The 41,295-nt window shown below is 49.2% G+C and carries 31 protein-coding genes; 9 read left to right on the forward strand and 22 right to left on the reverse strand.

Annotated elements, in window-relative coordinates; translation table 11 throughout:
- From ACTHMC_RS06840 to chrA, 7 genes are all read right to left on the reverse strand, one after another.
- The coding region (locus ACTHMC_RS06840) for a DUF3857 domain-containing protein (RefSeq protein ID WP_440412017.1) at positions 1-1,483 on the reverse strand (1,483 nt) is incomplete at its 3' end.
- A gap of 38 nt (positions 1,484-1,521) precedes the next feature.
- Positions 1,522-3,429 (reverse strand): DUF3857 domain-containing protein, encoded by a 1,908-nt coding sequence (locus tag ACTHMC_RS06845; protein WP_440412019.1) that lies wholly within the window; start codon positions 3,427-3,429, stop codon positions 1,522-1,524.
- Positions 3,430-3,439: 10 nt separating this feature from the next.
- The gene (locus ACTHMC_RS06850; protein WP_440412021.1) at positions 3,440-5,362 is read right to left on the reverse strand and encodes a DUF3857 domain-containing protein; all 1,923 of its coding nucleotides are present in this window, start codon (positions 5,360-5,362) and stop codon (positions 3,440-3,442) included.
- Between the two features lie 223 nt (positions 5,363-5,585).
- Entirely contained in the window at positions 5,586-6,053 is a 468-nt protein-coding gene (locus tag ACTHMC_RS06855) for a hypothetical protein (RefSeq protein WP_440412023.1), read from the reverse strand.
- A gap of 57 nt (positions 6,054-6,110) precedes the next feature.
- Positions 6,111-7,139, reverse strand: coding sequence for a hypothetical protein (locus ACTHMC_RS06860; protein ID WP_440412025.1), 1,029 nt, complete (start codon positions 7,137-7,139; stop codon positions 6,111-6,113).
- A gap of 29 nt (positions 7,140-7,168) precedes the next feature.
- Positions 7,169-8,482 (reverse strand): oligosaccharide flippase family protein, encoded by a 1,314-nt coding sequence (locus ACTHMC_RS06865; RefSeq protein ID WP_440412027.1) that lies wholly within the window; start codon positions 8,480-8,482, stop codon positions 7,169-7,171.
- 306 nt (positions 8,483-8,788) lie between these two features.
- Entirely contained in the window at positions 8,789-9,916 is a 1,128-nt protein-coding gene (gene chrA / locus ACTHMC_RS06870) for a chromate efflux transporter (RefSeq protein ID WP_440412028.1), read from the reverse strand.
- A gap of 145 nt (positions 9,917-10,061) precedes the next feature.
- On the opposite strand from chrA, the gene ACTHMC_RS06875 reads away from it, so the two are divergent.
- The gene (locus ACTHMC_RS06875) at positions 10,062-10,886 is read left to right on the forward strand and encodes an SAM hydrolase/SAM-dependent halogenase family protein (RefSeq protein ID WP_440412030.1); all 825 of its coding nucleotides are present in this window, start codon (positions 10,062-10,064) and stop codon (positions 10,884-10,886) included.
- 480 nt (positions 10,887-11,366) lie between these two features.
- Here ACTHMC_RS06875 and ACTHMC_RS06880 read toward each other — a convergent pair whose 3' ends face one another.
- Positions 11,367-12,056, reverse strand: a complete 690-nt coding sequence (locus tag ACTHMC_RS06880; protein WP_440412032.1) for a uracil-DNA glycosylase family protein — start codon at positions 12,054-12,056, stop codon at positions 11,367-11,369.
- A gap of 60 nt (positions 12,057-12,116) precedes the next feature.
- Between ACTHMC_RS06880 and ACTHMC_RS06885 the strand changes: the two genes are divergently transcribed.
- Both ACTHMC_RS06885 and ACTHMC_RS06890 read left to right on the forward strand, forming a co-directional pair.
- The gene (locus ACTHMC_RS06885; protein ID WP_440412034.1) at positions 12,117-13,463 is read left to right on the forward strand and encodes a Gfo/Idh/MocA family protein; all 1,347 of its coding nucleotides are present in this window, start codon (positions 12,117-12,119) and stop codon (positions 13,461-13,463) included.
- Between the two features lie 4 nt (positions 13,464-13,467).
- Positions 13,468-14,553 (forward strand): phosphotransferase enzyme family protein, encoded by a 1,086-nt coding sequence (locus ACTHMC_RS06890; RefSeq protein ID WP_440412036.1) that lies wholly within the window; start codon positions 13,468-13,470, stop codon positions 14,551-14,553.
- Here ACTHMC_RS06890 and ACTHMC_RS06895 read toward each other — a convergent pair.
- Entirely contained in the window at positions 14,518-15,129 is a 612-nt protein-coding gene (locus ACTHMC_RS06895) for a tRNA-(ms[2]io[6]A)-hydroxylase (RefSeq protein ID WP_440412038.1), read from the reverse strand. The two genes, ACTHMC_RS06890 and ACTHMC_RS06895, sit on opposite strands and share 36 nt — an antisense overlap.
- A gap of 55 nt (positions 15,130-15,184) precedes the next feature.
- On the opposite strand from ACTHMC_RS06895, the gene ACTHMC_RS06900 reads away from it, so the two are divergent.
- Complete coding sequence (locus ACTHMC_RS06900) at positions 15,185-16,276, forward strand: aminotransferase class I/II-fold pyridoxal phosphate-dependent enzyme (RefSeq protein WP_440412040.1); 1,092 nt, start codon at positions 15,185-15,187, stop codon at positions 16,274-16,276.
- Here ACTHMC_RS06900 and ACTHMC_RS06905 read toward each other — a convergent pair.
- Positions 16,230-17,054, reverse strand: a complete 825-nt coding sequence (locus ACTHMC_RS06905; RefSeq protein WP_440412042.1) for an OBAP family protein — start codon at positions 17,052-17,054, stop codon at positions 16,230-16,232. The genes ACTHMC_RS06900 and ACTHMC_RS06905 overlap by 47 nt on opposite strands.
- A 172-nt stretch (positions 17,055-17,226) precedes the next feature.
- On the opposite strand from ACTHMC_RS06905, the gene ACTHMC_RS06910 reads away from it, so the two are divergent.
- The 3 genes from ACTHMC_RS06910 to trhO all read left to right on the forward strand — a co-directional run bounded on the left by ACTHMC_RS06910 (position 17,227) and on the right by trhO (position 21,176).
- The gene (locus ACTHMC_RS06910) at positions 17,227-19,674 is read left to right on the forward strand and encodes a penicillin acylase family protein (protein ID WP_440412043.1); all 2,448 of its coding nucleotides are present in this window, start codon (positions 17,227-17,229) and stop codon (positions 19,672-19,674) included.
- A gap of 12 nt (positions 19,675-19,686) precedes the next feature.
- Positions 19,687-20,043: a hypothetical protein gene (locus ACTHMC_RS06915; RefSeq protein ID WP_440412044.1), complete on the forward strand. Its 357-nt coding sequence runs from the start codon at positions 19,687-19,689 to the stop codon at positions 20,041-20,043.
- A 71-nt stretch (positions 20,044-20,114) separates the two neighbouring features.
- A complete protein-coding gene (trhO, locus tag ACTHMC_RS06920) occupies positions 20,115-21,176 on the forward strand; it encodes an oxygen-dependent tRNA uridine(34) hydroxylase TrhO (protein WP_440412046.1) in 1,062 nt (353 codons plus the stop codon).
- A gap of 68 nt (positions 21,177-21,244) precedes the next feature.
- Here the strand turns inward: trhO and ACTHMC_RS06925 are convergent, their stop codons facing one another.
- Both ACTHMC_RS06925 and ACTHMC_RS06930 read right to left on the reverse strand, forming a co-directional pair.
- Entirely contained in the window at positions 21,245-22,348 is a 1,104-nt protein-coding gene (locus ACTHMC_RS06925) for a lactonase family protein (protein WP_440412048.1), read from the reverse strand.
- 469 nt (positions 22,349-22,817) lie between these two features.
- On the reverse strand, positions 22,818-23,744 hold the full coding sequence (locus ACTHMC_RS06930; protein WP_440412050.1) for a phosphoribosylaminoimidazolesuccinocarboxamide synthase: 927 nt from the start codon (positions 23,742-23,744) through the stop codon (positions 22,818-22,820).
- Between the two features lie 116 nt (positions 23,745-23,860).
- Here ACTHMC_RS06930 and ACTHMC_RS06935 point away from each other — a divergent pair, with 116 nt between their 5' ends.
- Positions 23,861-26,734 (forward strand): TonB-dependent receptor, encoded by a 2,874-nt coding sequence (locus ACTHMC_RS06935; RefSeq protein WP_440412052.1) that lies wholly within the window; start codon positions 23,861-23,863, stop codon positions 26,732-26,734.
- Between the two features lie 399 nt (positions 26,735-27,133).
- On the opposite strand, the gene ychF is transcribed toward ACTHMC_RS06935, so the two are convergent.
- Complete coding sequence (ychF, locus tag ACTHMC_RS06940) at positions 27,134-28,231, reverse strand: redox-regulated ATPase YchF (RefSeq protein WP_440412054.1); 1,098 nt, start codon at positions 28,229-28,231, stop codon at positions 27,134-27,136.
- Positions 28,232-28,426: 195 nt separating this feature from the next.
- Here ychF and ACTHMC_RS06945 point away from each other — a divergent pair, with 195 nt between their 5' ends.
- The gene (locus ACTHMC_RS06945; protein ID WP_440412056.1) at positions 28,427-29,668 is read left to right on the forward strand and encodes a nucleoside recognition domain-containing protein; all 1,242 of its coding nucleotides are present in this window, start codon (positions 28,427-28,429) and stop codon (positions 29,666-29,668) included.
- Between the two features lie 107 nt (positions 29,669-29,775).
- Here ACTHMC_RS06945 and ACTHMC_RS06950 read toward each other — a convergent pair whose 3' ends face one another.
- The 9 genes from ACTHMC_RS06950 to ACTHMC_RS06990 all read right to left on the reverse strand — a co-directional run.
- On the reverse strand, positions 29,776-30,534 hold the full coding sequence (locus ACTHMC_RS06950; RefSeq protein ID WP_440412057.1) for a DUF4397 domain-containing protein: 759 nt from the start codon (positions 30,532-30,534) through the stop codon (positions 29,776-29,778).
- 26 nt (positions 30,535-30,560) lie between these two features.
- On the reverse strand, positions 30,561-32,210 hold the full coding sequence (locus tag ACTHMC_RS06955) for a SusD/RagB family nutrient-binding outer membrane lipoprotein (protein WP_440412058.1): 1,650 nt from the start codon (positions 32,208-32,210) through the stop codon (positions 30,561-30,563).
- 20 nt (positions 32,211-32,230) lie between these two features.
- On the reverse strand, positions 32,231-35,347 hold the full coding sequence (locus ACTHMC_RS06960) for a SusC/RagA family TonB-linked outer membrane protein (protein WP_440412060.1): 3,117 nt from the start codon (positions 35,345-35,347) through the stop codon (positions 32,231-32,233).
- A 42-nt stretch (positions 35,348-35,389) separates the two neighbouring features.
- On the reverse strand, positions 35,390-36,139 hold the full coding sequence (locus ACTHMC_RS06965; RefSeq protein WP_440412062.1) for a DeoR/GlpR family DNA-binding transcription regulator: 750 nt from the start codon (positions 36,137-36,139) through the stop codon (positions 35,390-35,392).
- Between the two features lie 178 nt (positions 36,140-36,317).
- Positions 36,318-36,776 (reverse strand): hypothetical protein, encoded by a 459-nt coding sequence (locus ACTHMC_RS06970; protein ID WP_440412064.1) that lies wholly within the window; start codon positions 36,774-36,776, stop codon positions 36,318-36,320.
- A 99-nt stretch (positions 36,777-36,875) separates the two neighbouring features.
- Positions 36,876-38,864, reverse strand: a complete 1,989-nt coding sequence (locus ACTHMC_RS06975; RefSeq protein WP_440412066.1) for an OstA-like protein — start codon at positions 38,862-38,864, stop codon at positions 36,876-36,878.
- Between the two features lie 4 nt (positions 38,865-38,868).
- Entirely contained in the window at positions 38,869-39,861 is a 993-nt protein-coding gene (locus tag ACTHMC_RS06980; protein ID WP_440412068.1) for an MlaD family protein, read from the reverse strand.
- Between the two features lie 99 nt (positions 39,862-39,960).
- Complete coding sequence (locus ACTHMC_RS06985) at positions 39,961-40,851, reverse strand: N-acetylmuramoyl-L-alanine amidase family protein (protein WP_440412070.1); 891 nt, start codon at positions 40,849-40,851, stop codon at positions 39,961-39,963.
- Positions 40,852-40,882: 31 nt separating this feature from the next.
- Positions 40,883-41,295, reverse strand: a 413-nt coding sequence (locus ACTHMC_RS06990; RefSeq protein ID WP_440412071.1) for an N-acetylmuramoyl-L-alanine amidase family protein, incomplete at its 5' end; no start/stop codon positions are given.

A 41,295-nucleotide genomic window follows, 5' to 3' on the forward strand; every position in this document is an offset into this window, starting at 1 on the left:
ATTTATCTTTTCCTTCCTTGAAGGTCTTCAGTCTGTTGCAACGGCCATAATCGTAAGAGCTGACCTGGCATTCGCCTTTCAGAATGCCTTCTTCATCGATCTTCCCGTTGAGGGTTATGAAGTGGCGGAAGGTGTTCTTGTTGTTCCAGAGTGTTACAAATTGTCCGCTTTCCCCGTTGAGCAGGTATGCTTCGGTACCAAGTACATCTTCAGGGATGAGGCCAGGTGTGCTTGATTTATCGGAGGCATCCATCACGTACACATTGTCTCCGATGCTTACCAGTACCAGCACATTGTTGAACTGTTCCATGAAAGGGTAGGCGGGTGTAACCTGTCCATGATCGCGGGTGCTTACCAGGAGCGGCTTCGCTTCAACATCCGCATCGCGGAGCAGGTTCAGCAGAATGAGGTTGATATCTCCTGAAGAACCGGTGCGTTTGTTGTAAGCTTCTTTTACACTGGTGCAGTAGAAATCATGATGTCCATCCCAGGCCATATTCTTCTGTACGTGGTGGAAGATGGCATTCATCTTCTCAAGGGGCGTGGTGGCTTTGGCCGTGATGCTGTTCATGGCATCATTCTTCAACAGGTTCTTTTTGATCTGGAGACCGAAGTACTGGCTTTCCATCAGGGTTTTGGTGAGCTGGGCCCAGCTGTTGGTAAGGTTTACCGGCAATTGGTTCGGGAACTGCACGGAAGAGAGCTGGAAAGTAACACGCTGAAGATAATCCTTCACTGCACCCATATACGGCTCATCTTTCAGCGCCGGGATATTCTTCATTTTATAGAAGTACTCATTTGCCGTGTACTGGATATTTTCTCTTTCCAGGGTAATGCTCTGGCGGAACTCCTCGCGTTTCTGTTCTACTGGAAAGCTGAGGTTGGCATTGGTGGTGAATTTGAAATACTCGGGAATTGTGAGCCGGAAGGCGCTCACACGTGTAGGGATGCGGTCCTGGAAGATCCAGGGATCAACGCTCTGTACGCTCTCGCGGATGATGGTGTAGCGGTATTCGAGCACGCTCTGACCAACTTTCACATCAGGGAAAGTGAATTTCATGGCAGATACGTTCTGGTTTACTTTTTCGCGGAAGAATGATTTTTTGTCCACTTTTGTTTCCACTACTTTACCGCCTGCATCCAGGTTGTAGGTAACGGCATCCACATCCAGCAGTTTCTCATAGTTGTCGTCCGTTACATAAGGGATCTTAACTGTTGCATGGTCCATACCTTTTTCTTTGAAGATCTTAAGCCTTACGCGTTTTTCGATCTTCATGGCAAAGATCCAGTGGCTGCCGCGCTGGAATTCAACTGTGCCTGATTCCAGCAGGATCATGGCTTCTGCATCTTTTTCAATGTCACAGTTTTTCAGTTCGAGATCGGCTTTGTCAACCTTGCCGAAACCTGGCAGGTCTTTGTCTTTCTGGGCATACAAAGCCATTACCGGCAGGCAGGTGATGGCCAGGAGAAGAAGTTTTTTCATGTTGTTCTTTTTGTTTTAAGTGTACAGGGCAGGTACAGCTACTCTCCGAGAATTACCAGTTTTACGCCGTCGGATTTATGGATGGTCTGGAAGAAATCCGACAGGGCAGGATATTCCTTTGCAGGAATAATATGTTTTTTCAGGATTAAAGATGTGATAACGGTAATGCCTTTCCCATCTGCATTTTTTGATACTTCTTTTCGGTAATATCCGTACTGTGTATCCAGCTCTTTCACGGGCGGAAGGGCATCGGGTGTCCACCCGTCTGGCAGATGGTACACGGTTGTATCCGTTTTCTGATAAGGGAATTGAAACAGATAATCTTTGGTCCGGTTGCTGTCTGGTTTCACTTCCTCATCACAGATATTATACATCCTTGGCCGGAAGAAGTATTTGCTGCCGGCTTTGAAATCATACACCTGGTCGTACATGAAATCAATTCTGAATTCATTTTCTTTCCCGTTTTCCGCTTCCGAAAATTTAAAATCGTCGGGCGATTTATACTCCAGGTATTGAACGAAGAAGCGTTTGAGCTCTTCTCTTTCCAGTTGTTTGGCATGGTGGAAATATCTGTAGAAATCCCCGGTGCAACTGATCTGTGAGCTCATATGCGCTTCGCCATCCTTCGTTACTGTAATATCCGTGCGGGTATGGAGTGTATTCTGGCTGCTATTGCTTTTGGGAGTGCTTACCAGTTTACCACCTTCCGGTGTAACCAGCAAGGCGTATTTGTTTTCAGTGAAGGTGCTGAGCTGATTGAAGGCATTGGTATTGCTGGTGCATTCCAGCCATACGGTATCACGCTGCAGGGGAACGCAGAGGATCACGTGGTTGAATCCGTTGGCCGGAAAAGCAGGGTCCACAGGGGGAGAATCATGTCCTGCGTTGATGAGCGCAGGATAGGAGGGGATATCCACTGTTTTCAGCAGGTAACGCATATAGTTGGTGAGTGCCTTGCAGTCGCCGTATTTCTTGTCTTCCACATAAGAAACGGCAAACGGCTTGAAGCCGCCGATACCCAGCTGGATGCTGACATACCGGTTGTTCTTCTGCAGGTGCTCATATAGGATCCTGATCTTTTCACGGGGATCATTAACCGAAGCCACCATTTTCTTTATGGCATCGATGCGTGTGGCGGTAAAGGGGGCCGGGTCTTCGTACAATGGCCATGCCCACAAACCGAACTCTTTCCATGAATCGGAGCTTCCTTTTGTGCCATCAAATTCAAATCTGGCGGGGGCTACTTTGATATTAGGGTAATTATTGGAGCCCCAGCTGTCTTTTTCCTTCCGCAGTGCTTTCAGGTTTTTTGCCGTCCAGCTATAGGTGATGGCGTCCCCTGTTCTGGTGACCACGGGTTTGAGGTCTGTATTGCCGGTTTTATAGTGAATATCCAGGCTGGCGGGCACTTTGATCATATAGCTGAAATTCTCAACGGCATGATTGGGACTCTGTATCACGGAGCCGGGCAGCCCGATATAACTGGTGGCTTTGCGGGAATAGATGATCTCGATGGTGCAAGGGTAATCGGCAGCAGGCACGTAGAGGCGCATCAGTTTGTCATCTGTGTGCAGGCTCATCTGGTCGTTATAGGCAACCGTTTCGAAGTCTTTCTTTTTGAATTTACGTACTTCCAGGCCCAGGGCATTGTACTGCCTGATCTCTATGTCATCGATCTTGTTGAATTTGTCGAACCAATGCGTCTGGTACAGGTGTTCAGAGGCATCTTTGTTGAGCAGCGTAATGATCTGGTGAACCGTATTGTTATAGCGTGATGGCGACAATACTTCAATGTATTCGGCATCCAGGCGGAATACTGCATCGGCTCCTTTCTTCAGACTGTCAGGAATGGTCAGGGCTGAATAGCGGGCGATGTCAGCAGGGGCCTGCGCATGGGTTCCGGAGATGGCAGCTAAAAACAATGCTGCTGCAATGAGTTTTTTCATGGTGGTTACACTAATTTTTTTTACGTATGATGACCTGTTCATTCATCAGGTTGGTCATCTTTTTAAAGAATTCTTTCAGTGTTGCATATTCGCCGGAATCGAAAATGCTCTTGTTGAATTCTATCCTGAACATCACGTTCAGGCTGTTGTTCAGGTATTTTATATACCGGGCACAGGTGATACCCTGATCGGGAGTGATCATCCTGAAATCCTTCGGCAGTTCTTCGGGTTCCCATCCTTCAGGGAGCGCAATCAGTTCCAGTATCTCGTGGTTCTGAAGATAACCGTAGTTCACATCGGTGAAACGGATATCTGAAATGAAGGGATTGGATCTGAAACCACTGAACATGTTCAGGTTGAGCATACGGTATTCACCACTTGCGTTCAGAGGAATGCTGAAGTCGAATTTCTGTTCAAGCGCCAGTGAGTCCACGTCTTCATTGTTCACCCTGAAATTCTCTGTTTTCAGCTCTGTATAACCGTCTGTAAAGAAATCGGACAGCAGTTTTTCCTTACTCTTTTGTAAAGATGCTTTCCTGCGCAATTTTGCATAATCATAACTCCTGGTCAGTACTTCTCCCCGCACCATCCCTTCAGAATCCACTTTGGCATTGATGATAGTCCTGTTCCTTTCCTGTTTTTTCTTTTCTTCCAGCATAATGATACCGCCTTCTTTTTTATCGAGCAGAAAGGCTTTGGTATTCACTACTGCCGGAGGCACCATTTCCGGTGGCGTATAATCGGAGGAGGCATCCAGGATATAGGTCTGATTATCGATCTGTACCCAGGCCATTACATTATTGAACTGGTCAAGGAAGGGATATCCTTCTTTCACTTTACCATGGCTTCTCTCGCTGACCAGCAGGGGAGATACATCCAGTCCGGCGCTTCTGAGCAGGTTGATGAGCAGGAGGTTCACTTCTGCGCTATTTCCGATCTTATTCTTCCAGGCATCCTTAACTCCTTCCTGCACATAGATGGTTTTGGATCCTTTAGTGAAAACAGTGCGCTGGATATCCTTGTAAATGATCTTCATTTTTTCAAAAGGGGTGCTGGCGGCTTTGGCTTTTTTGAGCAGTTCGTCTGCCTGCACATTCCGGTGGATCTGTCCTCCGAAATTCTCATTCCTCATCAGTTCCCTGTTGAGCTCAGCCCAGGTGGTCATGTATCTGGTTCTGCCACCCATGCGGCCTGAATATCCGGAGAGCTGGAATTCCACTTTCTGTAAATAGTCCTTGCGGGCATCCATGAAAGGCTCCTGGCGAAGTGCGGCAATGTCTTTCATTTCAAAGAGCATGGCGCCTTCTGTGCGATCACTTTTAACGGTGATGGGTAGTTGCTCTGATTTGCTGACATTATAGGCAAACTCATGATTGGGGATCACCACCAGTCTGTAGCTGCTGAGCATAACCGGCAGATCGCTCTGGAAGTACCAGTCCTGCAGGCCATTATAATTTTTAGAGTTTACCGTGTATTCATATTCTATGATGCTGCCCACCCTTACACCGGGCAGGGCAAATTTCTTTTCAGACCAGAACTCGCTGATCTTTGCATCGAAGATGGTGTTCTGGTCAAGCTCCTTCGTTTCTTCATTACCGTTAGCATCCCTGTTGAATACAACGGCATTGATCTCTGAAATGAATTCAAAGTCATCTTTTGAGTAATAATAAAGGCTTACATCTGCCAGTTGTATACCTTTCTGTTTGAGGATCTTGATCCTTAGCCTTCGTTTGGTGATCAGGTTGTATTCGTCGTTATGGTTGGATTCTGCTTTATCTAAAATGATCACGGCTTCAGCTTCGGGATCGAATTCACATACTTTCAGTTCCTTTTCCGCAGTGAGGAACTGGCCGAATGCAGGCACTTTGGTTTGGGAGAAACCGGTTTGCAGGAGGAGGGTCAGTAATAGTAATACAGGCACAAACTTCTTCATGGTCAATTAGGTGTTGTGGTCAGGGCTGTTGACCATAGAATTTCAGCTACTGCAGAAACGCTGCATTTATCGCATTTGGCTGGGAAGTGTATGCGGCCACAGGCCGCCGGGCGGTTAGGTTAAGGGAGTGGTGCATAGGGGTTATCTTTCCACAATGATAATAAAAAAATCGGGTGGGGTCAAGACAAGCTCCTGCGGGAACGGTTGCAACCCCTGTTTCTTCCTAAATTTTTAAGGTTTTCAGCAGTTTCCTGGCACGTGAACGGAAGGCAGGCGACTCCTGGTCCCAGTTCTCTTCGATGATCAGTTTCAGTTCAGGTTTTATTTCGGGGTAATGCAGGGCGAGACCCTGTAAGATAGTGAGGGCGCAGGCTTTGATGGCCGGGGCTGAACTTACACTGGTGATATGATCAAAGCAGATGGTCATGGCTTTTCCGTGGTAGCGTTTGGGTATTTCCACAAATTGAAGCAGCCTGAGTATATTCCTGGCTACGGCATCATGGGCACCGGGCTCTTCCAGTTTCCGGAAAAGTTGAGCATACCAGGGCCTGACCAGTTCCGGGTAATTTTGTACGCAGTAACTGATAGGCCAGGCGGCCCGCTGCGTTACGCGGTATTCTCCTTTCAGGAAGAGTGTCATCAGTTCGGCAAAACGCTTTGCGTTGTTGCCAACATAAGCAACAATACGCATGCGTTGAGCCCTGGTATGCTCAGCTAATATGGTTTGTTTCAGGTTCAGCAGAATGCATTAACTATTGGCGAAATCCAACAGCTTCTTCTTCAGTTTAGCGCGTTGTTTGGCGGGGATCACGCCCTTGAGCCAGAGTTTCATGCGCCCGCTGAAACTGCTTTTCATCTTATCGTTCACATGCTTGTTATGCAGTTCAACGTAATAGCATTTGTACGGGTTGGTTTGCAGGTAACCTTCGTCCAGCACCAGTTGACGGTAGCTGGTGAAAAGTTCTTTGTTCAATGGCAGGTCTGCATCCGTATACCTGTTCTGTTGTTTATGGAAGAGCAGTCCCTGCTTGATGCCTACACTGCTGAAGTGATAGATGCTGAGCGGGTATTGCTGATTGATCATCCAGGTGCCGTTGCTATTACTGAGTGTTCTCTCCTGGAGGTTCCAGTAGGCAACATTGTATCCGGGGTGTTTGATCACAAAAACGGATTCGAAGAATACGGGAACGAGGTTCACCCATTTCTGGTCTACGAACAGTCCGCTGGGGAAGTCGAAGTAGCAGAAATGACGGAGGCGTTCCGCCCACCAGTCGAGGAACTGCGTGGTATTGGGTCCCTGACGGAGGGAGAGGAAGCCGAGGTTGAAAGTACCGGTAGAGAGATAGGAGATCTCTGTAGGGTGTTTGCCATCCAGTTCCATGGGGTGAAGGATATGTGGCGTCAGGAGGATCTCGTAAGCCCTGTGCCCGTCTTCCAGCTCCTGGAGCTTGCGGTAGATCAGCATATCCGGATCGAGGAATGTAATGTATTCCGCATCCGGGTAATGTTTGAAAAGGTGTTGGAAATAGAAGGGTTTCAGCGCTGTATTGAATTCAGCGATGCTGTATTTGATGGCTATCTCTTCCAGGTCGGGGATACCGATCTGGTCGCAGGGCAGGATGGTAACATCTTTGTACCATTCAGCCAGGCTATCGTCCATCTTGTCCACCAGCCCGATGATGAAATGATAGTCGTTGCCGGTAGCGGCCAGTGATTTTGCCAGGGCTCGCGCCAGTGACAGGTAATTGTTGGAACAGATAGTAAAAGCGATCTTCATACGTCAAAATTATAATTATTTGAACGGCTTTATGCCGCGGGTTGTCTTACCAGTTTTTTTCTGAAGGCCCAGATATCTTTATACACCTGCAAGGTGTAACGAAGGATATTCCTTCCTTCCAGCTTGATCTGCTTTTTCAATACCAGGTACATCACGCTGCCGCCGATGACGCTATTCAGCACAGTGGCGTAGGCCGCGCCCATTCCGCCCCATTGCAGCAGGCAGAGCCAGGTGGTAACCAGGGCAATGATCATCATCACGGCACTTGTCCAGAAGTTCACCACAGGCTTCCCGATGGCATCCAGCGTTGATCCATACTGGTAGCCGATAGGCTTCACCAGGCTGGCGAAGATGGTGATCTGCAGGATCGGAATGGCCTCATAGTAGTTAGGGCCAGCTATGATGAAGATGATGAATTTGGGAAACAGGAAGATGAAAATGCAGATGGGGAAGATCACTGCCAGGATAGTTCCCACCATTCTCTCGAAATAGTATTTCACTTTACTGAGACCATGTTCTTCCAGGCTTTCCACGTTCTTGGGAAAAAGCACATCCGCCGCTGCCAGTGATGGCACATCGATCATATTGTTGATCCTTGCCACGGTATTGTAGAAGCTCACATAGTGCTTGCCTGTGGCGGGCGACAATGTATTGGCTGTAATGAAGTGATCGAAACTGCGGGATACATTGGAGCACAGATTGGTGCCGAAAATGTATTTACCGAAGTGGAACATCCGTACGATAATGCTTTTATCATAGTGGAATTTCTTCATCATGAACTGCTTTGCAGCAAAGAACAGGATGATAGTACCTGCCAGTAGGGAGAACAGTTGCAGCAGCAACAGGTTCATGAGGGTGAAATAATCCCGGGCAAAGAAGTAAAGGATCAGGATGCCGAGGAAAAAACTTCCCTGTCTTACGAAATAAGCCCAGAAGATCTGCTGGAAATGGTAACGTGCCTGCAGCAGGATCTCGAAGTGGTTGAAGGGCACCAGTAATATGATGAATGCCGCGCTCCAGTGAAGGAGGGGGGTAAGGTCGGGTGATTTGAGCAGGTTGCTGATCACGCCGCTGCCCGCTACCAGTCCGATGAGGGTAATGCCTGAGAAGACCAGGTTGATGACCATGGAAGACGACTGTACCGCAGCCTTGCGGTCGGCATATTCCGATAATCCCAGGAATTTGATGGTAGGGTTGCGGAGCAGCCCCTGTTTAACGGTCTCGAAGAGGGAAAGTATGGTAAGATAAAGCGCCCAGATGGCCATCGAGCCCCCTGCTGACAGTCCGCGTGCGAGCACCATATAGGCAACTGCACCGAAGAAGAACAGCGAAAACCGCTGCATCAGGGTATAAAATATGGAATGAAGCCAAAAGGATGATTTCAACAGTTTCAAAACGTAAGCTTTGGGGCGTATAATGGTTTTTGCGATGGGTCTACCGATAAACGGGCAAAATCATAAATTATTGGATGGGAAAGGATATCAGAGTGGATATGGGATGCGGAATTGATATTTACGCCCGATTTCTAATTGTGTTTTCAGCTGCAATAATACACAAAAAACCGGACAAGCCCAGTACCCGGTTCCGGGAACAGCGGATATTAATTATTAATTCTTAGTATATTTTTCTGGGTTGCAGCGGGAAAGACCTCAGAGCCGGTACAACAGGTATCCTGCTACCGCGCCACCCAGTACGATCCAGGCATTGTTCAGGTTTTTGAATACCCAGGTGGCGGAAAAGCCTGCCAGGGCGATCAGTATTGTTTTCCAGTTGGTGATGGATACCTTTCCCAGCTCAACGCAAACTGCCAGGATGATGACCGCTGAAACGATATTGACGGTGTCAAGGAAAGCACTCATGATGGCTGATCTGCGGAGAAACGGGATCAGCGGGTTCAGCAATGCCACCAGCAGGAAGGCGGGCAGGAAAATACCGGCTGTGGCAGCCAGGGCAACCTGCCAGCCCCCCATCTGCCATCCTATAAAGGTGGCGGAAGAGAAAACCGGCCCGGGTGTGAACTGCCCAACCGCAATAGCGTCTGTAAGTACCTGTTTGCCAAGCAGGCCACTGCCAACCAGTTCTGTTTCCAGAAAAGCAAAGAGTGCATAACCGCTGCCATATAAAAGGGCACCGATCTTGAAAAAGGTGAGGAAGATATGCCAGCTTTGACTTTCTGGCTGAAGCTGCACCTGCAATAATACCAGGGGAAAGAAACCAGCTGTTTTACCAGACTTCCACTTCTTGATGAGATGGATAAGCACGCCGGCCGCCCCTCCGCCAAAGAGGATCGCTATTTCATTGTATCCCATGAGCGCTAATGCTGCAGCCAGCAGGCCAATGATCCCCAGCTCAACCGATTTCAGCGATCTTTTCAGCAATAGTACCATCAGGGATACCACAATGGCCAGGATGGCGGGTTTGATCCCATAAAGAAAGGGTTCCACGGCCGGCAGCCTGGCGTATCGCTGGTAGGCATATGCGATAATTCCGGTAATGATCACGGCAGGCATTATAAAACAGAAGCCGGCAACCAACAGACCCTTGTATCCGCTACGCTGGTACCCGATATGCATGGTCATTTCTGTGGAGTTTGGGCCCGGGATGAGATTGGTTGCGCCAACCAGGTCAATGAAATGTTCCGTTGTCATCCATTTTCTTTTCTGCACCACTTCCTTTTCCATCATGGCTATATGGGCGGCAGGCCCTCCGAAGCCGATAATGCCGAGCTTCAGAAAGAGTATTGCTAATTCTTTAAGGTCTTTTTTCGATTGTGACATACCCATTTCGTGCAAACAAATATCTGCGATATTGATTAATTTAGGATGAACAATCCTGTATATGTCCTGCTATCTGAAAGTCCTTTTAAGCTCCACCATAGCCATCGTTTTCACATGCTGTTCTCAAAAACAAAAAGGCACGGTGGTGTTCCAATCTGATTTCGGCCTCAAAGACGGTGCAGTCAGTGCCATGAAAGGGGTAGCCCTGGGGGTATCTCCCGATCTCGGTCTCTACGATCTCACCCACGAGATCCCTGCTTATAATATCTGGGAGGCGGCCTACCGCCTGGAACAAACGGCTCCCTACTGGCCAGCCGGCACCGTATTCGTTTCAGTGGTTGATCCCGGCGTGGGCACTACCCGCAGATCCGTGGTGATGCGTTCCAAAACGGGCCACTACTTCGTAACGCCTGATAATGGCACGCTCACGCTTGTTGCTCAATCTCTCGGCATCAGTGAAATAAGAGAAATCGACGAAGCCGTCAACCGCCGAAGCCAGTCCGGCAAATCCTACACTTTCCATGGCCGTGATGTATATGCCTACACGGGTGCACGCCTCGCCGCCGGCATCATCAGCTTCGCTGAGGTGGGAAAGCGGTTACCCGACACCGTTATCTCCATTCCATTTCAGTCTGCGCAAAAAAATGGCAATACCATTTCAGGAATGATCCCTGTCCTCGATATCCAATACGGCAATATCTGGTCGAACATCCCCGACAGTCTCATCCGCAGCCTGCCTGCCGCTCCCGGTGATTCATTAAACGTAAGCATTCTGCACAAAGACAGCCTCGTTTATCAGCAGCGCATTCCGCTGGCCAATACTTTCGGTGATGTACCGGAAGGAAAACCGCTGGCATATTTCAACAGCTTGCTGCAATTTTCTGTAGCGTTGAACATGGGGAATTTTGCAGCTGCTTATAATGTGAGCAGCGGTCCGGAGTGGAATGTGCGGGTATCATCTGTTCGATGATGCTTGAATTTCCCGGGCCGTACCGGGATATGGGCGTTCCGGCTGTAAATCTGCCAAACAGCCTGCAATGCTCTGCGCAAAGGATTTGAGGGATTAAGCAATGGAATATGAATTGAGCAGCGGAGCAACAGATTTGAAGGCCGTCATCCCATATCCCTCTCCGGCCACGGCACGCTGACCGTGCAACACTCAACTGCATCAAATCACAAGCACTCCTTGCATCCATTTATCTCGCAGCTGCACCCGTGCCCCATCTCCCTCCCCCGAATTTGCAGGACTGTATAAAGAAAAGCGCTTCCTCTGCTGCACCTCCGGAGACATGGTGCGCATGGGTGTGAAAAGAAGGCCTTCGAAACATACGTTCCCACAGCTCATCTTTATACTGAAGCCCTAACATACCCCACGAATGCTCCTGCATGAACAAAAAGGTGCGGGTATGTTTTACAGCCTTCGTTCACACCCATAAGCACCAGTAAAAAATCAATCAGCAGATCTCAGCTTTTCGATATACAGATCCGCAAATTCACCCACCCGTTTGCGCCGGTACTGCATGACCCAACGGGGGTGTGGCAATGGAATGATCTTATTATAAAATTGGTGTTTATCGTTGAGTTTGCTGAATATTTTGAAGTTGGCGCCTTCGCCGAGACAAAAGCAGGTGTTCGTGCCTGTTAGTATCTGTTGTTGTTGCGCGAAGATGGTGTTGACGATGAACGGTTCGCTTGCCTTCAGCAGCTCTTTGTCATCGTAATAGTTGAGGTTGAGGCCATTCTTTGTGAACCCGAGTGGCGAGAGTGCAGTGATGAAGAAGTCTTTATAGAAGGCGGCTGCACCGCCGTAGCGCCTGATCACTTCATATATGAACCCGGCACTGAGCTCGGTTTTTTTGGGCAGGTCGTTGGGAATGCCGCAATCCTCCTGCAGCCGGACAGGATCAGTGAAAGGAATACCTGTAATGCCGCCACCAAACCTTCCCGGATTGATACCGAAGATAAATTTTCTGGGATGATGATCGTTGTAGAATTTGTTGTAGAAGATGGTGGCGATAGCGCTGGAAGCCTTGTCAGTAAAGGGATTCATGATCTCCACGCCGGCCGGTAAATTGAAGTTGGGACGCAGGTTCCGGTAAAAATTCAGTATCGCATACGATTGCGTAAGTTTTGCTGTCATGACGCTGGAATCCTCAATTATGGTTATTATTGCCTCTGTAAATTAATCAAAAAATAAAGCATGGATCGCAGGTCATTTGTCAGAAATACCGGGATCGCTACCGCAGGGTTTGCCATACTTCCCGCATCGCAACTTTTCGCGCAACAACAAACCGTTAAGATCGGAATGATAGGAGTAGGACTGAGAGGACAAAATCACCTCAGTAACCTCCTGCGTCGTAAAGACGTGCTCCTGACCGCGATCTGCGATATCGATGATGATATGTTGAAGCGCTCGCTCGACATGATCAAAAAGTCAGGGAAGTCTGAGCCTAAGGTTTACAGGGGAGATCCCATGGCCTGGAAGAAATTGCTGGAGCAGAAAGACCTCGATGCCGTGATCATTTCCACGCCCTGGGAATGGCATACACAGATGATCATCGGTTCCCTCCAGGCCGGGATCAAATATGTAGGAACTGAAGTGATGCTCGGTACCACGCTGCAAGATCACTGGGATGTGGTGAAGGCGGCAGAGCAATACAAAGGACAGGTGATGATGCTGGAGAATGTCTGCTACAGAAGGGATGTGCTGGCTGTACTGAACATGGTACGTCAGGGTCTCTTTGGCGAGATCATCCACCTGCAGGGCGGCTACCAGCATGATCTGCGTCATATCAAATTCAATAATGGAAAGAGCAATGATACGGGGGTGGAGTTTGGCGAGAAAGGCTTCTCCGAAGCACGCTGGCGCACCAATCACTCCATACATCGTAACGGTGACCTGTACCCGACGCACGGCATCGGACCAGTTGCAGAGATGATCGATATCAACCGCGGCAACCGCTTCCTCACGCTGAACAGTTTCTCTACCAAGGCAAGAGGTTTACATAATTATATAGTTGACCATAGCAGTGAACAGCATCCGAATGCCAAAGTGAAATTCAAGCTGGGCGATGTGGTTACCACTACCATCAGTTGCGCTAACGGTGAAACCATCCTGCTGCAACATGATACCAACCTGCCACGTCCGTACAGCCTGGGCTTCCGCGTACAGGGCACCAAGGGACTCTGGATGGATGTGAACGAAAGCATTTACCTGGAAGGCACCAGCCCGCGTGGACATGAATGGGAACTGGCCAAACCTTACCTCGATAAATATGACCACCCGCTCTGGGCGCGCTATGGCAAGGATACGGAAGGTGCGGGGCATGGAGGTATGGACTTCTTTGTACTGCATGCTTTTGTGGAATCCATCAAACGTAAAACAGCCACTCCGATGGATGTGTATGATGCGGCTGCATGGAGTGCCATCACGCCGCTCAGCGAAACCAGCATCGAACTGGGAAATCAGACCGTGGAATTCCCGGATTTCACCAGTGGACAGTGGATGCTCAGGAAAAATGATTTTGCTTTGACCGACCAATATTGATCTGATGGAAAATTCGCAGGTGAAGGAGGCAGCCCGGCAGTTTGGAAAGGGTACGCCTGTTATAGAAGTGCTAAAGGGCGGTCTGATCCACCATACCTACAAAGTTTCGTATGATGAACAGGAGGAGAAAGTGGTGCTGCAATGCATCAACCAGACCATGTTCCATCATCCCGAAGATATTCTGCATAATTATCAGCTGGTTTACCAGGCGGTGCATGGAAAAGAAGGGATCACTATCCCGCCGATCATGCCCGCTAAAGACGGGAAACTGTACTGGCGGGATGCCGGTGATCAGTTCTGGCGCGCTATTCGCTTCGTTCCAAATTCCTATACGGCGTTGGTACCTCAGGATGCAGCAGCAGCAAGGCTTACGGCCAACTGTTTTGCACATTTCACCAGTGCGCTGGCATCGGTGGAACTGGGCAAGCTGAAACCCGTGATCCCCCGGTTCCACGATCTGGCCATGCGTTATGATCAGTTTGAAAAGGCTGTACTAACGGCTACGCAACAGCGCTTACAAACAGCCACCCATGTGATCGCAGAACTGAGGCAACGGCATCACCTGGTGGATTTCTATAATCAGGTGGTCAGTCAGCCTGATCAGTTCCTGCAAAGAGTGATGCATCATGATTGCAAACTCAGCAATATCCTGCTGAATGTGGATACACACAAAGCTATTTGTCCGGTTGACCTGGATACGGTTATGCCCGGCCTGTTTTTCTCAGACCTGGGTGATATGATCCGCAGCATGGCCTGCAGTGTGGATGAGAACAGTACCGACTGGGATGGGATTGCCATCAGGCCTGATTTCTATGATGCCATTGTGGAAGGATACCGGAGTGGTATGGGAGATCAGCTGACGGAAGCCGAACTGGAACATCTGCATAAAGCAGGACTGATGATGATCTTCATGCAGGCACTCCGTTTCATTACGGATCACCTGAACAATGATATCTACTACCAGATCAGCTACCCTGAGCAAAATCTGAACAGGGCGTTGAACCAGTTACTACTGCTGGAGAAACTGGAGGAATATGTGGGGGATAATAAAGCATCAATGCATCCTGTCGCCACGCACCTCAAGGCGTAGCATCAGGTCGGCTTCAAAGGCCAGCCATTCTTCCCAGCGTTTTCTTACTTTATCTTTATCAACGTAAGTGTCCGCCAGTTCAATGAAGAGGCGGTAATGCCCTGCTTCGGATTCCATGAAGCGGCGGTAGAAATTGCGGAGGTATTCGTCGTCGAGCCCTTCGCTGAGCCTTTTGAAACGCTCGCAGCTGCGGGCTTCGATAAGGGCGAAGATCAGGAGCCTGTCGAGCAGCACTTCTTCCGGGTGACCTCCTTTTTTCTGGAAATTCATGAGCGCATTCACGTATTCGTCCTTGCGCTGCTTGCCAAGGCGGAGCTTGCGTTTGTCCAGCTCCTGCAATACCAGTCGGAAATGTCCCCATTCTTCCGTTACGATCGGCGCCAGTTCCCGCACCAGCTTATCTTTATCACTGTAACGCTGGATCAGGGAAATGCAGCTGGTGGCTGCTTTCTGCTCACAATAAGCGTGATCTGTAAGGATCTCTTCCAGGCTTATTTCGGCCAGGTTCACCCAGCGCGGGTCGGTGGGCAGCTGAAGGCCCAGGATATTCTTGGTATCGGTCAGAGGCGTACTCATGCCGCAAAGTTATGGCCTTATTGGAAACTATGGTTCCGGCGGCTACCTTTGTTGCATGCGCCAGGAAAATTTCCTCCATAAAAAACTGCTGGAACGGCAGGAGCAGGATGCCCTCCGCTCATTGAAACTGCCGGAAGGCAAAGTTGATTTCTGTTCCAATGATTACCTGGGCATCATTCAATACGGATTGCTGGAAACCACGGAGGCACACTGGCTGAAACATGGTTCCGGCGGCTCCAGGCTGCTGGCCGGCAATGATGTGCTTACGGAAAGTACGGAGCAGCTCCTGGCTTCCTTCCACCAGTCGGAGGCAGCCCTGCTTTACAATTCAGGCTACGATGCCAACCTGGGGCTGCTGAGCGCAGTGCCGCAGCGCGGCGATACCATCATCTACGATTATCTCAGTCATGCAAGCATCCGCGATGGCATCCGGCTGAGTTTCGCACAGTCATTTTCTTTCAAACATAACGATACGGCAGACCTGGAAAGAAGGCTGCAGGCGGCCACAGGCAATATCTTCGTGGTAACGGAATCGGTATTCTCCATGGATGGTGACCAGGCACCGCTGTTGGAGATCGTTTCGCTCTGCGAACGATACAATGCCCACCTGGTGGTGGATGAGGCCCATGCCACGGGAGTGATCGGGGAGAAGGGAGAGGGGCTGGTGCAGCATCTTCAATTACAGCAGCGGATCTTTGCCCGGGTGGTCACATTCGGAAAAGCAGTGGGCTGCCATGGGGCTGTGGTGCTGGGCAGTCGCCTGCTGCGGGATTACCTGATCAATTTCTCCCGTTCATTCATCTATACAACAGCCCTGCCGCAGAGTGCCATCCGTGCTATCAGAGATGCCTATGCGCTGTTCCCCGGCATGAAGCGGGAACGTAACTACCTGGCACAGCTGATCCGGTATTTTCAAGACAGCCCGGTGGCGTATGAAAAACTGGTTTCCCATACCCCCATCCAGGTGGTGGTGATCCCCGGTAACGAAGCCGTGAAGGCCATTGCAACCAGACTGCAGGATGAAGGGCTGGATGTACGTCCGATCCTGTATCCTACGGTTCCCAAAGGGGGAGAGCGGCTGCGGATTGTGTTGCATGCATTCAATAACGAGCCTGATCTGCGGAAACTACTGAGCATCCTGCAGTGATCAGCGCTGCAGCACCCGGTTTTGCACTGCGCTTGTTCAATGCACTGTCCGGTTTGTTGCTGATGATGAACTGCCTTATTTCTCCTTTTTCCCAGGCATTGGCAGAGGGATCTACTGCCGGAATGGAAATATCCATCCTGTTCTTTTTTCTTTCCTCCGTGGAAATATTGAACCGTTTGTCGCGGTCCGCCAGCAAGGAAGAATTGAGTTGTCCCTCTTTTGTAAAGCCCATCATGATCATGGGTGAACCCATGGGTAATGACCTTTCCTGGTCTGTATGCCAGGTATGAATGGTCTTGCCATAAGTGGAAATCAGTTTTTCCATCAGTTCATGTTCAACGGCCATCGGAATGCCGGGGGCAATTAGAGTTCCGGAACTGACTTCATGATGATGGGAATGCCATAATTTCTTTTCTTCTTCCGGAAGGGTTTTAAAAAGCTTTTCAGTGATGATATATTCCACGCCCATGATCTTTGCATCTTCTTTATTACCGTCAAAGATGATGGCCTGGTAGAGATCTTCATTCAGCTGGCTTACGTAATGATGAGCTTCCATCTGAGCATCGATATTTCCATTATAAAAATGGAAACCATTCAGGTAAGCGCTTATCCTGCTGATGGGCGTTTTGCTTTGGAGGAGATTGGCGCCTGTGTTCAGGGCCTTGTCCTTTGCCGTTTTCTCCTGTCCCGGAGGTTCTACATTGGATGAGGTGTTTCTGCCCCCGCATGCTGCTGCCAGGAGCATACAGGCGAAAGCCACTGGTGAGATCCGCTTCATGATGTTATAGTTTAATGAACTGACCGGAAATGCAGATTACCGGCACAAATCCTGTACCCGGATGGAGCAAAACGAGGTTCCCTCTGGTATCCCTAACCGCCCCGGTTTTTTTCCCAAACAACTACCAAAAAATTGATTACTTTTAGCCGATTCTTTAAACCCTTCCGAGTTTATGCGACTTGTTCCCTTGCTGGTATCCGGCATCATTACAACTGGATTGATCGTTGCATTGAACCAACCATGGGGCGCTGTGCCTCCCCTGGGAAGTTTCCTCAGCCCCCAGCATGGCTGCTGGCAGAACGCTGAGCCAGTTGATCAGTCCTATACCCTCGATCTGAATTTTCCTGCACTCAAAGAAAAAGTGGAAGTGTATTTCGACAGCCGCATGGTACCCCATGTGTTTGCGCAGAACGACCATGATCTCTATTTTGTGCAGGGATACCTGCATGCGAAATTCCGCCTCTGGCAGATGGAATTTCAAACCCATGCCGCAGCAGGCCGCCTGAGCGAGATCCTGGGAGCAGGACCGGAAGACGCCATCCTGAACAACGACCGCAATATGCGCCGTATCGGAATGGTGTTCGGAGCCAAAAAAAGCCTGGCGCAGATGGAGTCTGATGAGACCACCAAAACGGTGCTGGATTCCTATACCGCAGGCGTAAACGCTTTTATTGAGAACTGCACCCAGGCCGAACTTCCCCTGGAATACAGGCTGCTCAATTATGCTCCTGAAAGATGGACTAATCTCAAAACTGCCCTCTTCCTTAAATACATGAGCTACGACCTCTCCGGCGATGAGAACGATATCGAGTATACCAACGCGAAATCAGTTTTCACCAAAGCCGTATTCGATAAGCTCTACCCCGCACAACCTGATTCACTCGATCCCATCCTGCCAAGAGGGACCGCATTCCCGGCTTCGCCCGTACATGCCATCACGCCGTTGACAGCGGATTCGGTGTATTTCAACTGGAAACAACCGGTGCCCATTCAATCCATGCCAAAGCCTGATAAAGACAATGGCAGTAATAACTGGGCAGTTGCCGGCGCCAAAACCGCCAGCGGTGCGCCCATCCTTTGCAGCGACCCGCACCTCGGTCTCAACCTGCCTTCACTCTGGTACGAAATGCAGCTGAGCACACCCCAAGGCAACGCCTATGGAGTGAGCTTTCCGGGTTCACCGGCCATCATCATCGGCTTTACCGATCAGATCGCCTGGGGCGTCACCAACAGCAGCCGCGATGTTAAAGATTATTATACCGTCCGGTTCAAAGATGAATCCCGACAACAATACTGGATGGACAGTAGCTGGCATAGTTCAGTGGTAGAGGTAGAGCATATAAAAGTAAAAGGCCGCCCGGATTTCAAAGACACAGTTGCTTACACTTATTTCGGGCCCGTTCAGTACGACGCCAGTTTCACCGGCAGCAAACGCACCAGCGGCAATATCAACCTGGCCGTAAGATGGAAGGCGCATGATCCTTCCAATGAGCTCAAGACTTTCTACCTGCTCAACCGCGCTACCAATTACGACGATTATCATAACGCCATAAAGAACTTCTCCTGTCCCGGACAGAATTTTGTATTCGCCGCCAAAAACAATGATATCGCCATCTGGCAACAGGGCGAGTTCCCCGACAAGTGGGAGCGCCAGGGTGATTTTGTAATGCCGGGAGAAGACAGCAGCTATCGCTGGCAGGGAATGATCCCATCCGGCGAGAATCCGCATATGTTGAATCCGGAGCGTGGTTTCGTCAGCAGCGCCAACCAGCTGGCGGCTGACTCTGCGTATCCTTATTACCTCGGTGGCAGTTACAATCTCTATCGCGGCCTGCTCATCAACCGACAGCTCCGCAATATGAACAGCATCACCATAAAAGATATGGAGCGCCTTCAGACAGAGAACTACAATGTACTGGCAGAGGCAGCCATGCCATTGCTGTTGAAATATATCGATGAAGACATCCTCATCTCCGATGAGAAGAAATACCTGGAAGTGATCCGCAGCTGGGACCTGCGCAACGATCCCAAAGAACAGGGCGCTTCCATATTCTCCGCCTGGATGCAGCTGCTGGAAGCGGAAGTATGGAGCGATGAGTTCGAGAACGTTCCCCAGCCTTATATCTTCCCTGAACGTTATACACTGGTGGAAGGGATGATGAAAGACAGCGCCTTCACTTTTGCAGATAATATCAAAACACCGGTAGTGGAAACCCTGAGGGATGTGGTGACTGCCGCATTCAAGAAAGCAGTGCCCCAGCTGGTACAGGCCGAAAAAGATGGAAAGCTGGACTGGAGCAAGTACAAAGATTCCGGCATCCGCCACCTGCTCAGACTGAGCCCGCTCAGCCGCTACCACCTGGTGACCGGCGGCGGTTCAGATATCATCAATGCCACCAAACAATATCATGGGCCAAGCTGGAGAATGATCGTGCACCTGACGGAGAAAACGGAAGCTTATGGCATCTTCCCCGGCGGACAAAGCGGCAATCCCGGCAGCAGGTTCTATGATAATATGGTGAACGACTGGGCCAAAGGCGTCTACCAGCCACTATGGGTAATGAAGGCCGATGAAGCCGGCAGCAAGCAGGTAAAACACAAAATGACTTTCACTAAATAATTCACTCAGCGTATGAAACTTCTTATCTCCATCCTGGTTACTGCATTGCTGAGTTTTGTTGCAGGCATTTTCCTGCCCTGGTGGACCATCGCACTGGCTGCATTGCTGGTAGCTGTCTGCATTCACCAGTCCCCGTTCAGATCCTGGTTAACAGGTTTCCTGTCCATCTTCCTGCTATGGGGTGGACTGGCGATGTGGATCGATATCAGGAACCTCCATATCCTGGGCTCCAAACTGGCGGAGGTACTGCCACTCGGCGGATCTTCCATCCTGTTGGTACTGGTAACGGCCCTGACCGGCGCCATCGTGGGCGGCATGGGTGCACTAACGGGTAGCTATATCCGTAAAAGGCCTGCAACGGAAGAATAATTTACAATTCGTATCTTTGCCCTGTTTCAAAATTTTGACTGTCAGGTAAACGGTCGCAAAATTTTAAAAAAATGGCATTACTACACAACCGCGTCTCCCAGAAGGAGCTGAAAGAATTATTGTTCCAGGAAACTGAGCCCCGCACCACCATCTCATTTTACGAGTATTTTCCCATCGAAAACCCGCAGCAGTTCAGGGATGAGCTGTATCAGGCATTGAAAGACCTGAAAGTGTTCGGAAGGATCTATGTAGCCTCTGAAGGCATCAATGCGCAGATCTCTGTACCAGACAGCAATGTGGAGGCCTTCCGGGTCTATCTCTACTCCCTGCCTTATCTTAACGGGCTGCGGTTGAATATTGCAGTGGATGATGACGGAAAATCATTCTGGGTGCTGAAGATCAAAGTACGTCCCAAGATAGTAGCGGATGGCATAGAAGATGCCAGCTTTGATATGCGCAACAAAGGAAAGTATGTGAATGCCGAACAAATGAACGAGCTTCTCAAGGATCCCGGCACCATTGTGGTGGATATGCGTAATCATTACGAATTTGAAGTGGGGCATTTTGAAACAGCTATGGAAGTGCCCAGTGATACTTTCAGGGAACAACTGCCCATGGCGGTGGAGATGCTGAAAGACCAGCAGGATAAGAATATCGTGATGTACTGCACGGGTGGGATCCGCTGCGAAAAAGCAAGCGCTTACATGCTGCACAATGGATTCAAAAATGTATTTCACCTGGAAGGAGGCATTATCAATTATGCCCAGCAGGTAAAGGAAAAGGGGCTCGACAGTAAATTCATCGGAAAGAATTTCGTGTTCGATAACCGGATGGGAGAACGTATTACGGAAGATATCATCTCTCAATGCCACCAGTGCGGCCAGCCCGCCGATACGCATGTGAACTGCGCCAATGACGGCTGTCACCTGCTCTTCATCCAATGCCCCAGCTGTGCTGAAAAGTTCAAAGGTACCTGCAGTGATGCCTGCCATGAAGTGATCCTTCTTCCTGAAGAAGAACAGAAGGCATCCCGCCGTGGCGTTGAAAAAGGGGTGCACACATTCAACAAATCACGCTCCAGGCTGCGTCCGCGCCTTAACGAGATCAACAATATCGGAAAAGAAGAAAAGTAGCAAGGTGTGCCCACTCGCTCGCCTCCCGGCGAGTGAGTGCTATTGGTTCGCCTCTGGCGAACGGTCTTCTACTTGATCCATTTCAAACATACCGGATTGCCTACCTTGATCTCCTCGCCGGTATCAGTGAGCAGCCCCGTCTTTGCATTTCTATTCAGTACCTGAATATTGTCTGTCCTCTGCAAAGCCACCAATAAAAACTTTCCGGTAGGATCAATCGTAAAATTCCTTGGCCCGCTGCCTTTAAGCTTGAAATTCTCCAGCAGCGTGAGCTTGCCGCTCTTCGCATCTATTTTGAAAACAGCGATATCATTGGATTCTCCCCGGTTGGAAGCGTACAGGAATTTTCCATCAGGTGAAACATGGATATCCGCACTGCCGATATCACCGATATAGCCTTTAGCAATAGCCGAAATCGTCTGGAAGGTATCTAGGATCCCATGATGATATTTCAGGGCAATCACATTTCCACTCATTTCCTCCATCAGGTATGCCCGTGATTGGGTAGGGTGGAAGCTGAGATGCCTCGGGCCTCCGCCGGGGGCCGTAACAGTATATGGATCCGATGCCGCATGCAGCTCGCCGTTACTTGCATCGAAATTGTAATTGTAGATTTTGTCTACTCCCAGGTCCTGCACAAAGAGATGCTTGTTATCCGGGGAGAAAACAGTGCTGTGCACATAAGGTTTGTTCTGACGTTTGGGGTCGGCTCCCTTTCCTTCATGGGCGATGGTCTGCGAAGCCGCTTTCAGCGACCCGTCTTCCTGCACGGGGAACAAAGAGAAATTTCCACCGGAATAATTGGCTGCGGCCACCCATTTGCCGGTCTTGTCTACCGATACATAACAGGGATGATCGCCGTTGGTGGTCTGCTGATTCAGTAAATGGAGGGTTCCATCCTGGTTATTGAACGTGAAGGCGCTCACTTTTGCTTTCTCGCCGCCCTCTTCATGAACAGCATATACTTTTTTCTGATCGGGAGAAACCGCCAGGAAACTGGGGTTATTGGTCACAAACTTGCTCACTGGCGCCGCTTTCCCATGGTGGAAATTGTAGACGTAAATGCCTTCGCCCTTGCCGGAAGTGTAGGTTCCGATGAGCAAATATTGCTTTGACTGGGAGTTGGCGTGAATGGTAGTCATGATGAGTGCTGCTGCAAGTAGGTGTTTCATAACCGTAAAATACGGAGTAATTATTAAAAAGAAGAAGCTGTTGCAAAGGAGATGCCAGTATGTTTGTCTGGGTGTTGCGCGGGAGGTAGCTGGGCGTGGGCTGCGAAAACATACCCACAACTTTGCTGGTTATATTTGACTTTGGTGGGGTGAGTTGGGGCGTTGGTGCAATGCCGGGCTGAGAGATCGTATGTTTTCAAGGCCCGGTGCCCAGCTACCATCCCGCGCAGGGGCACCCTGGATGTGCGGCAGGGGAGATTGCAACATTTTTCTTTTTTGGGGGAAGGGAGAAGGGGAGGTGTTGCTGCGAGAGTAATGGTAGGCCGCATTTTCTGATACCATGATAGAATGGTAATGGAAAGGAAGCGGGCATGATTGAACGAAGCTGAAATTCGTTTAACCATGCCCGCAGTAGTATAATGCGATTTAAGAAGAAAATAGTTCGGAACGAAATAGTTTCATTCTGTACTTACTCGTATTTCCTGAGCGCGTCCTGCACTTTTTCGAAAGTGTCGGCCTCGCTGAAGTTGCCGGGAATGAATTTTTCACCGATCACCTGCTCATATAATTCTATATAACGTTTGGATATTGTGTTGATCCAATCATCCGGCATTTCAGGAACTACCTGTCCTTCCTTGCCCATGAAGTTATTAGCGATCAACCATTCACGTACGAATTCTTTACTGAGCTGCTTTTGGCGTTCGCCTGTCTGCTGACGGGCTTCAAAACCGGAAGCATAAAAATAACGGGAAGAATCAGGCGTGTGGATCTCATCCATCAGGTAAATGGTATCGCCGATCTTACCGAATTCATACTTGGTATCCACCAGGATCAGCCCACGCTGAGCGGCTATTTCCTTTCCTCTTGCGAATAACTGCAAGGCATAACCGGATAATACCTCCCATTCTTCCGCCGTGGCAATGCCCTGGGCAATGATCTCCTCTCTGGAGATATCTTCATCATGACCGGCATCGGCCTTGGTGGATGGTGTAATGATAGGAGTGGGAAAATAATCGTTCTCCTTCAGTCCTTCAGGCATCTCAACCCCGCAAAGTGTGCGCTGGCCGCTGCTGTAGGTCCTCCACGCATGACCGGTAAGGTTACCTCTTACCACCATTTCTATCTTGAAGGGAACACATTTCCTGCCGATGGAAACATTCGGTGCAGGCACTTCCAGTAACCAGTTGGGGCAGATATCTTTGGTTGCATTCAGCATCCAGGCGGCAATCTGGTTCAGTACCTGACCTTTGTAGGGAATCGGCCTGGGAAGGATCACATCGAATGCTGAGATCCTGTCTGACGCAACCATCACGAGTAGTTGATCATTGATGGTGTACACATCACGGACCTTTCCTTTGTAAAATTTTGTCTGTCCTTTGAACTCGTACGCTTTCATGGCCCGAAAATACAACAGATATTTGCAACACACTCTTGTAAAAACATAAATAAAATTTTCGTTTGACAAATCAAATACCTAAATTCAAGTACAATACGCTTACAAAATCTGCCATTATGAGAAAATTGCTCTTTTTCCTGGCGGCCATATCCTTTCTAACGATTATCTCCCCAGCCGCAATCGCCCAGCAGACCTATACTGTCAATGGAACTGTCAGAAACAGTCTCAACAAAGAAATTGTTCCTGCCGTGTCTGTAGTGATCAAAGGAACTTCCATCGGGACCTTCACAGACGAACGTGGAAATTTCAGGATCACCAGTACCCAGGCGCCTCCGTTCACACTCGTGTTCTCTTCCATCGGTTACGATGCGAAGGAAGTAATTGTCAGCAGCACCAGCGCACCCGTTGAGGTCAGCTTCGAGCCCGCTTCCTCACTCGGTGCGGAAGTAGTGGTGTCGGCCAGCCGCGTGGCGGAACGCATCCTGGAATCTCCGGTTTCCATCGAAAGGATGAGCGCTGCCAATGTGCGTGCCTCCGCTGCTCCCAACTTCTACCAGGGCATCGCCAACCTGAAAGGGGTGGACATGACAACTTCCTCCATCACTTTCAATACCATCAGCACCCGTGGTTTCAATGGAAGCGGAAACCTCCGCTTCAACCAGCTGGTGGATGGAATGGACAACCAGGCGCCCGCCCTCAACTTTGCAGTAGGCATCATCCTCGGTCCCACAGAACTGGATGTTGACAATGTGGAACTGCTCCAGGGTGCATCTTCCGCGCTCTACGGACCGGGAGGTATGAACGGCACCCTGCTGATGACCAGCAAGAGCCCCTTCAAATACCAGGGCCTCAGCTTCCAGGTGAAACAAGGTGTAATGCATACAGACCGTCAGCAGAGAGCTACTGCTCCTTACTACGACTGGGCCTTCCGCTGGGGTAAAAAAGTAAGCGAGAAATTCGCCTTCAAGATCGGCGGCCAGTTCATCCAGGCCAAGGACTGGCAGGCACAGGACTACAGGAACCTCAACAGGAATAACGTACTGAGCTCCGTGAAAGACGGAACCCGTGCTTCCGATAATAATTATGATGGTATCAATGTGTATGGAGATGAAGCCAGCGCAAGCATGGCGGGTATTGCCCAGGTAGGGATCTTCAATCCTGCCTCTAACCCATCACTGCCCGGTGTGATCGCAGCACTTACACAGGCAAATGGCGGTACTGCTCCTTCACAGGCACAGATCCTCGGTTTTTACGCCACTTCCAATAACCCGCAACTGGCTCCCCTCAGGGCGCTGGCCACCGGCCTTACTCAGGGCTACTTCGGTCAGCAGACCATCAGCCGTACAGGTTATAATGAAGTAGACGTTGTTGATTACAATTCTTACAGCGTAAGACTCAACGGTGGTTTATATTATAAGATCACCAACGATATCGAAGCATCCCTGGTGGCTTACTGGGGTACCGGTACCACAGTGTACACTGGTGCTGACCGTTATGCACTGAAGAATTTCAAACTGGGTCAATATAAAGCCGAGATCAAAGGACGCAACTGGTTCCTCCGTGGTTATACCACCCAGGAAAATTCCGGTGATTCCTATACGGCCACCACAGCAGCCCTGTATGTGAACAATGACTGGAAAGCGAACTCCACCTGGTTTGGTGAATACTCCGCCACCTATGCAGGCGCCCGCGCACAGGGAGCACCCGATGCCGTTGCACACGCGGCCGCCCGTGCCGCTGCTGAAACCGGACGTTTCCTGCCGGGTACAGATCAGTTCAAAACATCCCTGAACGACGCCATCAACACCAATATCAACGACGGTGGCGCCAAGTTCGCCGATAAATCCAGCCTCTACCATGTAGAAGGCCAGTACAATTTCTCCGAGCATATCAAAGTGCTGGAAGTGATCGTAGGAGCCAATTACCGTTCTTATCACCTGAATTCCAACGGCACCATCTTTGTGGACACTGCCGGTACTATCAAGATCGATGAATACGGTGGTTATGTTCAGGTATCTAAAAAACTTTTCAACGATGTGCTGAAACTCACTGCCAGCGGCCGTTACGACAAGAGCAAGAATTTCGACGGACGCTTCACGCCAAGAGTGACTGCCCTGATCCAGATCGCGAAGGATAATAACCTGCGCCTCTCTTATCAGAACGCTTACCGTTTCCCAAGCACGCAGGACCAGTACATCAATCTGAAAACGCCTGGCGCCAGGCTGATCGGTGGATTACCATCTTTCCAGGATTATTTCAATTTCACCAATAACCCGGTTTACACTGCCGAAAGCATCGGGGCTTACCGCGCAGCGCTTGCCGCCGGACAAACACCGCCTGCACTCGAGAAAGCACCATTTGCACCGCTGAAACCGGAAACTGCCAACTCCTATGAGTTCGGCTATCGCGGTCTGCCTACCAAAAGATTGCTGATAGATGCGTATGTGTATTACTGTGAGTATAAAGATTTCATTGGCCGCAGGGCCGTTGGTCGTGCCACTGTGCCAGGCGGCATTGCCAACCCGCTCACTACCGAGAACTTCTCTTACCCTGAGAATTCTGCCCAGAATGTAAAAGCTATTGGTTGGGGTGTCGGCTTCGATTATATGCTGCCTAAACGTTACAGCCTGAAGGCGAATGTTTCCGGGGACCAGCTGAAAGATGTTCCTGCCAACTTCGTTACTTTCTTCAACACACCTAAAGTGCGTTACAATATTGGTCTGAGCAACGATGGTATCAATAATTCAAACTGGGGCTTCAACGTACAGTACCGCTGGCAGAGCAAGGTTGAATGGGAAGGAACTTTCGCTTCCAGCGAGATCCCTGCCTTCGGCACCCTGGATGCACAGATCAGCTACAAGTTCCCTGCTATCCGCAGCCTGATCAAACTCGGTGCGAGTAACCTGCTCAACAAATACTATGTGAGTGCGCTGGGTAATCCTGAGATCGGTGGTGTGTACTACCTGTCTTTCGGATACAATATTTTTTAATTGGTTATAACACTATAAAAGCAAAGCCCCGGAATGAACCGGGGCTTTGCTTTTGGCGATGATAATATGAAGAAACATTCTTGAGTCAAAAGTAGGGGCTGGTACCGTTCTGCAGCTACGTAATATATTGCTACGTGTAATAGAGCCGGGTCTGGAAAGTTCTTGCTGCTTACCGGTTGTGCCAGCCCCTGTTGGTTCAGGGCACAGGATTGGATTTGGTTTATTACAGAAGGATATTGGATTGCTTTTCTGTATGATGTAAAAGAATAAAACTTTTATCACATGTTCATGTGAATTCGGTTGGGTTGTATTAATCCTGCAATGAATCAATGTATTAATGGTTCGGAAAAAAAATACCCCGGCTGAAGCCAGGGTATTTCTATAATGGTGTATTGAAACTTATACGTTGAAACGGAAGTGCATCACGTCTCCATCCTTTACGATGTATTCCTTTCCTTCGATCCTCAGCTTGCCTGCTTCACGCGCAGCGGATTCGGAACCGTACTGGATATAATCATCATAACCGATCACTTCAGCCTTGATAAATCCTTTTTCAAAATCAGTGTGGATCACACTGGCGGCCTGTGGTGCTTTCCAGCCTTCGTGGATCGTCCAGGCCCTTACTTCCTGAACGCCGGCAGTGAAATAAGTATAGAGATCGAGCAGTTTGTAGGCAGAACGGATCAACCTGTTCAGCGCGGGCTCGGTCATTTTGTATTCTTGCATGAACAGCTCGCGGTCGGCAGGGTCTTCCATTTCCGCGATCTGTGCTTCAATGGTATTGTTCATTACAATCACCTGTGCATTCTCATTGGCAACTGATGCCTTGAGGGCTTCGGAGAATTTATTGCCGGTATGCATGCTGGCCTCGTCCACATTGGCAACATACAATACAGGTTTTTCGGTAAGCAGGAAGAGGTCGGCGAGCGCCACTTTCTCTTCTTTGCTAAGGTCAAGCCCGCGGATGCTCTTGCCTTGTTCCAGGTGTGCTTTGGCACGAAGCAATACATCCAGTTCAGCTTTCATTTTGGGATCGGTGCGGGCCATTTTCTCGGTACGCCCGATCTTCTTTTCAACGCTTTCCAGGTCTTTCAGCTGCAGCTCAGTATCGATGATCTCTTTATCGCTCACCGGATTGATGGCGCCTTCATCGCGAAGCACATTCTCATCCTCAAAGCAACGGATCACGTGGATGATGGCATCCACCTCGCGGATATTGCCCAGGAACTTGTTGCCAAGTCCTTCACCCTTGCTGGCGCCGCGTACCAGGCCCGCAATGTCCACGATCTCGATCTGGGTAGGAACGATCCTGTCCGGAACCACCAGTTCGGCCAGTTTGGCCAGGCGGCTGTCAGGAACATCCACCAGCCCCACATTCGGCTCGATGGTACAGAAACGGTAATTGCTGGCCTGCGCTTTTGCGCTGCTGCTCACCGCATTAAATAAGGTTGACTTTCCAACGTTAGGCAATCCTACGATACCTGCTTTTAAACCCATGATGTTTGATTTCTTGTTTTTAGCGCCGCAAAGATACATTAATGCTTCCATTTTACATTTTCCTTCCTCTAAATGGCTGTATTACCGGGGTTTCTACTATCTTAGGCAAATATTCCGGCATGGACCGAAGCCCGCGCTCCGCCAACATTCCGGCAGCTCCCTTAACCAAACCGTAAACAACAAATCACCGGAAAAATGGTATTAAACTTTCTCTGGATCGCCTTCTTCCTGATTGCATTTATAGTGGCTTTGATCCGGTTGTTAATGGGCGACACTGAAGTTTTCAAGCACATCATGGACGGCGTTTTCGACTCAGCCAAGACCGGCGTTCAGATCTCCATCGGCCTGATCGGTATCATGGCCCTCTTTCTGGGATTCATGAATGTGGGCGAAAAAGCAGGTGCCATCCGCTTCCTGAGCCGTATCGTAGGACCGTTCTTCAATAAACTCTTTCCCGAACTGCCGAAGAATCACCCGGCCATGGGGCATATGATGATGAATTTCTCGGCCAACCTGCTGGGGCTCGACAATGCCGCCACACCATTCGGCCTGAAATCCATGCAGAGCCTGCAGGAGGTGAACCCCGACAAGGAAACGGCCTCCAATTCACAGATCATGTTCATGGTGCTGCACGCCTCCGGCCTTACCATCATCCCGGTAGCCATCATCGCGCAACGCGCCATCCTCAAATCGAACAATCCCACAGAAATATTCATCCCCGCCATCATCTGCACTTTTGTGGCCACCATGGTGGCGATAGGTGTTACCGCCATCTGGCAGAAATTCAACCGCCAGCAATGGATCACTATCATTGCCGTAGGCGCTTTCGGAGCATTACTGCTCGGTGGATTGGGATTCTTCCTCCGTTATTCATTGAGCAATGAACGCGCATCCGCCTTCTCCACCATTGTGAGCAATGGCCTGATCATGCTGTTCTTTGTGGTGATGATCCTTGGTGGCATGTGGAAGAAAGTGCATGTGTACGATGCCTTCATCGAGGGCGCCAAACAGGGTTTCGATGTAGCAGTGAAAATCATTCCTTACCTGGTGGGTATGCTGGTGGCCATCAGCGTGCTCCGCAACTGCGGTGTATTCGATTATATGATCGATGGACTGAGCTGGGTGGTACGCAGCATGGGCTTTGATGCCAAATGGGTGGAAGCCATGCCTACGGCGCTGATGCGGCCTTTCAGCGGCAGCGGCTCCAGGGCCATGATGATCGATGCCATGAAAGTGAATGGCGCTGATTCTTTCATCGGAAGACTGAGCTGCCTGTTCCAGGGTTCAGCCGATACAACGTTCTATATAGTGGCACTTTATTTCGGATCAGTGGGTATCAAGAAGACCAGGTATGCGATACCGGCTTCACTGATAGCGGATCTGGCAGGTATCATTGCGGCGATATTCATTGCGTATAACTGGCCGTGGAGTAGTTAAGCCGATCACAATCGAAGCATATAAAAGTAGAAGGCCGCCATATTTAAAGGCGGCCTTACTTTTCTCATGTTACCGATGTTTGTAGTGTATCTGACCCGAAACTTTTATTATTGAACGATCATTGCTGAAACGTTTGGCATCAGTGTTCCAGTTGTTCTGCTTTTCCAGCCTCTCGCAAAGAAGGTATAGATCCTGCCAGCTACCGGATTGATCTTGTTACCGGCTGCAACGTTGATGGTTGTATTGGTGCCTGCCAGTTTCACATAGTACGACACATTACCGGCAAATACATCCATATATTCGGTTACCTGTTTGTATTCGACATTGCCGGCGATCTTCACGTTATCCCTGTAAAAATCGAGGGGGCCAGCATCAGGAATAAGGTGCACGAATTTAATCCTCACTTTACCAGAGTCTGTAGGTCTGTCCACATCATCCTGTACAAGTACGGAAGTTGTATTCGGGAATGAATCCGTTACAAAAAGCGTATATCTTTTTGCGTCCAGCTGCTGGGAGAATTCCAGGAGTTTTACTGAATCCTCACTGGTGCCCACTTTCTGGATGCTGAAAGAGAAATTAAGATTGCCTGGCGTAAAGCTCAGGTAATCGCTGTGATTCAGACCAAGCGTATTGAGGCCACCTCCGGGAAAGGGCGTATTGTACACCAGGTTCGGACTAACCCTTTCTCCATTCACCTTCAGCTGTGCGGCAGGGTTAGGTACAGTAGGACTGAAGTATCCTATTTTAAGCCTGGCAGTATTCTGCACTTCTGTACGGGTAGTGAGGTTGAATGTATTTTTTTCGCATGACAGCAGTAAGGCGCCTCCCGCGAGTATTACTGCCAATAGCAAAGATGTAATTTTCATTTTTGTATGTTTTAAGTTGACAGTAATCAGGGTTTGCTGAACCACATTTCATACGTGTGATAATCACTGTTCATGCCTCCCAGCGGGATCAATGCATCCACATTCCATACATACTCTGAGTTGAACCTTGGACGTACGCGGTAGGCGAGCTTGCCCTGGTTAGCTGTTTCCAGCGTTGCAGGTGGAGTCCAGGCATTGTACACAGGAGCATCATGATACACCGGATCCAGGTCAAAGTTGTAATGATTTTTCCTGAGGTCAGTCCAGGTTTCCAGCAGTCCCCATCCCCAAAGTGCGATATATTTCTGGAGCATGATATCTGCCAGACGCAGGTCGTTGGGATTCTGCTCTACCGCAACACCATTCAGATAACCGTTCACTTCCACTGCAGGAATTGCTCTTGTATTGAACACGGCCACATTACCACGAGGGAACACGGTGCGGTTGATGAAATCAAAGTGTGCTTTGATGCCTGCTTTGTAAGCAGTGTGCGCAGCCATCATATCTGTATTGCTTCTGTATAGCGCTTCTGCTTTGATGAACTGCATTTCGGCATAGGTCATTACTGGTTGCACGGCTTTATCGCGGAAAATGTACTTACCCAGCGTAGGAATGAATACACCGGAAATACGTGGGTTTCCGGTAGTACTGTCCTGCCACATTTGAGAGATCACTTTGTTACCTGTGTTGGGATCGCCAGTTCCGGGGATACCGCCGTTATAGCCACCGTTCTTTGTGCCAGATGTGTCTTTGGAAGCAGATAGCATATGAGGAAGACGAGGATCGCGGCTGGCGCTGTCCCTGTTGCCTACCAGGATGGAACCATCCATCAGTCCGACAATGAAGGCGCTCTGCCTGAAATGCGTGAGGTTATCCCTGGAAGGTCCGAAGAAGTTGGAGTCATCGGTCTTGGTACCATCAAATGGTAGCAGGAAGTCATCGTTGTTACTACCCATCGCTTTGTTCACATAATCCACCACCACCATCGGGTCAAAACCAGCTTTGTTGGAGAGGTTATTGTAATTGCGGGCCAGCAGTCCGTATACGAACTTCTTCCATTTGGTTACATCGCCATCATACACATAATCTGTTGTTTTCAGACGCACCGTGGTTGGCTCGTAATCTGTTTTATCCAGGTATTTGATCGCTGAATCACAGTAACGGCGTACGCCCATGTAAATTTCTTCCTGTGTATCGTATTTGAAGGAAGTGCCTTCATCTTTGAATGCTTCGGAGAAAATAGCTTCACCGGAATAGTCGGTCACCATCTGGAAGCTGTATGCTTTCAATGCCCATGCAGCTCCTACATAATCCCACTGCCTGTTCTCTTCACCCACTTTGATGATATAGTCCAGGTTTCTGCCCATACCGTAGTAGGTCATACGCCAGATATCGCCACCTGCGTCTGATGCGGATACATACCCGTGCTTATCCCAGGTAAATTCTGTGGTAGCGCGACCGGTATTGGTCACCCAGTTCTGGATGATCTTTCCCAGATAACGGCCATCCCATTGTACGCCACGTGAAATAGCGGCCAGCTGTGTCGGGAAAACGGAAGCCACACCGGGGCTCTGCGGTGTATCAGGATCCTGGTTTACATCGAGCCACTTTTTACAGGATGAGGCGGTAAGCATCAGCCCTGCGAGTATTGCTATAGAGAATGTTGATTTTTTCATACTTCAAAGTTTTTGATCTTTTACAATTGCACCCTTACACCAAAGTTGATAGCCCTTGGCGTGGCAATGGAGCCATAATCGATACCAGCACCGCCATATCCGCGTGCGAACGCTGTATTGGCATTGATACTGGGATCAGCTCCTGTGTAATTGGTGATGATGAAAAGATCGGTACCTGTAACAAAAACAGATGCACCCTTGAACACCTTCTGACGCTTCATAATGGACTGTGGCAGTGTATAGGAGAGGGTTACATCGCGGAGACGCAGCCAGTCAACAGATTCAATGAAATCACCTTCTGTGAGGTTGTCGGCACCAAAGTATTCGGATTTGTACATCGGAGTGATGGAGATATTGTTCTGTGTTGGTTTTGCAGAGTTCTCCTGACCATCATTCAATACGCCTTTGATGATGATACTTTTCTCACGGTCAAGTGTACGTTTGCTCAAACCAGTGAGGAAGAGCACATATTCGTTACCGTTGAATACATCACCGCCCTTGCGGATATCGATATTGAAGCTGAGGTTGAAGTTCTTGTAACGTACGTTGTTGATCAGACCGATCTTGTAATCAGGCTGACGGTCGCCTACCACTTCAAAGTCAGAGCCACGAAGCGGCAAGCCGTTGCTGGCGTTGATGATCAGGTCGCCGTTATTATTGCGTCTGTACCTGTAACCGGAAAGGTTGCTGGTGAAGGCGCCTTTGTATAACTGAGAACGCAGGTTACCGAATACCCAGGTGTCGGAATCATAGTAGGTAGGAAGGCCTTCAGGCATTTCCAGCACCTGTCCCACGTTCCTGTCGAAGTTCACGGTAACATCCCATTTCAGGTCGCGCGTTTTCACTGGCGTACCGGTCAGTTGTACTTCGATACCCCTGTTCTCAACAAGACCGCCATTGAACCATTTGATGATATAACCTGTGCCGTATGATGCCCTGGCAGCAAGGATCTGGTCTTTACTGCGCTGAGAGTACCAGGCGAAGTCGATGCCGAATCTTTCATTGAAGAACCTCATTTCGGCGCCGATCTCCAGGTTGCGTGTGAACTCAGGTTTGATCTTTACGTTGTTTCCGGTCACTCCATACGCATAACCACCACCGGTACTGGCAGCGGACTCGAAGGAGTTATCGATGATATAAGCAGCATAAGGCGCTTTACCGGTAGTAGCATAGGAAAGGCGTGCCTTACCATAGTTGAGCCAGGCCAGGTTCTTGAAGATATTCAGGTCACTGAATACAAATGCCAGTGAACCGCCGTAGAAATCGTAATAGGGGCTCTTATCCACCACACGGCTCATGAGAGTAGAGTTTCCTTCTTTAGTGCCGGAGAGCGAGAGATAAAGGATATCATTATATCCGATACTGAGGTTGCTCAGGAAGCGGAACTTCCTGATCTCCGTTTCTGTGAGCCTGGATGTTCTGGAAAGGGGATCGGTATTATTGATGGAATTGAAATTCTTCTCATAAAAACGCTCGCCTTTCAGTGAGTTGATAACAGTGCTGTTATCATCAAAGGAAATACCGGCAGAGAAACTGTTGGTGAATTTACCGATATCCTTTTTGAAGGTAGTACGCAGGTTACCACTCAGGTTCCTGGTATTCTGAGTGTAAGTAGAAATAAATCCACCGGAGGCAACACCATAACGGGATTCAGGATGCGTCACAAACGATCCTGTCTGGGAATAAGCATCGATGCCCATGGAGCCGCTGATATTCCACCATTTGAAGGGATCGTAGTTCAGCTGCACGTTGCCGGTGCTGCGGCTTACCTTATCCCTTGCAGGGTTCTTGTATACATCCCAGAACGGATTATCGAATTCGGTGGTGGCAGTACCATCACCACGCAGCAGTTTACGGCCACCGGTTGGCGTCATATAATCTCTTGCATCGTTGTCGATAGGCCAGTTGAGCAGGGTGAGGAAATATGATCCCATACCCTTGGAAGCCTTACCGGTTTCAGAAGTAAGATAGGTGAATGATGAGTTGACGCTGAGGTTCTTTCTCAGTTTTGTGCTGGCGCTGAGGCGCAGGCTGAGATTGGTGAAGTCTGTGCCGGGGATCACACCATCCTGCCCGGTATAACTGGTAGCCAGGCGGTAAGTGGTGTTCTCACTGCCACCCTCAAACGAAAGATTATGTTTTTGTGTGAAGCCTGTTTTAAAGAAGTTCCCGAAGTTATCGAAGAACTGTGTATTCTCAGGGTATTTGGGCCCAAAGAAGGCATACAATGCGCCGAGTGAAAAAGGGTTCACTGTTGCATTGGGATTGGAAATACCTGCGGTACCTCTGCCGTAAGTGGTCTGTACTTCAGGGAACCTGTATACTTTCTCAGTTCTGAAAGAATTATCGTACGTGATGGAAGTGGATCCTGATTTCCCTTTTTTAGTGGTGATGATCAGGGCGCCTGAGGCACCATCGGCACCATACAGTGCGGTGGCTTCGGGTCCTTTCAGAACGGTAACAGTCTCAATATCATTTGGATTGATATCCATGGCGCGGTTGCTGTAATCGTTGTTCCTGTTATTGAAGCTTACGCCGCCGCCTGCCACCAGCGCTTCCTGGTTGAAGGTCTGGTTGTCGTAAGGAACCCCATCCACTACTATCAGCGGCTGGTTATTACCACCGATGGAGGTGGCGCCCCTGAGGATAATAGAGGTAGAAGAACCAGGTGCGCCCGAAGTGCTGGTGATGGAAGCGCCCGGAATACGGCCTGCCAGTGAATTGAAGAAGTTGTCGCGCTGCGTTTCCGCGATCTCTTTACCTGAAACGGTAGGGGCCTGGTAACCCAGTTCGCGTGGTTTCTTCTTGATACCATAGGCAACGGTCACTTCCTGTAACTCACGGGAAGTGGACTTCATGGTAATGGTTGCATTTTCTTCTTTACCTACAGTAAATGTGGTGGATTCATAACCAACGAAAGTGAACAATAAAACCTGTCCGGGTGCAGCCGAGATCTTGAATTTTCCGGAAGGGTCTGTCTGTGTTGATTTGTTGGTGGCCCTGTTCAGGACCGTTACGCCCTGTAATGGAGTCTGGGCATCATCAGTAACCGTACCCAACAACGGATGTTCCTGGGCAAAAAGGTAGCTCAATGGCAATACGAATAGCATTACCACAAGCCAGAGTTTTTTTCTCATAGCGAGGTGTTTGTCGTTAATGTATCAGGGATATATGCAGTCTTACAGTACTTCTATGCCAGCGTCTTTATATGGTTTCAGCAGAGGGTCATCGGGTGACAGTTCAGTAATAAGGGTGTGAATCTTACTGATGTCATCGATGTGGATCGGTTGCAGGGAATTTATCTTTTCGGCGATAGTAAGGCAAACCACTTTCTGCGCCGATTCAATCATCGCTTTCTTCAGGGTAACTACGTCCCAGTCATTATCGGTAATTCCATTCTTTATATCTATGGCGTTGATGCCAAGGAAACAGAGGTCGGCACGGATCCTTTTGATCTGTGCAATGGCTTCAGCGCCCACGGTGATCTTGGAGTTCTTGCTCACTTTGTCTCCGATCAGGATCACATCGATGGAAGGGTGGTGCATGTACTCCAGCACAACCGGGATACTACCTGAAATGAAAGTAGCCTTCAGTTGCGGGGGCAATGCCCTGGCCAGCTCGATGATGGTAGTACCACCGGTGGTCAGCACAAACATGCCATCTTCTATCAGCGATGCCGCTTTTTGCGCAATGATCTTTTTATTATCTAGCGAATAAACGTTGTTGGATGGATAATAAACCTGGCTGAAGGAATGAGATAACGCTCCACCGTGCACTTTAATGATTTTGCCTTCATCCGCCAGTTCCTGCAAGTCTCTGCGGATCGTATCTTCAGATACGCTGATCTCCTGGCTCAATGATGAGGAGAGCACCTTGTTGTGGAGATTAACCTGATGCAGAATATACGCTTGTCTTTCCTTTTTGAGCATATCGTTAGCTGGTTACCCGGTAAAATAAAGTAAATTCCTGCACAAAACCGCACGAAATGTTAAAATTATTGGCAAAATCGGCATTAAAATTTTAGAGCTCGCATGTACATGCGGGTTTCTGAAGGAATGAGCCGTCTTTTTGCCGGTACGGTTGCAGTTTGTTGCAGAAGTAAGATACTTATTTTAGGGTAAACCGCACAGTAACGGCAAAAGCATCGGGAACAAAGTTGATATCGGGGATGATATCCAGTTCAGGTTTCCAGTCGGCGGAAATATTGATAGGAGCTTTCGGGAAGGTATACTCGATACCTAAAATACCGGTTGGACCAAGATAAGTGTTCTTATCCTGCCAGCCCGCAAAAAATCCCGCACCATAGAACCAGCGCAGTCCGGGCGTTGAAAAATTCTGATGCAGCTCCAGCAGCGCGCCCAGTCCGAACCGGGAGCCGAAGGAGATCAATCCTTCAACAGCACTCTTGTCCGTTACATTGTACTTTCCACTGATGGAGTTGTTGAGCGTGGGGGTTGAATTGCTTAACCGGAGGCCTACGCCGAACCGGTAATCCTGAGCAGATGCTTGCTGGCTGCTGATCACAAAAGCGCCCGCCAGGAGCAGGGTTACAATGATCCTTTGCATAATTTCTGTTTAATACCGGAAAACGAAAATGATGCCATTGTAGTGATAACGGCCCTGTTAAAGTTCCTGCAAAGGAAAGTGAAATATATGTGAAGCAACTTAGTTGCCGAAGAGCTCGAACTTGGTCTTGGGCCTGCGCTTGTCGTGCCACTTGAAATTACGCAATACTTTTTCCTGTTCCGTAGCGGTGCTCACCGGAAGGAAACCTGCACTGGGTGCACTGATGATCACTATTTTGTCAAGCTCCTTATTCAGGAAGCGCAGATCGATGATATCTCCATGTGCATTGTTGATCCCTACCAGCGCACTGTCCTCATCTTTGGCCCAGTACACACTTTCAGCATTGCCTTTGGCGCGTACATAATCGATGGTGCCATCGATGAACATCGCAGTGATACGGTTGCCCTTGAGCTGGTTGAACATATTCTCCCCCGTTTTTGAAACGGCCAGTGCATTCTCAAATACGAAAAGCCTGTCTGCTTTCTTGTTCTTCGTATACAGGTATATGGTATCGCCGGTGAGCTGGTTGTCACCGTTCCATACAATGGGATCGGTGAACAGCCTGAAGATGCTGTCCTTACCGGAATAGAACAGACTATCTGCAACGGCCTGCAATGAGTCGGAGAAGATCCGCACATTGTGGAAGGCCTGGAAATAACGGTCAGTGCTGTCGTTGGCTTTTGTTGTATCCGTGATGATCACCGGGTCTTTGCCTTTTTTAGGGGCAGCCGGTTTTTTTGCCGCGAGCGTATCTGCCGGTGGTTTGATGGCCGTTGCCGGAGGATTGACAACTACCGGCGGGTTTTTAACAACCACAGGCGCTTTCACGCCGGTATCTATGGTGATAGCCACAGCGGAATCGCCGGGTTCCGTCTGCATCATCTGTTTCACCAACGCTCTCACGGAATCGTTGTTTCGATGGGCCGAATCGATCTTTGTTGCCATGATGCTGTCCACCAGGTTACCCGGTGTAAAAGTTGTGTCCTTCTCCGTTGCTTTTCGGTTATTGATCAACGATATAGCTGTGGAGTCCTTTAATGCCTGTTTGCGTTGTGCGGCAATGGCCTTCGCAACGCTGTCGCGGGCTGCATTCACGGCAGATACCGAATCCAGGTGCCTTTGCAGTTTGCTCAGCCTTCCGCAAAACAAAGTGTCTCCAGCAATATAGATGGAGTCTGAGTCCTGTGTGAGGATCATCAGTGGCTGCGGGGTGGCAAAGCAAGTACCTTCCCCCGCGTTGGCCCTGATATAGTTTGCCAGGATGGAAATTCCCTGGGCAGAGTCCACATACACTGCATTGCCGGTAAGTACGCTGATACCGGTATGATCATCGCGGTCGATCTGGTTGGCGATAACACGGGTACGCGCTTTGGCATCTGTGATCACGGGCCTGCCGGCAAAATAGGCCTTCCTGTTCTTTACATCGTATGTGCCTTCCCGTGCTTCGATGGTCCTGCCGGAAGTATCGGTGATATGAGTCCTGGAAATGAAAGTGGAGATCTCGGTTTCCGTATTGTACAGCAGCGAGTCTGTTCTTACGGTAGAGCCCGGGTCTTTCAGCACTACATTCTTTTTGAAGTACACGTCCTTCATCTCTCCATAATAAGTGCCTTCCTGGCTGGTGAGCACTGATTTGCCGTTCTCCACGCGGCCGCCATTGTAGTAGTCGCCGATCTTTTCATTGGCATCATACCGCATCTCTTCCGTATGCAGGGTGATCTTGCCGTCGGTGAGCTTCACCTTCTTCTTCAGGTTGGCGATGCGTGTATCTATATAATAAAGGAGATACTGACTATAGGTATGAATACTGTCGGCATCATTGATATGTACGTTGCCGAAGGCTTCCAGTGTCCTGTCGCGTTTGTTGAGGATAGCCGAATCGCAATAGAAAGTGGTCTTGTTCTGTTTTACGATCACATTACCGGTCCAGATATTGAGCTCCGTTAAAGAGTCCTTTTTTTCGTACCTGTATTTCTGAGAGTTCACCCATTCCACCATTTTGCCGGTAGTATCGGCAGGAGAGGACTGTGCAAAAACATTGGATAGGAGAAGCAGGCTGAATACCAGCAATGCTGAAAAGCGCATCATTGTTTTAGTTCTCTTTGTTCGGAACAGAATCATATACTGGTGCTGTTATCGGTCCGCTTTTGTCTTTCCTTCCAAACACGGAAATATTCACGTAGCGTTTGGGGTGGAGGCGGAAATCGTCGAGCAAAGTAGTCAAACTCCTGTTGGTCTGGCGGAGCTCATCGTACAATTTGCGATCATTTAACAGGAGGCCCATCGTATTATCTTTCTGCGTGGTCTTGGATACAGCGGTGCTCAGTTTGTTGGTCACGCTCTCCAGGTTATCGATGGTTTCTTTGATCTTGGCATTGGCGAGATTGTTGGAAGTCTTCTCCAGGTTATCAACTGTTGCTGTTATCTTTTCATTGCTCTTAGCCAGGTTGCCTGTTACGGATTCAACATTGGTAAGGCTTTTAGCCAGCATGCCTGTCTGGGCATCCAGCAATTTATTGAGGCTCTGAGTGGAATGTGTAAGGTTGGCGATGATGGAAGCCAGGTTGTTCTTGGTGTTGGGATCCAGCAGGCTGTTGAGGTTCTTTACCAGTGTATCCAGGGAGTTCAGGGTCTGGGTAGCGCTGGCCAGGGCAGGGTCGAGGCTTGCCTGGAGTTTGTCTGTAAGCCCTTTTACCGGTCTTGTGCTGAGCGTATCACCATCGGTCATGTATTGAGAATCGTTGCCGAGAATGATCTTGAAACTGGTGGAAGATCCCAGCAGGTCTGTGCTCAGGCTGGCGAAAGAGTTCTTCGGGATATTCACTTCCTGGGTGAGGGTAATGCCTACGATGATGCCGGACATGTTCTGATCCTTTGCTTCTATCAGGCTTACTTTACCAACCTGCAGGCCGTTCACGGTAACAGGGTTGGAGATCATCAATCCTTCAACGGATGGGAATACTGCGAATAATTTATGCTTGGTGGTGTTGAAATCTTTTCCTTTCAGGAAGTTAAATCCGAGGATCAATACCGCAATGGCAATTGCTGTGAGCGACCCAACTTTAGTTTCATTAGAAATTTTCATGCAAATGATTTTTAGCGCTGCATCCTGTCAATCAGGAGGCAAGATGCATTTTTTTGAACGCCGCAGCAAAAATAAAACAATTGGGACAGATGCCGGTCATCATTTGGACCCTGTGGCCTCTTTGTAGCGCTTGACAGCCTGGAAGATATGTTTGGCGATGGCTTCCTGCCCTTTCGTATTATTGAGATAGTCCTCATCTTTACGATTGGAGATGAAGCCGGTTTCCACCAGTATGCTCGGCATGGCTGTGGCCTGCAGGATCCAGATCCCTTCATTGTTCCTTTGCTTAACACCCCGGCTGCTTCTGCCTCCTTTCTGAAATTCAGACTCCACGTAAGTAGCCAGGGTCAGGCTTTTATCAAAGTATTTTTTCGTCCAGAGTAAAGACCTGGCCTTGAATTCCGGGTCATTGATATCGGGAGTGTACTCGCCGTGCTCAGCCTCTTCAGACACTCTTTCGCCTACATATTCACCTTTTGCACCGGTGCGGTCAGCCGCCCAGATATACGTTTCAGTACCATGGGCCGGATTGGGAGAGGAATAGACCTTATATCTCGGAACGATACGTGTTTTCTTTTTCCTGTTCTTTCCCTTGCCGGTGTAATAAACCTCCTTTTTGGTACCCACTTTTTTGCGGGTGGTAATGGGAGGGGCGGAGTTGGCGTGAATGGAAATGTACAGGTCGCCCTTATGCTCATTGGCCATGGTTGCCCTGTAACGGTTATCCACAAACACATCCGTTGTCCGGGTGTATACCACTTTCACACCCGGCATTTGGCTCAGTAGTTTCCCCAGTTTGAGTGCAATAGCCAGACAAACAGCTTTTTCTGTTGAATATTTTCCACGGGCACCGATGGCTTTGCCGCCATGGCCGGCATCCACAATGATGGTCTTCAATGTGGGCTTCTGTACCGTCTCAGGCGTCTGGTACGCCGTCAGGGCCGTAACGATAACACAAATGGTAAGGCCACGAAGGATTGTTTTCAACATGCTATACTCATCGGTTTTTGAACGGGGGGAATTATTTCCGGTTGTTGTCTTTCTGGGCCGGGGGAGTAGTTGCAGGCTGACCATCGGCATTTGCCGGAGCAGACTGCTGCTCAACGGGCAGGTGCTGCTTATTCTCCAGGCTCTGCTTATACCGGAGGAGTGACACCATGATACTGGCCACGATCTCTTCCTGGCCTTTTTCACTGATGATATATTGCTCTTCTTCGGTATGTGTTACAAATCCTGTTTCTATCAGTACACTGGGCATACCCGTTGCCTGTAACACCCAGATGCCTTTTTCATTCCTTTGTTTGACGCCGCGGCTCACACGACCTCCTTTCACAAATTCTTCTTCTATGAATGTGGCCAGCAAAAGACTCTTGGAGAAATATTTCTTTTCATACAACTGTGAGCGGATGCGGGCTTCAGGAGAATTAAGGTCCA

Source organism: Pseudobacter sp. (assembly GCF_051955275.1).
Taxonomy (GTDB): domain Bacteria; phylum Bacteroidota; class Bacteroidia; order Chitinophagales; family Chitinophagaceae; genus Pseudobacter.

Excerpts from the sequence above, each read along its gene's own strand:
- ACTHMC_RS06845 (WP_440412019.1), bottom strand. The coding sequence starts at position 3,429 with ATGAAAAAACTCATTGCAGCAGCATTGTTTTTAGCTGCCATCTCCGGA.
- ACTHMC_RS06850 (WP_440412021.1), bottom strand. The coding sequence starts at position 5,362 with ATGAAGAAGTTTGTGCCTGTATTACTATTACTGACCCTCCTCCTGCAA.
- ACTHMC_RS06855 (WP_440412023.1), bottom strand. The coding sequence starts at position 6,053 with ATGCGTATTGTTGCTTATGTTGGCAACAACGCAAAGCGTTTTGCCGAA.
- ACTHMC_RS06860 (WP_440412025.1), bottom strand. The coding sequence starts at position 7,139 with ATGAAGATCGCTTTTACTATCTGTTCCAACAATTACCTGTCACTGGCG.
- ACTHMC_RS06865 (WP_440412027.1), bottom strand. The coding sequence starts at position 8,482 with ATGCAGCGGTTTTCGCTGTTCTTCTTCGGTGCAGTTGCCTATATGGTG.
- chrA (WP_440412028.1), bottom strand. The coding sequence starts at position 9,916 with ATGTCACAATCGAAAAAAGACCTTAAAGAATTAGCAATACTCTTTCTG.
- ACTHMC_RS06880 (WP_440412032.1), bottom strand. The coding sequence starts at position 12,056 with ATGACAGCAAAACTTACGCAATCGTATGCGATACTGAATTTTTACCGG.
- ACTHMC_RS06885 (WP_440412034.1), top strand. The coding sequence starts at position 12,117 with ATGGATCGCAGGTCATTTGTCAGAAATACCGGGATCGCTACCGCAGGG.
- ACTHMC_RS06890 (WP_440412036.1), top strand. The coding sequence starts at position 13,468 with ATGGAAAATTCGCAGGTGAAGGAGGCAGCCCGGCAGTTTGGAAAGGGT.
- ACTHMC_RS06895 (WP_440412038.1), bottom strand. The coding sequence starts at position 15,129 with ATGAGTACGCCTCTGACCGATACCAAGAATATCCTGGGCCTTCAGCTG.
- ACTHMC_RS06900 (WP_440412040.1), top strand. The coding sequence starts at position 15,185 with ATGCGCCAGGAAAATTTCCTCCATAAAAAACTGCTGGAACGGCAGGAG.
- ACTHMC_RS06905 (WP_440412042.1), bottom strand. The coding sequence starts at position 17,054 with ATGAAGCGGATCTCACCAGTGGCTTTCGCCTGTATGCTCCTGGCAGCA.
- ACTHMC_RS06910 (WP_440412043.1), top strand. The coding sequence starts at position 17,227 with ATGCGACTTGTTCCCTTGCTGGTATCCGGCATCATTACAACTGGATTG.
- ACTHMC_RS06915 (WP_440412044.1), top strand. The coding sequence starts at position 19,687 with ATGAAACTTCTTATCTCCATCCTGGTTACTGCATTGCTGAGTTTTGTT.
- trhO (WP_440412046.1), top strand. The coding sequence starts at position 20,115 with ATGGCATTACTACACAACCGCGTCTCCCAGAAGGAGCTGAAAGAATTA.
- ACTHMC_RS06925 (WP_440412048.1), bottom strand. The coding sequence starts at position 22,348 with ATGAAACACCTACTTGCAGCAGCACTCATCATGACTACCATTCACGCC.
- ACTHMC_RS06930 (WP_440412050.1), bottom strand. The coding sequence starts at position 23,744 with ATGAAAGCGTACGAGTTCAAAGGACAGACAAAATTTTACAAAGGAAAG.
- ACTHMC_RS06935 (WP_440412052.1), top strand. The coding sequence starts at position 23,861 with ATGAGAAAATTGCTCTTTTTCCTGGCGGCCATATCCTTTCTAACGATT.
- ychF (WP_440412054.1), bottom strand. The coding sequence starts at position 28,231 with ATGGGTTTAAAAGCAGGTATCGTAGGATTGCCTAACGTTGGAAAGTCA.
- ACTHMC_RS06945 (WP_440412056.1), top strand. The coding sequence starts at position 28,427 with ATGGTATTAAACTTTCTCTGGATCGCCTTCTTCCTGATTGCATTTATA.
- ACTHMC_RS06950 (WP_440412057.1), bottom strand. The coding sequence starts at position 30,534 with ATGAAAATTACATCTTTGCTATTGGCAGTAATACTCGCGGGAGGCGCC.
- ACTHMC_RS06955 (WP_440412058.1), bottom strand. The coding sequence starts at position 32,210 with ATGAAAAAATCAACATTCTCTATAGCAATACTCGCAGGGCTGATGCTT.
- ACTHMC_RS06960 (WP_440412060.1), bottom strand. The coding sequence starts at position 35,347 with ATGAGAAAAAAACTCTGGCTTGTGGTAATGCTATTCGTATTGCCATTG.
- ACTHMC_RS06965 (WP_440412062.1), bottom strand. The coding sequence starts at position 36,139 with ATGCTCAAAAAGGAAAGACAAGCGTATATTCTGCATCAGGTTAATCTC.
- ACTHMC_RS06970 (WP_440412064.1), bottom strand. The coding sequence starts at position 36,776 with ATGCAAAGGATCATTGTAACCCTGCTCCTGGCGGGCGCTTTTGTGATC.
- ACTHMC_RS06975 (WP_440412066.1), bottom strand. The coding sequence starts at position 38,864 with ATGATGCGCTTTTCAGCATTGCTGGTATTCAGCCTGCTTCTCCTATCC.
- ACTHMC_RS06980 (WP_440412068.1), bottom strand. The coding sequence starts at position 39,861 with ATGAAAATTTCTAATGAAACTAAAGTTGGGTCGCTCACAGCAATTGCC.
- ACTHMC_RS06985 (WP_440412070.1), bottom strand. The coding sequence starts at position 40,851 with ATGTTGAAAACAATCCTTCGTGGCCTTACCATTTGTGTTATCGTTACG.